General features: G+C 62.1%; 51 protein-coding genes and 4 pseudogenes (2 of these 55 only partly in view). 29 read left to right on the top strand and 26 right to left on the bottom strand.

The annotated features are described in order from the left end of the window. Both fucP and AB4O25_RS04995 read left to right on the top strand, forming a co-directional pair. On the top strand, positions 1 to 667 hold the 3' portion of the coding sequence (fucP, locus tag AB4O25_RS05000) for an L-fucose:H+ symporter permease (protein WP_017528022.1). The gene continues 665 nt to the left of window position 1, outside the view; the window shows 667 of its 1332 coding nt (coding positions 666-1332); the start codon falls outside the window, past its left edge; its stop codon occupies positions 665 to 667. Then, positions 664 to 1710 carry an aldose 1-epimerase family protein gene (locus AB4O25_RS04995; protein WP_460150593.1) on the top strand — a complete coding sequence of 349 codons (1047 nt, stop codon included), beginning with the start codon at positions 664 to 666 and terminating at the stop codon, positions 1708 to 1710. Before fucP ends, AB4O25_RS04995 begins: the two co-directional genes overlap by 4 nt. Here the strand turns inward: AB4O25_RS04995 and deoR are convergent. Next, positions 1707 to 2465, bottom strand: a complete 759-nt coding sequence (gene deoR, locus AB4O25_RS04990) for a DNA-binding transcriptional repressor DeoR (protein ID WP_032883447.1) — start codon at positions 2463 to 2465, stop codon at positions 1707 to 1709. The two genes, AB4O25_RS04995 and deoR, sit on opposite strands and share 4 nt — an antisense overlap. A 128-nt stretch (positions 2466 to 2593) precedes the next feature. Between deoR and deoC the strand changes: the two are divergent. Next, positions 2594 to 3277: pseudogene (gene deoC / locus AB4O25_RS04985) on the top strand (deoxyribose-phosphate aldolase). A gap of 188 nt (positions 3278 to 3465) precedes the next feature. Here the strand turns inward: deoC and AB4O25_RS04980 are convergent. Then, a complete protein-coding gene (locus AB4O25_RS04980) occupies positions 3466 to 3888 on the bottom strand; it encodes a hypothetical protein (protein ID WP_223496338.1) in 423 nt (140 codons plus the stop codon). 202 nt (positions 3889 to 4090) lie between these two features. On the opposite strand from AB4O25_RS04980, the gene AB4O25_RS04975 reads away from it, so the two are divergent. From AB4O25_RS04975 to AB4O25_RS04945, 7 genes are all read left to right on the top strand, one after another. Beyond that, positions 4091 to 6268, top strand: coding sequence for a type VI secretion system Vgr family protein (locus AB4O25_RS04975; RefSeq protein WP_460150592.1), 2178 nt, complete (start codon positions 4091 to 4093; stop codon positions 6266 to 6268). 17 nt (positions 6269 to 6285) lie between these two features. Next, the gene (locus AB4O25_RS04970; protein WP_017529828.1) at positions 6286 to 6732 is read left to right on the top strand and encodes a DUF6484 domain-containing protein; all 447 of its coding nucleotides are present in this window, start codon (positions 6286 to 6288) and stop codon (positions 6730 to 6732) included. Positions 6733 to 6747: 15 nt separating this feature from the next. Beyond that, the gene (locus AB4O25_RS04965; protein WP_068931842.1) at positions 6748 to 7860 is read left to right on the top strand and encodes a DUF2169 family type VI secretion system accessory protein; all 1113 of its coding nucleotides are present in this window, start codon (positions 6748 to 6750) and stop codon (positions 7858 to 7860) included. Then, entirely contained in the window at positions 7857 to 8897 is a 1041-nt protein-coding gene (locus AB4O25_RS04960) for a hypothetical protein (RefSeq protein ID WP_137220102.1), read from the top strand. Before AB4O25_RS04965 ends, AB4O25_RS04960 begins: the two co-directional genes overlap by 4 nt. Beyond that, the gene (locus tag AB4O25_RS04955; protein ID WP_068931841.1) at positions 8897 to 10087 is read left to right on the top strand and encodes a PAAR-like domain-containing protein; all 1191 of its coding nucleotides are present in this window, start codon (positions 8897 to 8899) and stop codon (positions 10085 to 10087) included. Before AB4O25_RS04960 ends, AB4O25_RS04955 begins: the two co-directional genes overlap by 1 nt. Positions 10088 to 10311: 224 nt before the next feature. Further along, positions 10312 to 11034: a hypothetical protein gene (locus tag AB4O25_RS04950; RefSeq protein ID WP_017529824.1), complete on the top strand. Its 723-nt coding sequence runs from the start codon at positions 10312 to 10314 to the stop codon at positions 11032 to 11034. 45 nt (positions 11035 to 11079) lie between these two features. Then, on the top strand, positions 11080 to 12318 hold the full coding sequence (locus AB4O25_RS04945; RefSeq protein ID WP_017529823.1) for a TIGR02270 family protein: 1239 nt from the start codon (positions 11080 to 11082) through the stop codon (positions 12316 to 12318). A 5-nt stretch (positions 12319 to 12323) separates the two neighbouring features. On the opposite strand, the gene AB4O25_RS04940 is transcribed toward AB4O25_RS04945, so the two are convergent. Beyond that, positions 12324 to 13658 carry an LLM class flavin-dependent oxidoreductase gene (locus AB4O25_RS04940; protein WP_065879084.1) on the bottom strand — a complete coding sequence of 445 codons (1335 nt, stop codon included), beginning with the start codon at positions 13656 to 13658 and terminating at the stop codon, positions 12324 to 12326. 20 nt (positions 13659 to 13678) lie between these two features. Continuing rightward, positions 13679 to 14635: an ABC transporter substrate-binding protein gene (locus AB4O25_RS04935; RefSeq protein WP_460150591.1), complete on the bottom strand. Its 957-nt coding sequence runs from the start codon at positions 14633 to 14635 to the stop codon at positions 13679 to 13681. Between the two features lie 280 nt (positions 14636 to 14915). Here AB4O25_RS04935 and AB4O25_RS04930 point away from each other — a divergent pair, with 280 nt between their 5' ends. Beyond that, positions 14916 to 15806, top strand: coding sequence for an isocitrate lyase/PEP mutase family protein (locus tag AB4O25_RS04930; protein WP_460150590.1), 891 nt, complete (start codon positions 14916 to 14918; stop codon positions 15804 to 15806). Between the two features lie 64 nt (positions 15807 to 15870). On the opposite strand, the pseudogene AB4O25_RS04925 reads toward AB4O25_RS04930, so the two are convergent. Beyond that, a pseudogene (locus AB4O25_RS04925) lies at positions 15871 to 16347 on the bottom strand (methyl-accepting chemotaxis protein); the annotation flags it as partial. A 159-nt stretch (positions 16348 to 16506) separates the two neighbouring features. Further along, positions 16507 to 17136: pseudogene (locus tag AB4O25_RS04920) on the bottom strand (PAS domain-containing protein); the annotation flags it as partial. Positions 17137 to 17471: 335 nt separating this feature from the next. On the opposite strand from AB4O25_RS04920, the gene AB4O25_RS04915 reads away from it, so the two are divergent. Both AB4O25_RS04915 and AB4O25_RS04910 read left to right on the top strand, forming a co-directional pair. Next, positions 17472 to 17852, top strand: coding sequence for a RidA family protein (locus tag AB4O25_RS04915; protein ID WP_017530670.1), 381 nt, complete (start codon positions 17472 to 17474; stop codon positions 17850 to 17852). A 68-nt stretch (positions 17853 to 17920) separates the two neighbouring features. After that, a complete protein-coding gene (locus tag AB4O25_RS04910) occupies positions 17921 to 19900 on the top strand; it encodes a peptidase U32 family protein (protein WP_460150589.1) in 1980 nt (659 codons plus the stop codon). Here AB4O25_RS04910 and AB4O25_RS04905 read toward each other — a convergent pair. Then, a complete protein-coding gene (locus tag AB4O25_RS04905; RefSeq protein WP_065879086.1) occupies positions 19878 to 20780 on the bottom strand; it encodes a DMT family transporter in 903 nt (300 codons plus the stop codon). The two genes, AB4O25_RS04910 and AB4O25_RS04905, sit on opposite strands and share 23 nt — an antisense overlap. A gap of 109 nt (positions 20781 to 20889) precedes the next feature. Between AB4O25_RS04905 and AB4O25_RS04900 the strand changes: the two genes are divergently transcribed. After that, the gene (locus tag AB4O25_RS04900; RefSeq protein ID WP_460150588.1) at positions 20890 to 21333 is read left to right on the top strand and encodes an Lrp/AsnC family transcriptional regulator; all 444 of its coding nucleotides are present in this window, start codon (positions 20890 to 20892) and stop codon (positions 21331 to 21333) included. A gap of 71 nt (positions 21334 to 21404) precedes the next feature. On the opposite strand, the gene xylB is transcribed toward AB4O25_RS04900, so the two are convergent. From xylB to AB4O25_RS04870, 6 genes are all read right to left on the bottom strand, one after another. Further along, positions 21405 to 22805, bottom strand: coding sequence for a xylulokinase (xylB, locus tag AB4O25_RS04895; protein WP_460150587.1), 1401 nt, complete (start codon positions 22803 to 22805; stop codon positions 21405 to 21407). 66 nt (positions 22806 to 22871) lie between these two features. After that, positions 22872 to 23873 (bottom strand): LacI family DNA-binding transcriptional regulator, encoded by a 1002-nt coding sequence (locus AB4O25_RS04890; protein ID WP_065879089.1) that lies wholly within the window; start codon positions 23871 to 23873, stop codon positions 22872 to 22874. Positions 23874 to 23904: 31 nt separating this feature from the next. Further along, a complete protein-coding gene (locus AB4O25_RS04885; RefSeq protein WP_065879090.1) occupies positions 23905 to 24837 on the bottom strand; it encodes an ABC transporter substrate-binding protein in 933 nt (310 codons plus the stop codon). A 34-nt stretch (positions 24838 to 24871) separates the two neighbouring features. Beyond that, a complete protein-coding gene (locus tag AB4O25_RS04880; RefSeq protein ID WP_026067484.1) occupies positions 24872 to 25858 on the bottom strand; it encodes an ABC transporter permease subunit in 987 nt (328 codons plus the stop codon). Further along, on the bottom strand, positions 25851 to 27383 hold the full coding sequence (locus tag AB4O25_RS04875) for a sugar ABC transporter ATP-binding protein (RefSeq protein WP_017530662.1): 1533 nt from the start codon (positions 27381 to 27383) through the stop codon (positions 25851 to 25853). The genes AB4O25_RS04880 and AB4O25_RS04875 overlap by 8 nt, the downstream gene beginning before the upstream one ends. 165 nt (positions 27384 to 27548) lie before the next feature. Then, positions 27549 to 28091, bottom strand: coding sequence for a cytochrome b (locus AB4O25_RS04870; RefSeq protein WP_065879092.1), 543 nt, complete (start codon positions 28089 to 28091; stop codon positions 27549 to 27551). A 182-nt stretch (positions 28092 to 28273) separates the two neighbouring features. On the opposite strand from AB4O25_RS04870, the gene AB4O25_RS04865 reads away from it, so the two are divergent. Genes AB4O25_RS04865 through AB4O25_RS04835 form a run of 7 tightly spaced genes read left to right on the top strand, consistent with a single transcriptional unit; the run spans position 28274 to position 34571 of the window. Then, positions 28274 to 28951, top strand: coding sequence for a thermostable hemolysin (locus AB4O25_RS04865; protein WP_460150586.1), 678 nt, complete (start codon positions 28274 to 28276; stop codon positions 28949 to 28951). Then, positions 28941 to 30419, top strand: a complete 1479-nt coding sequence (locus AB4O25_RS04860; protein WP_460150585.1) for an AMP-binding protein — start codon at positions 28941 to 28943, stop codon at positions 30417 to 30419. Before AB4O25_RS04865 ends, AB4O25_RS04860 begins: the two co-directional genes overlap by 11 nt. After that, complete coding sequence (locus AB4O25_RS04855; RefSeq protein WP_017530658.1) at positions 30416 to 31090, top strand: TenA family transcriptional regulator; 675 nt, start codon at positions 30416 to 30418, stop codon at positions 31088 to 31090. The genes AB4O25_RS04860 and AB4O25_RS04855 overlap by 4 nt, the downstream gene beginning before the upstream one ends. Continuing rightward, positions 31077 to 31886, top strand: a complete 810-nt coding sequence (locus AB4O25_RS04850; protein ID WP_460150584.1) for an SDR family oxidoreductase — start codon at positions 31077 to 31079, stop codon at positions 31884 to 31886. The genes AB4O25_RS04855 and AB4O25_RS04850 overlap by 14 nt, the downstream gene beginning before the upstream one ends. Then, on the top strand, positions 31883 to 32527 hold the full coding sequence (locus tag AB4O25_RS04845; RefSeq protein ID WP_460150583.1) for a tetratricopeptide repeat protein: 645 nt from the start codon (positions 31883 to 31885) through the stop codon (positions 32525 to 32527). Before AB4O25_RS04850 ends, AB4O25_RS04845 begins: the two co-directional genes overlap by 4 nt. 11 nt (positions 32528 to 32538) lie before the next feature. Continuing rightward, a complete protein-coding gene (locus AB4O25_RS04840) occupies positions 32539 to 33201 on the top strand; it encodes a response regulator (protein WP_017530655.1) in 663 nt (220 codons plus the stop codon). Continuing rightward, positions 33198 to 34571 (top strand): sensor histidine kinase, encoded by a 1374-nt coding sequence (locus AB4O25_RS04835; protein ID WP_017530654.1) that lies wholly within the window; start codon positions 33198 to 33200, stop codon positions 34569 to 34571. The genes AB4O25_RS04840 and AB4O25_RS04835 overlap by 4 nt, the downstream gene beginning before the upstream one ends. A gap of 9 nt (positions 34572 to 34580) precedes the next feature. On the opposite strand, the gene AB4O25_RS04830 is transcribed toward AB4O25_RS04835, so the two are convergent. Then, entirely contained in the window at positions 34581 to 35819 is a 1239-nt protein-coding gene (locus AB4O25_RS04830) for an MgtC/SapB family protein (RefSeq protein WP_017530653.1), read from the bottom strand. Between the two features lie 227 nt (positions 35820 to 36046). On the opposite strand from AB4O25_RS04830, the pseudogene AB4O25_RS04825 reads away from it, so the two are divergent. From AB4O25_RS04825 to AB4O25_RS04810, 4 genes and pseudogenes are all read left to right on the top strand, one after another. Next, a pseudogene (locus AB4O25_RS04825) lies at positions 36047 to 36961 on the top strand (universal stress protein); the annotation flags it as partial. A 221-nt stretch (positions 36962 to 37182) separates the two neighbouring features. Next, positions 37183 to 38529 (top strand): sensor histidine kinase, encoded by a 1347-nt coding sequence (locus tag AB4O25_RS04820; protein WP_460150582.1) that lies wholly within the window; start codon positions 37183 to 37185, stop codon positions 38527 to 38529. Then, on the top strand, positions 38514 to 38897 hold the full coding sequence (locus AB4O25_RS04815; protein ID WP_017530650.1) for a response regulator: 384 nt from the start codon (positions 38514 to 38516) through the stop codon (positions 38895 to 38897). The genes AB4O25_RS04820 and AB4O25_RS04815 overlap by 16 nt, the downstream gene beginning before the upstream one ends. A gap of 9 nt (positions 38898 to 38906) precedes the next feature. Further along, entirely contained in the window at positions 38907 to 40148 is a 1242-nt protein-coding gene (locus AB4O25_RS04810) for an EAL domain-containing response regulator (RefSeq protein ID WP_065879096.1), read from the top strand. A gap of 60 nt (positions 40149 to 40208) precedes the next feature. On the opposite strand, the gene AB4O25_RS04805 is transcribed toward AB4O25_RS04810, so the two are convergent. After that, positions 40209 to 40970, bottom strand: coding sequence for an alpha/beta fold hydrolase (locus AB4O25_RS04805; RefSeq protein WP_460150581.1), 762 nt, complete (start codon positions 40968 to 40970; stop codon positions 40209 to 40211). Positions 40971 to 41150: 180 nt separating this feature from the next. On the opposite strand from AB4O25_RS04805, the gene AB4O25_RS04800 reads away from it, so the two are divergent. Next, positions 41151 to 42002 carry an AraC family transcriptional regulator gene (locus AB4O25_RS04800; RefSeq protein ID WP_017530647.1) on the top strand — a complete coding sequence of 284 codons (852 nt, stop codon included), beginning with the start codon at positions 41151 to 41153 and terminating at the stop codon, positions 42000 to 42002. Positions 42003 to 42032: 30 nt separating this feature from the next. On the opposite strand, the gene AB4O25_RS04795 is transcribed toward AB4O25_RS04800, so the two are convergent. The 3 genes from AB4O25_RS04795 to AB4O25_RS04785 all read right to left on the bottom strand — a co-directional run bounded on the left by AB4O25_RS04795 (position 42033) and on the right by AB4O25_RS04785 (position 43008). Beyond that, on the bottom strand, positions 42033 to 42170 hold the full coding sequence (locus AB4O25_RS04795; RefSeq protein ID WP_460150580.1) for a hypothetical protein: 138 nt from the start codon (positions 42168 to 42170) through the stop codon (positions 42033 to 42035). 11 nt (positions 42171 to 42181) lie between these two features. Further along, the gene (locus AB4O25_RS04790) at positions 42182 to 42394 is read right to left on the bottom strand and encodes a hypothetical protein (protein ID WP_017530645.1); all 213 of its coding nucleotides are present in this window, start codon (positions 42392 to 42394) and stop codon (positions 42182 to 42184) included. 68 nt (positions 42395 to 42462) lie between these two features. Then, positions 42463 to 43008: a hypothetical protein gene (locus AB4O25_RS04785; protein ID WP_017530644.1), complete on the bottom strand. Its 546-nt coding sequence runs from the start codon at positions 43006 to 43008 to the stop codon at positions 42463 to 42465. A gap of 400 nt (positions 43009 to 43408) precedes the next feature. Here AB4O25_RS04785 and AB4O25_RS04780 point away from each other — a divergent pair, with 400 nt between their 5' ends. Both AB4O25_RS04780 and AB4O25_RS04775 read left to right on the top strand, forming a co-directional pair. Next, positions 43409 to 44818, top strand: coding sequence for a circularly permuted type 2 ATP-grasp protein (locus tag AB4O25_RS04780; RefSeq protein ID WP_017530643.1), 1410 nt, complete (start codon positions 43409 to 43411; stop codon positions 44816 to 44818). A gap of 3 nt (positions 44819 to 44821) precedes the next feature. Beyond that, positions 44822 to 45772, top strand: a complete 951-nt coding sequence (locus AB4O25_RS04775) for an alpha-E domain-containing protein (RefSeq protein ID WP_017530642.1) — start codon at positions 44822 to 44824, stop codon at positions 45770 to 45772. Positions 45773 to 45836: 64 nt separating this feature from the next. Here the strand turns inward: AB4O25_RS04775 and AB4O25_RS04770 are convergent, their stop codons facing one another. Continuing rightward, entirely contained in the window at positions 45837 to 48095 is a 2259-nt protein-coding gene (locus AB4O25_RS04770; RefSeq protein WP_460060224.1) for an ATP-dependent DNA helicase, read from the bottom strand. After that, positions 48092 to 49741: a VRR-NUC domain-containing protein gene (locus tag AB4O25_RS04765; protein WP_460150579.1), complete on the bottom strand. Its 1650-nt coding sequence runs from the start codon at positions 49739 to 49741 to the stop codon at positions 48092 to 48094. Before AB4O25_RS04765 ends, AB4O25_RS04770 begins: the two co-directional genes overlap by 4 nt. Before the next feature lie 186 nt (positions 49742 to 49927). Here AB4O25_RS04765 and AB4O25_RS04760 point away from each other — a divergent pair, with 186 nt between their 5' ends. Next, the gene (locus AB4O25_RS04760) at positions 49928 to 50152 is read left to right on the top strand and encodes a YgdI/YgdR family lipoprotein (protein ID WP_017530639.1); all 225 of its coding nucleotides are present in this window, start codon (positions 49928 to 49930) and stop codon (positions 50150 to 50152) included. Between the two features lie 81 nt (positions 50153 to 50233). Here AB4O25_RS04760 and AB4O25_RS04755 read toward each other — a convergent pair whose 3' ends face one another. From AB4O25_RS04755 to AB4O25_RS04730, 6 genes are all read right to left on the bottom strand, one after another. Further along, positions 50234 to 51658 carry a polyurethane esterase gene (locus AB4O25_RS04755; protein ID WP_017530638.1) on the bottom strand — a complete coding sequence of 475 codons (1425 nt, stop codon included), beginning with the start codon at positions 51656 to 51658 and terminating at the stop codon, positions 50234 to 50236. A 41-nt stretch (positions 51659 to 51699) separates the two neighbouring features. After that, positions 51700 to 53037, bottom strand: coding sequence for a TolC family outer membrane protein (locus tag AB4O25_RS04750; protein WP_460150578.1), 1338 nt, complete (start codon positions 53035 to 53037; stop codon positions 51700 to 51702). 2 nt (positions 53038 to 53039) lie between these two features. Continuing rightward, positions 53040 to 54353, bottom strand: coding sequence for an HlyD family type I secretion periplasmic adaptor subunit (locus AB4O25_RS04745; protein ID WP_017530636.1), 1314 nt, complete (start codon positions 54351 to 54353; stop codon positions 53040 to 53042). Beyond that, on the bottom strand, positions 54350 to 56101 hold the full coding sequence (locus AB4O25_RS04740; protein WP_116078822.1) for a type I secretion system permease/ATPase: 1752 nt from the start codon (positions 56099 to 56101) through the stop codon (positions 54350 to 54352). The genes AB4O25_RS04745 and AB4O25_RS04740 overlap by 4 nt, the downstream gene beginning before the upstream one ends. 102 nt (positions 56102 to 56203) lie before the next feature. After that, on the bottom strand, positions 56204 to 56572 hold the full coding sequence (locus AB4O25_RS04735; RefSeq protein ID WP_065879102.1) for an AprI/Inh family metalloprotease inhibitor: 369 nt from the start codon (positions 56570 to 56572) through the stop codon (positions 56204 to 56206). A 49-nt stretch (positions 56573 to 56621) separates the two neighbouring features. After that, a protein-coding gene (locus AB4O25_RS04730) for a serralysin family metalloprotease (RefSeq protein ID WP_460150577.1) crosses the window boundary here: on the bottom strand, positions 56622 to 56679 show its 3' end. The gene runs 1376 nt beyond the window's last position; only the last 58 of its 1434 coding nucleotides appear in the window; the start codon falls outside the window, past its right edge; it ends in the stop codon at positions 56622 to 56624.

Genomic DNA, 56679 nt, shown 5'->3' with positions numbered 1-56679 from the left:
GACCCGGTTCCCTGCGTGCAAAGGCAACACGCCCGCCGGCAGTAAGCCTGGCAGCTTGCGTCAAAGCCTGGGCCGGCTTTGGCGAAACCCGCGCTTCACCTTTGGCGTCTTGGCGCAGTTTCTGTATGTGGGCGCGCAGGTGGGCGTATGGAGTTTCACCATTCGCCTGGCCATGCAAATGGGCGGTATGAATGAGCGCAGCGCTTCATGGTTCTTGTTGACCACCTTTGCCGCCTACTTTGTCGGCAAGTTGATCGCCAACCTGTTGATGCGCCGTCTGCATCCGGCCAAGGTGCTGGCGATCTACGGCGTGCTGTGCATCGTGCTGCTGGCCTATACCATTCTGGTGCCGAACATTTCGGCGGTGTACGCGGCGGTCGGCGTGAGTATTTTCCTGGGGCCTTGCTGGCCAACCATCTACGGCCTGACCATTGATGGCCTGGGTGAAGACACCGGCGTCGGCGGTTCACTGCTGGTGATGAGCATCGTCGGCGGCGGGGTGATCCCGATCTTCCAGGGGCTGTTGTCCGACGCCAGCGGCGGCAACATGCAGCTGGCCTATAGCGTGCCGTTGCTGTGCTTTATCGTGATCGTGATGTATGCGCTCAAGTGCATGCGTCAACCCGGCACTTTGCCGGTGGGTGCGACCGGAGCGGTGGCCTCATGAATACACGTATCCCGTTGTACCCAACGGTGTTCGGCGAGCAGGAGAAAATCCTCCTGCAATCGCCGGCCTTCAAGGTCAGTGCCTGGGTCTATCCGTCCGGCGTGTTGGCCCTGAGCCTGGAGAACAGTCGTGGGCGATTGGTGGTATTGCCTTACCAGGGGCAGATGATCTGGTCGGCCGTGTTCGACGGTTGCGACCTGACCATGAGCAACCTGTTCGAGCAGCCCCGGCCCAGCCCGACGATTATCGACACCTACGGCTGCTTCATGTTTCACAGTGGCCTGTTGCGCAACGGTTGCCCGGCCGCCGATGACACCCATGCCTTGCACGGCGAAATGCCCTGCGCGCCCCTCGACTCGGCCTGGCTGGAGGTGGGCGAGGGCTTTGTGCGCCTGGGCGGTTCGTATGAGTACGCCAAGGGCTTCGGCGATCGCTACCGGGCGTGCCCCAGCGTGACACTGCGCGCCGATTCGGCCGTGTTCGATATCGACATGCAGGTGACAAACCTGGCCGGCAAGCCCATGGACCTGATGTACATGGCCCATATGAACTATGCCTATGTGGACGGCGCGCGTTTCGTCGAGCCATTGGGCGTGCAGCGCCAGCGCCTGCGCACCAGTGTGCCGGACCACGTCAAGCCGACGCCGGCCTGGAGTGCCTATATGGCGCAATTGGCTGAGTGTCCCACTCAACTGGGCTGCCTCGAACAGCCATCGCTGTACGATCCCGAGATCGTGTTCTTCTTCGACGGCGTGGGTACGGACACCCTGGGCCAGGCACACTTTCTGCTGGACCATCCCGACGGTACGGCGTTCTACACCCGCTACCGTCCCGAGCAATTCGAGCACGCCGCACGCTGGATCCTGCACACACCGGATCAACAAGTGGCAGCGTTCGTGCTGCCGTCCACCTGCGAGCCCGAGGGTTATAACGCCGAGAAAACCAAAGGTCACGTGCGTCAGCTGGCCGCCGGGGCCTGCGCATCGTTCAGTGTCACCACCGGTTATTTGAATGCGCAGGAGCGCCAACGATTGTTGGGTTAAACCAGCAATTGCGCACCGCCGGCCCGAATAGCGTCCTGATACGTTCGGGGGATTTTCTTGTCGCTGACCACGTATTGAAAGTCTTCAAGGGTGGCGAAGTGAGCGGTGCGCACCGTGTCGAACTTGCTGAAATCGGCGAGCAACACGCGTTGCTGGGCCTGGCGCATGACCTTTTGCTTGACCTCGACTTCATTGAAGTTAAAGCACGTTACGCCGAACGCCTGGCTGACGCCGGCGGCGGTCACGAAAGCCCAGGTCAGGCGCACGCTGTCGAGGATGCTGCTTTCGGCGCTGCTTTCAAAGACCTGGTTCTTGCGGTGAAAGGTGCCGCCGCACAACACAATGTGGCAATTGGGCTTGTTCTGCAGCTTGAGCAGCACGTTCAACGAACTGCACACCGCGGTGAACTCCAGTGCATCAGGGATGAAATCGACCACAAAAGGCGAGGTCGTACCGCAGTCGAAAAATACCGTGTCACCGGCCTGGATCAACTGCGCGGCGAGTTTGCCGATACGGCGCTTTTCTTCTACGTGGCGCGTGTCTTGTTCGGCCACCCGGTAATCGCCGACGTCATTACCGACACGGGTGATGTGGCCACCCAACAACCGCAGATGATCGCTGAAATGGCTGAGATCACGGCGCAGGGTCATCTCGGAAACGTCCAGCAGGGCGGCCATTTCCCTCAGGTGAATGGCGTTCTGGTCCTTCAGGGCTTGTTGGATAAGCTTCAGTCGCTCGGCTTTTCTACTGTCCACGGGTATTCCAGGGCTTGATTGTTAGTGTTAATTAAGTAACATTAATTGTTAGTATTGTAACGTATTGGCGTGAGTATTGTGACAAGCGCCGCATCATCATTGGCAACATACAGGCAAGGACCCGTTAAATGAACAGTCTTCCACCCACCGCATTGGCCAAATATATCGATCACACCTTGCTGGCGCCGGACGCCTCCCGGGAACAGATCCGCACCTTATGCGAAGAAGCCCAGGCACACGGTTTTTATTCGGTGTGCCTGAACTCGGGGCAAGTGCCTTATGCCGCGACCTGCCTGGCCGACAAAACCGTGGTGATTTGCGCCGTGGTGGGCTTTCCACTGGGCGCCGGCCTGAGTGACACCAAGGCCTTCGAAGCCCAACGCGCCATTGCCGCCGGGGCAGGGGAGGTCGATATGGTGCTCAACATCGGATGGTTGAAAGACGGGTTGCTGGACGCCGTGCGCGATGACATCGCCTTGGTCCAACAGGCCTGTGGCGCCGTACCGTTGAAGGTCATTCTGGAAACCTGCCTGCTTGACGACAGGCAGAAGGTCCAGGCGTGTGAAATCTGCCGGGAACTGGGCGTGGCCTTCGTCAAGACATCCACCGGCTTCAGCCGCAGCGGCGCTACGGTCGAAGACGTGGCCCTGATGCGCAAAACCGTAGGCACTGGGGTTGGAGTGTAGGCCTCCGGCGGCGTACGCGATTATCCGACGGCAGTGAAGATGATTGAAGCCGGGGCGACACGCCTGGGCAGCAGCTCAGGGATCGCAATCGTGGGCGGCGCCATGACCGCGGCGAGCGGTTACTGACGGCGATTTTGCTGGCAAGCACAGCCATGTATTAATCTAACTCAACTAAATACTCATTTAGTTGAGTTAGATTCATGTTCAGGTATCAAGCATGGGCGAGGACAGTGCTGATGCGCCAGGCCGTCTCTCCATACGCATGGCCTTTCGGCGCTCACGAGGGATAGCCCGTCGGCCTTTGGGGAATTTCTTCAAGATCGATGCGCATCATCGCGTTCCGGCTGCTCAAGGGGTTGGATCCGCACTTTATCGGTTATGCCGCCGAACACACGGCTGTTTGCCGGTGCGGGCCTTGGCGAATTCCAGCCCATCGGATCTATCTCAATACGTATAGCGCCACAAGGGCCGTGCTGCGTCATTGGCCAAGCGTTGGGCGCTGGATTGGAAAGGTGCCGGTATGCTGATCGACGGATGTTCATCTGGCCGATCTCGGCACAGAAGTTGGTGCCGGCACCGACCAGAAACACACAGACCTTGAAGACAGGATCACGCAGTTGCCGCCGGGTCAAAACCAGCAGCGAAATGTTCGTGGCTGGTGGCTTTGCCCAGGGTTGGCGTTGACAGGGGTTTGGTGCGTTGAAATCTGGTGGGCACTGCCGCTGATTGCGTAACATGGTATTACGCATAATGTATATTATGTTAAATCATGTGCCTGGCTTGTCACCAAGCCCACCTCAATCACCTCGGTCTTGCTGAACCTTGAGGCGCATTTGCTTTCCCCTCGTCCCGCCTTCGACGTTGAATCGTAACCGGGCATTGATTCTGCGGCCAGATACGCTAACACTCTACGGGCTACGCCAACTTGGAAGGCAATTTATGGCAATAACGCAAAACACCCGTTGGGTGCAGGTTGACAGCCCCCTCGGCGGCGATGTCCTGTTGTTGCAGAGCATGGCCGGCAGTGAAGAGCTGGGGCGTTTGTTTCACTACGAATTGGACCTCACTTCCGAAGATCAAGCGATCAAGTTCGATCAGTTGCTGGGTAAACCGATGGGTCTGTCCCTGGAACTGTTCGAGGGTGGCCGTCGCTACTTTCACGGCATTATCAGCAGTTGCCGGCAACTGACCGGCCATGGTCAGTTCGCGGGCTATCGCGTCAGCCTGAGGCCTTGGTTCTGGCTGCTCACGCGCACCTCCGATTGCCGCATTTTCCAGAACAAGACCGTGCCGGACATCATCAAACAGGTGTTCCGCGACCTCGGTTTCTCCGACTTCGAAGACAGCCTGAGCGGCAGCTATCACGAGTGGGAATATTGCGTGCAGTACCGCGAAACCAGCTTCGACTTCGTCAGCCGGTTGATGGAACAGGAAGGCATCTATTACTACTTTCGCCATGAAAAGGCGCGCCACGTATTGGTATTGGCCGACGCCTACGGCGCTCATTCCACTGCGGCAGGCTATGCGTCGGTGCCCTTCTTTCCACCTGATCGGCAAATGCGCGAGCGCGATCATTTCTACGATTGGCAACTGGCGCGGGAGGTGCAATCCGGTTCGCTGGCGCTGAACGACTATGACTTCCAGCGCCCCCGCGCCAGCCTCGATGTGCGCTCCAGTGTGCCGCGCGACCACAGCAACGGCGACTACCCGCTTTACGACTATCCCGGTGAATACGTCCAGAGTAACGATGGCGAGCACTATGCGCGTACCCGCATCGAAGCCATTCATAGCCAGTTCGAGCGCGTGCAGTTGCGTGGTTGCACCCGTGGCCTGGGCTCCGGCCATGTGTTCAGGCTGACTGGATACAGCCGTGAGGACCAGAACCGCGAATACCTGGTGGTGGTCGCACGCTACCAGATCCGCCAGGAACTCTACGAAAGCGGGCAGTCGGAATTGTCCGAGCAGTTCGTCAGCGAGCTGGACTGCATGGACGCCAGCCAGGCATTCCGTCCCCTCCCCCTGACCCCCATGACCATCGTCCGGGGGCCGCAGACCGCCGTGGTGGTCGGCCCCAGTGGCGAGGAGATCTGGACCGACCAGTATGGCCGGGTCAAAGTGCACTTCCACTGGGACCGCCATGACCAATCCAACGAAAACAGCTCCTGCTGGATTCGCGTGTCCCAGGCCTGGGCCGGCAAGAACTGGGGCGCCATGCAGATCCCACGGATCGGTCAGGAAGTAATCGTCAGCTTCCTCGAAGGCGATCCGGATCGGCCGATCATCACCGGTCGTGTCTACAACGCCGAACAGACAGTCCCCTATAAATTGCCGGCCAATGCCACCCAGAGCGGAGTGAAAAGCCGTTCAAGCAAAGACGGCTCACCCGCCAACTTCAATGAAATCCGCATGGAAGACAAAAAAGGCGCGGAGCAGCTGTTTATCCACGCCGAAAAAAACCAGGACATCGAGGTCGAGAACGACGAGACCCACTGGGTCGGCCATGACCGCAGCAAGACCATCGACAACGACGAAACCGTTCACGTCAAACACGACCGCACAGAAACGGTGGACAACAACGAGACCATCACCATCGGCGTAGACCGTACCGAGGACGTGGGCAATAACGAAAAAATTACCATCGGTGTCAATCGCACCGAGCATGTGGGCAGCAACGAGACCATCACCATCGGTGCAAACCGCACGGAAAAGGTCGGCGCCAACGAAAAAATCACCATCGTCAGCAACCGTACCGAAGACGTAGGCGGCAACGAGACCATCGACATCACGGGCAACCGTAACGAAACGGTCAAGGGCAACGAAGGGATCGAGATCAACGGTAACCAGCGTACCCAGATCGGCCAGGACGAATCCCGTGACGTCGATCGCAACCGAACCACCAGCATCGGGCAGAACGACAGCCTGGACGTCGGCAAGCACTTTGCCCTCACCGCCGGCGACTCCATTACCCTGACCACGGGCGCATCCAGCCTCACCATGAAGAAGGACGGCTCCATCACGATTCGCGGCAAGAACATCATCATCGACGGTTCCGGCGCCATCAACATCAAGGCCAACAAGAACGTGGTGATCAAAGGGCAGAAGATCCTGCAGAACTAGGACATGGAGGTATGTATATGACGGTTCAGTACCCGCTCCCCACCCAGGCCCGTATCGATGGGGTCATCATCGGCAGCCTGCTCGCCCTGCCCCATGCCGGCGCGCCCACGGTCACCTACCCCGGTTGCCCGGACAGCCGCGGCCTCGTCGCTCGCTGCACTGCGCGGCTAAGCCCGGCGGATATCGGCAGCCCGGTGGCGCTGATGTTCGAGGACGGCGACCCGATCCGCCCACTGCTGATCGGCCTTCTGCTTGACGCCCAGGCCGCCGTCGCTCCCGTCGCCAGTGTGCGACTGGATGAGCAGTGCCTGGAATTGAGCGCAGAACGCGAGATTGTGCTGCGTTGCGGCAAAGCCAGCATCACCCTGACCCGCGCCGGCAAAGTGATCATCCAGGGCGCCTACCTGTCCAGCCGTTCCAGCGGAGTCAACCGCATCAAGGGCGGCTCGGTGCAAATCAACTAGACAGGTAATCGGCCCATGGAATTGCTCAATGCCAGCAGACTGACGGCGGCCTATACCCTGGGTATGGACCGTGATGGTCGCGAATCCCTGGTCGTGGTGGCCAAAGGCACGTTTGATCTACCGCTGGACGGTCGCGCCTTGACGCTCGCCGACAGCCAGCAACCGCTGCTGATGGCCGACACCTTTCTCGGCGAACCAGGCCTGAGCGCCCCGCTGCAGGAAATGGACTTTGCGCCGGTCAAGCCCTTCTGCGATGTGCTGGTGTGCGGCAAGGCCTACGCGCCCGGCGGGCGGCCCGTGACGCAGTTGACCGCGGGTATTCGCGTGGGTCGAATGAGCAAGGCTTTTTCCGTCGTTGGCCCGAGGCAATGGCAACTGGGGCTGTTGGGCCTCTCTCCCGGCTCGCCGCAGCCTTTTACCGAACAGAACATCTCCTATGCCCAGGCCTACGGTGGCTCCCATCCTATGGTGAATGCCCCCGATATGCGTGACGGTTACCTGGACAACCCAAGCGGTTGCGGCTGGTACCCGCGCGGCCTTGATAACGCCTACATCGTCGGCAGGCCAATGCCCAACACCGAAGAGCTGGGCAAACCGATCGAAAACCCTTTTGGCAACTTTCGCCCCATGGCCCTCGGCCCCATCGCTCGTAGCTGGCCGCAACGCGCCCGCTTCGCCGGTACCTACGACGAGGCCTGGAAAGCCGACTGTTTTCCGTTTCTGCCGGCGGACTTCGACACCCGCTACTATCAGGCCGCACCCGACGATCAGCAGGTTGATTACCTGCGCGCAGGCGAGGAGGTACTACTGCTGAACCTCACTGCCCAGGAGCGCGCAGGTTTTCGCATCCCTGAGATGGAAGTGCCGGTGACCTTTTTCCTGAAAAAAGGCGGCCATGAAACGGTGTCAGCGGTGATCGACACCCTGCTGATCGACACAGACGCCCGCCAGGTGCAGTTGACCTGGCGTACCTCCCGTCCGCTGCGGCGCAACATGTTCGAGATTGCCCAGGTGCTGGTCGGCACGCTGTCCATCGGCTGGTGGCGCGCCCGGGCATTGGGTAAAGACTACTACCCATCGCTGCGCGCCCTGGTAAACGCCAAACGCACCCGGGAGCAAACGCACTGATGCGTGCTTTGAGCATTATCGGCTCCGGCATGGTCAGCGCTGTCGGCCTCAGCGCACCGGCCAGTTGCGCGGCGATCCGCTGCGCCATCGACAACTTCCAGGAAACCCGCTTTATCGATCGGGGCGGCGAATGGCTGATTGCCGCCAGCGTGCCGTTGGAACAGCCCTGGCGCGGCCGCACCAAGCTGGTCAAGATGGCCGCGCGCGCCATTGCCGAGGCCCTGCACAGCACGCCCAACGTCGACCCGGAAAAAACCCCGCTGCTGCTGGGGCTGGCGGAGCTCGAGCGCCCCGGCCGTCTAGAAGGTCTCGATAAAGGATTGCTGCAGGCCATTGAAGCCGAACTGGGCCTGCGCTTTCACCCCGCCTCCAGCATCCTCGCCCATGGCCGGGTCAGCGCCGCCGTGGCGCTGCTTGATGCACGCACCCTCATTTATGGCGGTGGCCATCGCCACGTGCTGATTGCCGGCGTCGACTCCTTCCTCAACGGGCCAACGCTGGCTGCCTTCGAGCAACGCGAGCGCTTGCTCACCAGCCAGAATTCCAACGGTTTTATCCCCGGCGAAGGGGCTGCCGCCGTGGTGCTGGCCGCCCCCGTCGCGAGTGACACGCCGCAATTGGCCTGCATCGGGCTGGGGTTCGGCACGGAACAGGCCACGGTGGAATCCGAAGACATCCCGCTACGCGCCGAAGGCCTGACCCAGGCCGTGCGCGCAGCCCTGGGCGAAGCCGGTTGCGGGTTGGAACAGATGGATTACCGCCTGACGGACATCTCTGGCGAACAGTATTACTTCAAGGAAGCTTCCCTGGCCCTGAGCCGCAGCCTGCGGGTACGCAAGGAGTTCTTCCATCTCTGGCATCCGGCCGACTGCATCGGTGAAGTCGGCGCCGCCATTGGCCCGGCGATGCTCGCCGTGGCGCTGGCCGCCAGCCGCAAGGGTTATGGCGAAGGGCCGAATATTTTTTGCCACCTGGGCAACGACGCCGGCCAACGCGCCGTCGCGCTGCTCAGCTACCAGACCGTGAGGGCTGCCTGATGGCCAACCAAGTATTTGCCAACAACATGGAAGTCTCCTGCAAGTCGGCCGACGGCAAGTCGATCGCGTGTTTTCCGGACGTGTGCTTCACCCCACCCGTGGCCCCGCCTACCCCGCTGGGCGTGCCCATCCCCTACCCCAACACCGGCATGGCCAAGGACACGACCAAGGGCAGTCGGACGGTAAAGATCACGGGTAAGGAAATCATGCTCAAGGACCAGAGCTATTTCAAAACCAGCTATGGGGATGAGGCTGGAAACGCCCCTAAAAAGGGCATCGTCACCAACAAGATCAAGGGCAAGGTGTATTTCACCTCCTGGTCGATGGACGTGAAGTACGAAGGGAAAAACGTTGTTCGGCACATGGACCTGACCACCCACAACCATGCCTCCCAACCGGGCAATACCATGCCCTGGACCTATACGGACCGAATGGCACTGGCCAAGGATCTGGCCCAATGCGAGGGCGAACGAGGCCGGGCAAAAGACGCTTGCGGGGACCTTGAGCAGAAAATGATCTGCCCGGACATCAGCCCGCTACAGGCCGCGACCAAAGCCCGCAAAGCCGCTAAAGACGCGGCGGGCGACGGGTTTAAAGACAACGCGGCCTATCTGGGCACGCACGCCGACGTCCAGGGCGAGTATGCGTCCCTGGCCAAAACCATCAACAGCGACCCTTGCCAAAAGGCGATGCGCTGCTTTCTCGCGCCGTTCAAACCCAACCGATGCTGCCCCGGACAAACCGGTGACCACCTAATCGATTCGGCATCCTTCACCGACGGGCCGGCCTTTCCCGGCCAACCCAGAAGCAAGCACCCGACCAAAGCCGGCTGGAGCAAATACCAGACCGACAGAGCCCCGGTGATGTGCGCGGAGGGGCCCAATCAGACCACCGCCACCCACGGCCAGATGCATACCCGACGTGGGGTGGTGGCCTTGCATGAAGCTGATGCAAACGGTGAATGGCCAAGGTCCAAGGCTACGCAGACGGGGGCCAGGGCGGCGAAGAAAACCTTTCCGGACTCCAACTGTAGTCAGGAATGCCTGGAAGCTCAGTTGAACACCTATCACGACAAAGCAAAGGACCCAGGCGAGGAAAAACCGATCAATGCCTGTGCGTCCATGACCAGCAATCAAGACGAGCGTGAGAAGGCTAGAGTCGAAATGTTCACTAGCAAGTCTCGTCGTTAATTTACTCACTTCAGGAGATCAATATGGACCCCAAAGACCCACGATTCAGCGGACTCAGCATTAGTACTGGAGTCGTTCGTTACTCAGACCTCTGCTATGTGATGGCCACGGACGACATTTCTATCAGTGAAGGTTCTACCGGTTCGATACTGTTCTCTCTGGATTGTGAAGAATGGGGGGCCGATAACGTCCCATGGCTTGCCTGTTCCGGAACCGTCTGCCACGTGCCGATCGAACGATATCTGGCTCTGGGCACCGATGGATCGGTAGAAGCCAGTGGCGGCGGCACGGTCATAGAAGAATCCATCGCCAGCTGCGGCACAGACCCCAAAAAACGCGGCCCCCTGCGTGAAATCCGTGGCATCGCCAAAGGCCGAGCCTACGCCGTAGGCGCCTGCCGACAAGCCTATGTTCGCGAGGGCGAAGACCAATGGCGTTGCATCGACCAGAGCGCCCAGGTCGGTGACACCCCGATCACCGACACCAGCTTCGAATCCATCGATGGTTTCAGCGAACAGGAAATCTATACCGTCGGCTGGGAAGGCGAAATCTGGCGGTACGACGGCGACCTCTTCACCCAGCAGAACAGCCCGACCAACCTTGCGCTCTACAAGGTCCGCTGCGCGCCGGATGGCTACGTCTACGCCTGCGGCCAACTCGGCACCTTGCTTCGGGGGCGCAATGAACAATGGGAAATGATCGAACATGACAGCACCGACGAAGACCTCTGGGGCATGGAAGTGTTCGATGGGCAGGTTTATGTGTCGTCCACCCATTTCGTCTACCGGCTCGAAGGCGACAAACTCAAGCCCGTCGACTTCGGCGACGACGTGCCGCGAACCTGTTATCACCTGAGCGCGGCCGACGGCATCATGTGGTCCATCGGGCCCAAGGATGTCATGCAGTTCGACGGTTCAAACTGGACACGGTGCCTGCAAATTGACTAACCCGACGCGCCTGCCCTGCCCTTGTTGCATCGGGGCCCGGGACTGATGAACACACTGCCCGTCGTCCTTGACCTGCATGCCGAAGAAGCCAGCTTCCTCGCTGTCCTGCGTGATTACGCGTTACGCGCGCCACATTACGACCTGGACGACCTCGGCAAACTGGAAGACCGTATCGACGCTCATCTCGATGGCCTGCGTATCGCCGGCCCCGCAGGCCTGGAAACCGTGCTGGCCCAACTCGGCCCCCACACGGTTGGCGAGCTGTTTGCCGGCGTGGTCCTGGCCTTCGAGACACACCACACCGATGGGTTGTCGCAGCTCAGCGAACACGTGAGAAACGCGGTGGAAACCGAGCGTGGTTATCTGATGGCCCTGGGGTGGCTCGACTGGGAATGGGTCGCGCCCTGGATCGACCGCATGCTCGCCTCCCCAAAGCCCCTGTTCCGTCGCCTCGGCCTTGCTGCCTGTGGTATGCATCGTCGCGATCCCGGCGCAGCGCTGCTCGCGGAGCTTTCGCAAGCCGACCCCGGCGTGCTGGCACGCGCGGCCCGTACCGCCGGCGAACTGCGCCGGCATGACCTGATGCCGACCCTTCGTTCGCACCGTCTACATCAAGATGCAGCAACGCGCTTCTGGGTCAATTGGGCCACCGCACAGCTGGGCGATGAATACGCCCTGGAGCCACTGCGCCCCTTCGCCGAGCAACCGGGTGCGTTCCAGTACCGTGCGCTCTGCGTCCTGTTGGCCTGGCAACATCGGGAGCACAGCGTCGCCTGGATACACCAGTTGCTACAGAACCCTGCCCAGCGCCGCATCGGCATCCAGGCCATTGGGCTGCTGGGCGATCCCGTCGGCGTGCCGTGGCTGATACAGCAGATGAGCGACCCGCCGTATGCCCGTGTCGCCGGCGAAGCCTTCAGCCTGATGACCGGCGTGGACCTGGCGCTGCTCAATCTGGAGCTGCAGCAACTGCCGGATTTCGACGCGGGGCCGAACGACAACGCCGAGGACCCCAATGTCGTCATGGACCCCGATGAGAACCTGCCCTGGCCCGACCCGCAGTCAATCAGCCGCTGGTGGCAGGCCCATGGAGGCGAATTCCAGGCAGGCGTCGGCTACATAGTGGGGTTGCCTCAAAGCGAAAGCGGTTTCAAGCAAGCGCTTGCCCATGGCCTGCAACGCCAGCGCATCGCCGCCGCCTGTGGCATCGCGCGCTTTCGGCCAACCGATGTGCTTTTGCCCATTAGCGCTCCCGTCAGGCGGCAAAAAAAGTGGCTGGGGTAACCGGCTCAATTCGGCAACCCGTTGCGCTTGAACCTGGGAATGTCCAGCCCCAAGCTCTCGCGCAACGTCGTTCCTTCATACGCCGTGCGATACACGCCACGCGCTTGTAACAACGGTATGACCTGTTCAGTAAAGCGATTGAATTGTTCCGGGTGCCCAATGTAAACGTTGAAGCCATCCACCGCCCGCGCCTCGAACCAATCCGCCATTTTCTGCGCGACCGTGTCCGCCGACCCCACGAAGGCGCCCGGACGCAGTTGTCGACCGAATTCAACCGCCTGGCGCAACGTGAAGCCTTTCTCGCGAGCCTGGTCTGCAATGCGCTTGGCGGCGGTAAAAAAGCTGCTGCGGGCGGCCTCCAGGCTCTGCTGGGGAAACGCTGCGTCGAGGTCGTACTGGCTGAAGTCATGCCAGCCGAAATTACGCCCGAACTCCTTCAGCGCCAGTTCAAAGCTGTGATCGGCCTGATGGTAATGCTGCTCGATTTCCCGCGCATGCTCGTCCGTGTCGCCGACGTAGATTTCCGCGCCCGGCATAACCAGCAGTTGTTCCGGGTCGCGACCAAGCTGCACTGCCCTGCCCTTTACCTCCCGGTAGAAAGCCTGGCCCTGCTCGATGCTGGCGGCGTGGGTGAAGATCACATCGGCCGTGGCGGCGCCCAGGTCGCGACCTTGCGCTGAATCACCGGCCTGGAATATCACCGGCTGGCCTTGGGGTGAGCGCTGGATATTCAGCGGGCCCACCACCGAAAAGTGCTCGCCCCGGTGGTTCAGGCTATGCAGCTTGCTCGGGTCGAAAAACTGCCCCGTGGCACGGTCGCGCACGAACGCATCGTCCTCATAAGAGTTCCATAACCCTTGCACCACCTGAACGTGTTCGGCGGCACGGCCGTAGCGCGTGTCGTAATCATAATGCTCGTCGCGGCTGTAATTGCCCGCCGTGCCCGCATCTCCGCTGGTCACCACGTTCCAGCCGGCGCGGCCCTTGCTGATCAGATCCAGAGAGGCCAGACGCCGCGCGACGTTATACGGCGAGTTATACGAGGTGGTCAGCGTACCGACCAAGCCTATATGGCGGGTGCTGACCGCCAGCGCGGACAACAGTGTCAGCGGTTCGAGCCGGTTCAGGTAGTGCGACGGCGATCCCGGCGTGATGAACTGGCTGTCGACAATAAACACCAGGTCGAACAATGCCGCTTCGGCCTGGCGCGCGATGTCGATATACCAGTCAACGTTAACGCTGGCATCGGCCGGCAGTTGAGGGTCAAGCCACAGATTGTGGCGGCCTGGCCCGCCGCAGCCCATCGTCAAGGCCCCGAGTTTCAGTTGTCTTTTCATCATGTGGGGGCATTCCTCGGTGTTCAGGGCTGGGGCTTGGCGACGACGGGTTGCAAGGACGCGGCGAATGAATCGTCGAATAAACTGGCCGCCGCATAAGGCTTGACCAGCCCTTGGCCGGCAAAAAAGTCCACGGTTTTTTGTGCCTCTACAGGAGACTGGGCTGTCAGCGGCTCGACCGTTGTGCGTGCCCGGGCAAACCAGACACGTGCAATCTCGGCATCCGCCCGGGTGCGTTTGGCCCAGGCATCGGCATAAGCGTCTGTGTTGGCGGGATGCTGGCGAGCCCAGTCGCGCGCTTTCTTCAGGCGCTGAAGAAAATCGCTGATGGGCGCACGTTTGGTGTCGATGGCCTTGGCGTTGGCCGCAATGAAACTCTGGGCGGGAATCAGCCCTTCAGCCGTCGCGAGAACCCGCGCGCCTTGGCGTTCCTGTTGGGTGACGTAAGGCTCCCACGTCGCGATCACGTCCACCGACCCACCTTCCAATGCATGGGAGGCATCCAGCGCGCTGAGATAGCGCAGTTCCAACGCGTCTGGGCGCACGCCCGCCTTATCCAGCGCGGTCAGCAACAACTGCTGGCTCCAGGAGCCTTTCCAGATCGCCGCACGCTTGCCTGCAAGGTCCGCGAGGCTGTGGATCGACGAGTCCTTTTTTACCAGGATGGCCACGCCGTCGAGGTTTTGCCGGCTGACGGCGATCACCTTGATCGGTGCACCTAAAGCCCCCAAAAACAGCACCGGCGCATCCCCCAGCAAGCCGATGTCGAGGCTGCCGACGTTGAGTGCCTCGGCCACCGGCGAGCCTGCGGTGAATTGCTTCCATTCAAGGGTATAAGGCAGATCGTCCAGTACGCCTGCGGCTTCCATCACGGCCTGGGCGTTGTAGCTTTGATCGCCCACCACCAGTGTTTGCGCGGTCGCGCTCAGGCACAGCAGCAGGCCGGCCAACCCGGCCGCGAGTTTTGTCAGGTAACGCACGCTCGTCTCCAGATGCCTTGTCAGGCAGTTCAAGTCGATCCGCGCGTACGGTCTCGGCACTGTTCAAAGGGGTAGTCAGCCGCATACGATGGGGCCGGGCGTCGGGCATGTAAAATACTGATAATGCATAACGTAATTCTATAATAATGTCATAAGCGTATTTTTAGCCCCGTCGGCTCCATGTGCCAGCCGCATGCCTCATGCTCAAACGTCATAATCCCCGGTTCGCCTGCGTGGTAATCTCGCGCCACCACGAATAGACATTGATCGTCACTCGACGATGACCAGAGCCAGGAAAGAACATGTCCAAAAATCTCACTCAGCGTTGCGCCGCAACTTCCGTGAACTGCTTGCAACGCCTGCGTGCGTTGAAACCGCCTCCGTATTCGACCCGATGTCCGCGCGTATCGCCGCCGACCTGGGTTTCGAGGTGGGCATCCTGGGCGGCTCTGTTGCCTCGTTGCAGGTATTGGCGGCGCCCGATTTTGCGCTGATCACACTGAGTGAGTTCGTTGAGCAGGCCACCCGAATCGGTCGTGTGGCGCAACTGCCCTTTATCGCCGACGCCGACCACGGCTACGGCAACGCCCTCAACGTGATGCGCACCGTCGAAGAGCTGGAACGTGCCGGTGTGGCCGCGCTGACGATTGAAGACACCTTGCTGCCGGCGCAATTCGGGCGCAAATCCACCGACTTGATTTCGGTTGAGGAAGGCATCGGCAAAGTCCGGGCGGCCTTGGAAGCGCGCGTCGATTCAGAGCTGTCGATCATTGCCCGTACTCACGCAGGCGTGCTGCCGACCGAGGCGGTGATCGAGCGCACCTTGGCGTATCAGCAAGCTGGCGCCGATGGGATTTGCATGGTGGGTGTCAGCGATTTCGAGCATCTGGAGAAGATCGCAGAAAAGCTCACCGTGCCGCTGATGCTGGTGACCTATGGCAACCCCAAACTCCATGACGCCCAGCGCCTGGCAGACCTGGGCGTACGCGTGGTGGTCGCGGGCCATGGCGCTTACTTCGCGGCGATCAAGGCCACCTATGACAGCCTGCGTGCCCAGCGTCAGTTGACCCATAGCACTTCGAACCTGAGCGCTACCGAGCTGACCCACACCTACACCTTGCCGGAAAGCTATGTGGCCTGGGCCGAAGAGTTCATGGATGTAAAAGAGTAAACCCTGCGTGAAGCGAGGGCAGAATCACTCTGCCCCTCTTCCTCAAGCCGCTTGGCTTGCCGGCTTAGCCAACCCAACCGACCGCCGTCTTGGGAATAACCTCGGACTCATCGAGCTTCGACGCGAACATGCTCACCGCCTGCACCGCGTCGCTGGTGCTGGTGCGGATCTGCAGGATCACCGATCCCGCCTGATCCGCAAGGTTGACACCGCGCTGCGCGCCCTCCTGGGTGGCGCTCATGCTGGCGACCGCGTCGCGGGTTTCCGAGAGGATCATGCCGATCATCTCGGCAATTTCCGCGGTAGAACGGCTGGTGCGCCCGGCCAGTTGCCGCACTTCATCGGCGACCACCGCAAAACCACGCCCCTGGTCACCCGCCCGCGCCGCCTCGATGGCCGCGTTGAGCGCCAACAGGTTGGTCTGGTCGGCGATGCCACGAATGGTGTTGACGATGGCCGTGATCTGTTCGGAGCGATCACCCAACTGGCCAACCAGACGCGCCGAGGCGCCGATATTCTCGGCAATGCGGCGCATTTCCGTGGCGGTTTCATGGATCACCTGGGTACCGTGCTCGGCGAAACGCTCGGTTTCGGATGAAATATGGTAGGCCCGCGAGGCGCCGCGTGAGTCTTCCTCGAATTTTTCCACGCGTTCGGTGATGTCGCTGGCGAACTTGACCACTTTGAGCAGCTTGCCGTCGCCGTCATAGACCGGGTTGTAACTGGCTTCCAGCCACACCACGCGCGCATGTTTACCGATGCGCTTGAATTGCCCGGTGAAAAATTCGCCGTTGTTCAAGCGGCGCCAGAAGTCCGAATACTCACTGCTGTTGATCAGCGCCGGCTCGCAAAACATGCGGTGATGTTTGCCTTTGAGCTCGGCCAGCGAATAGCCCATCACGTTCAGGAAGTTGTCATTGGCATCCAACACTTGGCCGTTCAAGTCGAATTCAATTACCGCCATGGCGCGGTCAAGCGCGGTCAACTTGCTGCGGGTTGCGGCTTCCTGCTCGACTTTGGCGGTGACGTCGAGGGCGTACTTGACCACCTTCAACACCTGGCCTCGTTCATCCAGCACCGGGTTGTAGCTGGCTTCCAGCCACACCGTGCGGCCATGGGAATCGACGCGCTTGAACGTACCCGACACAAACTTGCCGGCCTTCAGCTCACTCCAGAACTGACCGTAGGCCGGGCTGCTGGTCAGCGCCGGCAAACAGAAGTCACGGTGGGACTTGCCGGCCAACTGGTCGCGGCTGTAGCCCAGTGTTTTCAGGAAGTTGTCGTTGGCGCTCAGCACCTTGCCATTGAGGTCAAATTCGACCACGGCCATGGAGCGTCCGAGTGCCGATATCAGTCCTTTGTATTCGGTGACTTCGGCCGTCCTGGCCGCCAGTTCTGTTTTGAGTGTTGTGTTGAACATGACGTACCCTCAGCCGCGCAAAGAACCTATTTCTTATAGGGCTATCGGCGTCGGAATACGGGACTTTACGGGATTTTACGGTTTATTTTCTGGCGTCAAATAACCGTGATTGAAGTGGGTGTTCAAGGCGATTTCTGCGGCTGCGCAAGCGACGCCAGCCGCTGCTGGGCATAAGCCGCGGTTTGCCCCTGCGGTTATTTTCGGGGACCATGGCGCCTTTCCGTTCCTGCCAATGAGAGGCGCCCATGGCCAACCACGACCTGTCCTACACCCCCGATCCTGATGCCGACTCCATTTCCAGCGACGTGATCGGCTTCAACGGCATCCTGGTCTCCACCCAGATCCCGACCCGCGCCGACGGCAGCCTGGAGCTGGGCGATATCACCCTGCAAAGCGAATGCACCCTGCAAGCGCTCAAAGTTGCCTTGGAAAAGGCCGGCAGCACCATGGACCGGGTCATGCACCTGACCATTTATCTGACCGACATGGCTGATCGCGCCGCCTTCAATGAAGTCTACAAACGCTTCTTCGCCAAGCCCTGGCCCGTGCGTGCGGCGGTTGGCGTGGCTGCGCTGGCGGTGGAAGGCATGCGGGTGGAAGTCACCGCGATGGCGGCCAAGGCCTGAGTTGATGCCGGTCAGGCATTTCACAGCTACAATGCGCGCCTCAACCGTGACAAGCCTGACTAAAAACTATGTCCTTGCCCAAGCATCACCTGGAACTGCTCAGCCCTGCCCGCGATGTCGCCATTGCCCGCGAGGCCATCCTGCATGGCGCCGATGCCATCTACATTGGCGGCCCGAGCTTCGGCGCGCGCCATAACGCCTGTAACGAGGTGAGCGACATCGCCCAACTGGTCGAATTCGCGCGTCGTTACCATGCGCGCGTATTCACCACCATCAACACCATCCTGCATGACAACGAACTGGAAGCCGCGCGCAAGCTGATCCATCAGCTCTACGACGCCGGTGTCGACGCGTTGATCGTGCAAGACCTCGGTGTCATGGAGCTGGATATTCCGCCCATCGAGCTACACGCCAGCACCCAGACCGACATTCGTACCCTGGGCCGGGCCAAGTTCCTCGATCAGGCCGGCTTCTCCCAGCTGGTGTTGGCCCGTGAGCTGAACCTGCAAGAGATCCGCGCCATCGCCGACGAGACCGATGCCGCCATCGAATTCTTTATCCACGGTGCCCTGTGCGTGGCGTTCTCCGGGCAGTGCAACATCTCCCACGCGCAAAACGGCCGCAGCGCCAACCGTGGCGACTGCTCCCAGGCCTGCCGCCTGCCATACACCTTGAAAGACGACCAGGGCCGCGTCGTGGCCTTTGAAAAACACTTGCTGTCGATGAAGGACAACAACCAGAGCGCCAACATCCGCGCCTTGGTCGAAGCCGGCGTGCGTTCGTTCAAGATCGAAGGCCGCTACAAGGACATGGGCTATGTGAAAAACATCACCGCCTATTACCGCCAGCGCCTCGACGACGTCCTCGAAGACCGCCCGGACCTGGCCCGTGCGTCCAGCGGCCGTACCGCGCATTTCTTCCTGCCCGATCCGGAAAAAACCTTCCACCGGGGCAGCACCGACTACTTCGTCACCGACCGCAAGATCGACATCGGCGCGTTCGACACCCCGACCTTTACCGGCCTGCCGGTGGGTACCGTGGAAAAAGCCGGCAAGCGCGACCTGCAAGTGGTCACCCATGAGCCGCTGTCCAACGGCGATGGCTTGAACGTGCTGGTCAAGCGTGAAGTCGTGGGTTTTCGCGCCAACATTGCAGAAGCCAAAGGTGAATTCGAAGAAGACGGCCAGAAGCGCTACCGCTACCGCGTCGAGCCGAACGAAATGCCCGCAGGCCTGCACCAACTGCGCCCGCATCACCCGCTCAACCGCAACCTGGATCACAACTGGCAACAGGCGCTGCTCAAGACCTCCGCCGAGCGCCGCATCGGCCTGGCGTGGGTAGCGCGCCTGCGTGAAGACCAGCTGGAAATCACGGCGACCAGCGAAGAAGGCATCAGTGCCAGCGTCGCCCTGCCCGGCCCGTTCGGCGTGGCCAACAAGCCTGAACAGGCGCTGGATACCCTGCGTGATCTGCTTGGCCAGCTCGGCACCACCGAGTACCACGCCACCCGCACCGAGCTGGATGCGCCACAGGCGTTCTTCATTCCCAACTCGCAGCTCAAGGCGCTGCGTCGCGAAGTGATCGAAGCGTTGACCGCCGCCCGCGTCAAAGCGCATCCGCGTGGCGGGCGCAAGGCCGAGACCACGCCGCCGCCGGTGTACCCGGAAGCGCATCTGTCGTTCCTGGCCAACGTCTACAACCAGAAGGCCCGCGACTTCTACTATCGTCACGGCGTCAAGCTGATCGACGCGGCGTTCGAAGCCCATGAAGAAACCGGCGAAGTGCCGGTGATGATCACCAAGCACTGCCTGCGTTTCTCGTTCAACCTGTGCCCTAAACAGGCCAAGGGTGTGACCGGGGTGAAGACCAAGGTGGCACCGATGCAGTTGATCCACGGCGACGAGGTACTGACGCTGAAGTTCGATTGCAAACCGTGCGAGATGCACGTGGTGGGCAAGATCAAGGGGCATATCCTTGGGTTGCCGCAGCCGGGCAGCGCCGTGGAGCACTTCAACCCGCAAAACATCATCTTCCAGGGTACGCACTGACGTTCGAGCGGGGCCACCACCAGCCCCGCTGCAACCCCGCCGCCGCCAGCAGAATCGCCGCCACCCCCAGCCATTGCAGCCAGCCCAGGCGATGGCCGAAGGCAACCCAGTCCACCAGGATCGCGGCAATCGGGTAGATGAACGACAGCGCGCCGGTGATGGCCGTCGGCAGTTTCTGGATCGCGCCGTACAGCAACACATACATCAAACCGGTATGCACCACCCCCAGCGTGACCAATGCCGCCCAGGCATTGCCCGCCGCCGGCAGGCTGTTCCACGGCACCAGCGGCGCCAGCAGCAACGCGCCGGTGACCACCTGGATCAGCGCCATCAAGTGCGGCGGTACTTCCTTCAAGCGCTTGATGATCAGCGCCGCCAGCGCATACAGAAACGCCGCCCCCAAGGCCAGCGCAATCCCCGTCAGGTAATCCCCGCCCCCGCTCTGCTGCTCGCCATGGGCGGTGACAATCGCCAGCATCCCGAGAAACGCCACACTCAGCCACGCCAGCTTCTGCACGGTGATTTTTTCACCCAGCAACAGCGCCGCCAGCATCACCAATATGAACGGCTGCACGTTATACACCGCCGTGCTGATGGCGATGGACGCGCGCGAGTACGATTCAAACAACAGCAACCAGTTGCCGACAATGGCCACGCCACTGAGCATCGCCAACCCAAGCTTGGCCCAACTGAGCAAGTCCAGGCGCAGGTAGCCCAGCAACGCGCACACGATCAGCAGCGTCAGCCCACCGATCACGCAGCGCCAGAAAACCACCTCGATCACCGACACGCCCGACACCAGCACACACCAGCCAATGGTGCCGGAAATCAGCATGGCGGCGACCATTTCCCACGAACCGCGACGGATGGATGAATCCATGATTGATGCTCCTCAAGTGAGGCTCAATTATGGCAATCTGTTCGGCAGCGGCTCCAGCGACTAAAAAAGGCAAAACGTTTAAATCACCTTTTCTTATTAGGCCAATCCCATGATCGACACCACCGACCAACAACTGATCGCCGCCTTGATGGACGACTCACGTTTGTCCCTCAAGGCGCTTGCGGGGATCACCGGGCTGTCTTCGCCCAGCGTGGGCGAGCGCCTGCGCCGCCTGGAAGAACGCGGCGTGTTGACCCACTACACCGTCGATATCGACCCCAGTCACTTCGGCTACCTGCTGCAAGCCATCGTGCGCATCCGCCCCCTGCCGGGAAAATTGCAGGAAGTGGAACGCCAGATCCAGGCGATTCCCGAGTTCACTGAATGCGACAAGGTGACGGGCGACGACTGCTTCATCGCGCGTTTGCATGTGCGCACCATGGACCACCTCGACAGCCTGCTCGACCGGCTCAATGCCTACGCCGAAACCAACACCGCCATCGTCAAGAAAACCCCGGTAAAACGGCGATTGCCGCCGCTGGCCAGCGACTGAACGGGAACAAACCGGCTTCTGTGGGAGGGGGCTTGCGTTTAGCTGAGCGGCATTGAGGCTACCACCGGTGGTTAGTCGTGAAGGCTCTTTGCGGCGCTCAGCAACCCCTGGAACTTGCGATAGCGCGCCGCCAACACCGGCTGCTGCGTCAGGTCTGGCTGATACCGCGCCTTGACCGGCATGCCCGCCGCCAGCAACTCCGCGCCTTGCCCAATCGCCATAAACCCCAGCTTCGCCGCGCCGATGCACGCGCTCAATTCGCTGCCGTGCAAGGTAAAAATGTCTCGCTGGAGGATATTGGCCAACAACTGCGCCCAGTACCCGCTGCGGGCACCGCCGCCTACCAGGGCGCAGGCTGTCACGTCGGCACCGGCCGATTGCACCGCGCGCAGTGCATCCAGCAGGCCGAAACCCACGCCTTCCATCACCGCATACCCGAGCATCGCCGGGGTGCAGTCATGCCCCAGGTTCATAAAGCCGCCCCGCAACAGGGGATCGTTATGCGGCGTGCGCTCCCCGGCCAGGTAGGGCAAGAACAGCGGTGTGCCCAGCGGCACGGGTTGGCCGATCGGCAACTGCGCCTGCACCTGCTCCAGCAGCGCCTGTTCATCGGCCGTGCCCGTGAGCCGTGTGACCCAACGCAGGCAACTGGCACCGGCGAGCATGGCCCCCATGGTGTACCAGCGGTCGGGCAACGCATGGCAGAAGCTGTGCACCGCACTCGCCGGGTTGCCGGCGGCGTGGTCGGTAATCGCCACAATCGCCGCGCTGGTGCCCAGGGTGATGAAACCATCACCGGCATTGATTGCACCGATGCCCACGGCGGCTACCGGGTTGTCACCGCCACCGCCGGCAATCACCACTTTGGCGGGTAAACCCAACCCGTTCAGGGTAACCTCGGCACTCGCCGCACCGCCCTCCACCAACCTGGGCAACTGCGCGGGTTCAAGGCCGGTAGCGCGCACCATGGGCGTGAACCAGTCGCGCCGCGCCACATCCAGCCACAGCGTGCCGGCGGCGTCCGACATCTCGCTGATGCGTTCGCCACACAGCCGCAAGCGCAGGTAATCCTTGGGCGAGAGCACGCAGTCGAGGGCGTTGAACACCTCCGGCTCATGGCGTTGCAGCCACAGCAGCTTGGGCGCGGTGAGCCCGGCCATGGGCAGGCTGCCGGTCACTTCGGCCAATTCAGGCCCCAACTGTTCGGCCTCGGCGACGGCGCGCGAGTCGTCCCACAGAATCGCCGGGTACAGCACGCGGTCGTCAGCGCCCAATAACACCGCACCGTGCATTTGCCCGGACAGGCCGATACACGCCACGCGGGCAAACGCTTCATGGCCGCGCAATTGCTCCAGCGCCTGCAGACAGGCCTGCCACCAGTCTTCCGGTGCCTGCTCGGACCAGCCGCTATGGCGCCGCGACACGCTCAAGCGCACGCCGGTGTGCGCCAGCACGGTTCCATCCAGGCCCATGAGGATGGCTTTGAGTTCGGAGGTACCCAGGTCAATGCCAAGGAAACAGGACAGTTCATAGACGTGTTATTCCAATTTCGAACAGCCACAGGAGTTACGTAATTGCAGGGTCGGTGCCAGGCGCACGCTTTGCGGCGGCGCGTCGGGCGATGCCATGCGGTGCAGCAACAGGTCGACGGCGCGCGCCCCCAGCGCCTTGACCGGCTGTGCGATCAGGCTGAGGCGCGGCACGAAGAAATCGGCCCATTCAAAATCATCAAACCCCACCAGGGCCATCTGCCCCGGCACCTCAATGTGCGCGTCTCGCAGGGCATGCATCGCGCCGAGTGTCATCAGGTTATTACCGGCCATGATCGCGGTGGGTGGCGATGCCAGCCCCAACAGCTGCACCGTGGCCTGGCGTGCCGGTTCGGTATTGGAGCCGCCGTTGACCAGCAACTGCGCGTCGAACGCCAGTCCCTGCGCCTGCAACGCCGCGCGATAACCGGCCACCCGCTCATCGGTGGTGCTGAACCCGCCGCGCCCGGCGATAAACCCGATACGTCGATGCCCGTGAGCAATCAGGTGCTCAATCAGGGCCTGGGTGGGCTGGATATTCTCCACCCCGACCTGATCGAACTGCTCGCTCATCATCCGATCCACCAACACCGCCGGAATCTCGTTGGCCCGCAGATATTCCAAGGCCAATGAGCCGTTCGACGGCGCCAGCACAATGCCGTCGACCCGCCGATGATGCAGCGCCGTGACCACCCTCAGCTCTTGCTCCGGGTCGTCATGGGTGTCGACAAACAGCATCATGTAACCGTGTTTGGCGCACTCGGTTTCAATCGCGTGCACGGTTTCGCTGAAGTAGTGGTTGGACAGCGCCGAGATCGCCACGCCGATGGTGTTGGTGCTGGAACGGGCCAGCGAGCGCGCCAGGGTATTGGGAATGTACCCCAACGCCTGGATCGCCTGCTGCACCGCCAGCACCGTAGCCGGGCTGACTTTGCGGGTGCCGTTCAGCACATGGGACACGGTCGACGTCGACACCCCCGCCCGGCTTGCCACGTCGTCCATGGTGACCATGGCGCTGCTCCTCTCTGTCAACGCAGCGGGATCAATGCTTGCTCGACCAGCCGCTGTACGTGCCGACGTTGTCGCGGGTGATCAGTTTTGGCGTCAGCAGGGTCACCGCTTCGGCTGGGGCTTTGTCGTTGAGCAGGTCGTTGCCCACGCTCACTGCGGTCTGGGCCATGGCCCACGGGTCCTGGCTGGCGGAGGCCTGGATCTGCGTATCGGTCTTCAGGGCGTTCTCGATATCCGGCGCACCGTCTACCGAGGTAATGATGATACCGCTGCGCTTGAGCTGCTTGGCCGCCAGGTCGCTGCCGATGGCCTGCGGGTCGTTGATCGCGAACAGACCGTCGATTTTCGGGAAGCGCGTGAGGTAACCCTGCATCACGTTCAAGCCGCCTTCACGCGAACCCTTGCCGTCCTGGTCGTCGGACAGCACCTTGATCTCCGGCGCCCCGGCCAGCGCGGCTTTACAGCCTTTGACACGGTCGGTCACGGCGGTCACCTGCGGGCCGTTCTGGATAATCACATTGCCTTTGCCCGAGAGTTTGTCCACCAGGAACTGGCAGGCCAGCTTGCCGGCTTCCACGTTGTCGGTCTGCACCGTGGCGTTCACGCCCTTGGCGTCCACATCCACGGCCACCACCACGATACCGGCGTCCCGCGCTTTCTTGATCGCCGAGGCCATGGCGGACGGGTCGACGGCATTGATCAGGATCAGGTCGACCTTGGACGAGATGAAGTTGTCGATCTGCGAAAACTGCTTGCTCAAGTCATAGTCGGCGGACACTGAAGTGACCTTGACGTTGGGATTCAGCTCTTTGGCGCGAGCGGTTGCACCGTCGGCCAGCGTCACGAAATACGGGTTGCCGAGCGAGCCCATGCTGATGCCAAGGGCCTTGAGTTCACGCGCTTCGACGGCTTGGGACATCAGGGCAGCCAAAGCAACAACGGGAAATATGCGTTTGAAGTTCATGCGGGTCTCTCTTGTGATTGTTGTAGGAGTGAACTCAGGTGCGCGCACCGGACTGGCGATAACGATCCAGCGCCACCGCGCCAATGATCACGATGCCCTTGATGATGTACTGCCAGATATCCGACACCCCCAGCAGCACCAGGCCATTGGTGAGCACCGCGATAATCAGCGCGCCGATCAGCGTGCCGCCGATGGTGCCGACGCCGCCGGTAAAGCTGGTGCCGCCGAGGATCACCGCGGCAATCGCATCCAGCTCATAGGATTGTCCCAATTGCAGGCCATTGGCGGCGAACAGGCGCGAGGCGCTCATCACCGCGCCGAGCCCGGCCAATGCACCGGACATGGCGTAGACGAACAACAGCACCTTCCACACCTTGATGCCCGACAGCCGCGCCGCTTCCGGGTTGCCGCCCACCGAATAGATCTGCACGCCCATCACCGTGCGCCGCAGGATGAACCACGACAGCGCCACCACCGCCACCGCGATCACCACCAGCCACGGCACCCCCAGAATCGAGTCGTTGCCGATAAAGGCGAACGGCAGGTCAGGGTTGAACACGGTCTTGTCGTCGGCCAACAGGCGCGCCAAGCCACGCATGGCGGTAAGGGCGCCGAGGGTGACGATAAACGGCGGCAGCCGCATAAAGGCGATCAACCCGCCGTTGACCAAGCCCAGCAACAGGCCAAAGCCAATCCCGGCGGCGATCCCGAACATGCCGAACTGCGGCGACATCGACGCCTGCAACGCGACCACCGCGGACGCCGCCAGGATGGCCCCCACCGACAGGTCGATGCCCGCCGTGAGGATCACAAAGGTCATGCCCGCCGCCAGCACCACGTTGACCGAAGCCTGCTGGGTAATGATCGACAGGTTCTGCATGGTCAGGAAGTTTTCGCTGGCCAGGGCAAAGCCCACCAGCAACAACACCAGCACCGGCAACATGCCCACTGTGCGCATCAGTTCACGTGCGCGCTCTGCCCTGCCTATTGTTTGTTTTGTTGCAATCATCGAATCAGCCATTGGCAACCACCTGATCGCCACCGGTGGCGAGGTCAATAATACGTTCCTGGGAAATAGCGTGGCCCGAGGCCCCGCCCACTTCGGCCACCAATTGGCCTTCGCGCATGATCAGCACCCGGTCGCAGGTGCCGATGATCTCCGGCAGCTCGCTGGAGATCACCACAATGCCGACACCGGCCTGGGCCAGTTGATTGATGATGCGGTAGATCTCGGACTTGGAGCCGATGTCCACGCCCCGCGTGGGTTCGTCGAGGATCAGCACATGCGGCTTGACCTCCAGCAGCCGCGCCAGCAACACCTTCTGCTGGTTGCCGCCGGACAACGCGCCCACATTGACCTTGCCCGACGCCACGCGGATCGACAGCGATTTGATCGCCTCATTCGCGCGTTGCGCCGCGTGGCCAAGGTCGAGCACGCCGCCGGCACGCGCATCCGGCACACAGGCGCAGACGTTGATGTTGTCGGCCACGCTCATGTCCAAAAACAGGCCCTGGGCCTTGCGGTCTTCGGTGAGGTACACCACGCCGGCGCGGATCGCATCGGCCGGGGTGCGCAGTTGGGTGACGGTCTTGCCCACCACTTCCAGGGTGCCGCTGGTACGCGGGTCGGCGGCGAAGATCAGCCGCGCCAACTCCGTGCGCCCTGCCCCCACCAGGCCGGCGATGCCCAGCACTTCACCGCCGTGCAAATCAAAGCTGCAGTTGCGCACGCGCTTGCCGTCGGCCATGTCCCGCACACGCATCACTACGTTGCCGGGGTTGTAGGCGGCGTGTTCCTTTTTATAGAAACCGGACAGGTCGCGGCCCACCATCATTTTCACCAGCACCTCGGCCGACAACGCGTCGCGGGTCAACTCGCCGATGTACTGGCCGTCACGCAGCACCGAAACCCGGTCGGACAACTCATAGATCTCGGCCATGCGGTGGCTGATATAGATAATCGCCAGGCCCTGGCCGCGCAGTTGTTTGATCAGCGCAAACAGCCGGTCGGTCTCGCGGGACGACAGCGGTGTGGTGGGTTCGTCCATCACCAGGATCCTGGCGTGGGCATGCAGGGCGCGGGCGATTTCCACCAACTGACGCTCGGCAATCGACAGGCTGCTGACTTTGGTCGCCGCGGTGAATTCCGCGCCCAAGCGTTGCAGCACCTCCTTGCAACCGTCCTGCATGCCCTTGCGGTCGATGGTCCAGCCGCGCCGCAGTTCACGGCCCAGGTAGATGTTCTCGGCCACACTCAGGTTCGGGCACAGGCTCAATTCCTGATAGATCACGGCGATGCCGAGGGCTTTGGCGGTGGCGGGGTTATAGGTGGCGATGGCTTGGCCACCGATGCGGATTTCGCCGCCGGGATCGGCCTGGTAGGCCCCGGAGAGGATTTTCATCAGCGTCGATTTGCCGGCGCCGTTCTCCCCCATCAAGGCGTGGATTTCGCCGGGGTAGACCTTCAGGCCGACGCTTTTAAGCACGCGCAACCCATTGAAGGTTTTGCTGATGCCCTGCATCTCGAGCAAGGGTTCAAGGCTCATGGGTGAGCTCCTGGATTTATTATTTTTGTAGGTCGGCTCCCTTTGAATCAGAGCCGATTGCCACCGACTCTAATCAGATACATTTGCTTACGCAAGCGCTTGCGTCGCCCGTTTGTCGCTAGAAGAAACGTTTCACCCAGCGCTATAAGCGTAACTTTCGCATTTCTAACGTTTTGGCAGCATTCGCGTCAGGGTGTTATCCCGCACCCAGTAATGGTGGAACAACCCAGCGGCCGCGTGCAGGCCAATCAGCCAGTAGCCGGTACTGCCCAGCCACTCATGCCAGTGCTTGAGTTGCTTGGCGTGGTCCGGGTCTACAGCCACCAGCGACGGCAGCGCCCATTCGAAATACGGCACCGGCTTGCCCGCGGCGTTGAGCATCAGCCATGCCAGCAACGGCGTGCCGATCATCAGTGCGTACAGCGCCAGGTGCATCAGGTGCGCCACGACGGTCTGCCAGGCCGGTGGGCGCGGCAAAATGGCCGGGCGCGGCGCGAGGCGGCCCAGCAGACGCAGCCATACCAGCGCGAAGATGCCGAGACCAAACAGCGCATGGCCGCCCAGCAACAGCCCCTTGAGCGCGTGCCCTCGAGGCAACAGGCCCTTGAGTTCGATACAGGCGTAGACGCCGACAAACAGCGCCAGCATCAGCCAGTGCAGGGTCATCGACAGACGTGTGTAGCGCTGGGTCAGCAGATGTTCGCTCATGAAAGGGCAACCTTGTGCGGAAGTAGAGGCCGTGTCCGGCCTGGGAAAGTCGGCGCCAACCTGCCTGCACAGTCTTAAGGCAGTCTGAAGATCGACAATACCGCTGACTTTTCCCACCTTCAGACTTCGTTAAGAAACGCCGCTGATACTCCTCCCAACTTCACTTGGGAGGCACACCACCCATGCCCCGGATCGATTGGAACATCCCCTTGCCGCTGCTGTTCGGCCAGCCCGACAGCACCACCCTGCAACTTGCCCGCGCCCTGCCCCATGACCGTGAACGTGCGGCCTTCGAGGCGTTTATCCAGCAACGTTTTCGCCTGGCCCACGGCGCCGATATCCGGCACTTCATGCCGCAATTGTTCGGCGTCAGCCAGGTCGGCGGCGAGCTGTGCGCCGTCGCCGGGGTCCACCTGGCGGGGGCCGAACCGCTGTTTTTGGAGCGCTACCTGGATCATTCGATCGAGCCACTGATCAGCGCTGCCGCCGAACGCGCGGTGGAGCGCAGCGCCATTGCCGAAGTGGGCAATCTGGCGGCCAGCGATACCGGCAGCGCGCGCCTGAGCATCATCGCCATTACCTGGCTGCTGGCCATGGCGGGCCTGGAGTGGGTGGCGTTCACCGGCAACGTCGGTCTGGTCAATAGCTTCCACCGTCTGGGTTTGAAGCCCGTCACCCTGTGCGCCGCCGACCCGCAGCGCCTGGGCGACGAGCGCCATCACTGGGGCAGTTATTACGAGAGCCAGCCCTGGGTGCACGTCGGCAATATCCGCGCCGGCTTCGTTCATTTGCGCAATGTGGGCCTGTTTTCACGCCTGGGGTTGCCCACGCTTCTAGAGGACACTAGCCATGTCGCCTGAAACCCGTCGTTTCCATGCTGTACTGCGTGGCTATGCCGAACGCAACGACGGCACTGTCGCCCTGTGGGGCGACACGCTGAAAATCAATTACACCGCGCTGTTTGCCGAAGTTACCTACCGCCAGGAACGCCTTCGCGATGAGGGGGTCAAGGTGGTGGCCCTGGCCCTGGACAACGGCGTCGACGCCATCTTGTGGGACTTGGCGATTTTGTTTGAAGGCCTGACCTGCCTGACCTTGCCACCGTTTTTCAGCCCAGCCCAGCGTGCCCATTGCCTGGAACAAAGCCACGCCGAGCGGGTGATCGCCGAGCCTCATTTGGACGCTGAGTTGCACGCTGGCGGGTATCGCAAAACCGGCGAGTTCTGGTGCCGCGCGTTTGAAGGTCGGCCGTCAATGCCGTCTGGCACCGCCAAGCTGACCTTTACCTCCGGCACCACCGGCACGCCCAAAGGGGTGTGCCTGAGCGCCGACAGCGTGCTGCGGGTCGCGCGTGAGTTGCACCAGGCCAGTCATGCCAGTGATCCACGCCATCACCTGGCGCTGCTGCCCATCGCCATCCTCCTGGAAAACCTGGGGTGCTACGCCGCGCTGTATGCCGGTGCCACCTTGAGTGTGCCGAGTCAAAAAAGCCTGGGCATCCAGGGCGCCAGTGCGGTGGACGCTGCACAGTTGCTCGGTTGCCTGGCGCTGCGCCAGCCCCACAGCCTGATTCTGGTCCCGCAATTGCTGCTGATGCTGGTGATTGCCGCCGAACAGAAGGCGTTCAGCCCCCACGGCCTGCGCTTTGCTGCGGTTGGCGGCGCGCGGGTGTCCAAGGCGTTGCTGCACCGCGCCGGACAACTCGGCTTGCCGGTCTACGAAGGCTACGGGCTGTCGGAATGCGCTTCGGTGGTGAGCCTCAATCGTCCCGAGGCGCAGCGCCCGGGCAGCGTCGGCAAACCCTTGCCCCACGTTGAGATCCGCCTGGCCGAGGACGGTGAAGTGCTGATCAAGGGCTCAACCCTGCTCGGCTACCTGGGTCAGGCCGAAGCGCCCGGAGAGTGGTGGCCCAGCGGCGACCTCGGCGCCTTTGATGCCGATGGGTTTCTTTACCTCAAGGGCCGCAAAAAGCATCAATTCGTCACCAGTTACGGGCGCAACGTCAACCCGGACTGGATCGAAGCCGAACTGACCCAGAGCGGCGTGATTGCGCAGGCCTTTGTCTACGGCGAGGCCCAGCCGCACAACCACGCCCTGCTTTGGCCACTGCGCGCCGATTGCACCGAGGCACAGCTGCAGGCGGCCGTGGACGCGGCCAACAGCGGCCTGCCCGACTACGCGCACGTGCACCGGTGGACGCGTCTGGATCAACCGTTCAGCGCCGCCAACGGCTTGCTCACCGCCAATGGCCGCCCACGGCGCGACGCCATCGTCGCCCGCTACCAAACCCTGCTTGCCCCTGCCTTGAACGAGGAAATGTCATCGTGAACTTTTTCGATACGCTCCAAGATGCCACCCAGCACGAACGCCAGGCCCTGTTCAGCCTGCCCATCATCCGCGATGCGCTGGAGGGCAAGGTCAGCCTGGAAAGCTACCGCGCCTTCCTGGCCCAGGCCTATTACCACGTTCGCCATACCGTGCCCCTGATGATGGCCTGCGGCGCTCGCCTGCCGTCGCGCCTGGAGTGGCTGCGCAAGGCGGTCTGCGAATACATTGAGGAGGAGTACGGCCACGAGCAGTGGGTGCTCAATGACATTGCCGCCTGCGGTGGCGACGCCCACGCGGTGCGTGAGGGCCGCCCCGGTTTGCCCATCGAGCTGATGGTCAGCTACCTGTATGACCTGATCTCCCGTGACAATCCGGTCGGTCTGTTCGGCATGGTCAATGTGCTGGAAGGCACCAGCATCGCCCTCGCCACCCATGCGGCCGGGAGCATTCGCGAGCGCCTGCATCTGCCGGAAACGGCGTTCAGCTACCTTAGCTCCCACGGTTCGCTGGACATTGGCCATATGCAGACCTATCGCGGCTTGATGAACCGACTGGATGACCCGGCCGACCAGGCCGCCGTGATCCACGCGTCAAGGGTGGTCTATGCGCTCTACACCGACATGTTCCGCACCCTGCCGCGCATCACGGAGACGCAACATGCGCCTGTCTGACGCGCGCGTGGTGCTGACCGGCGCCAGTGGCGGGATCGGCCTGGCGATTGCCGCCGTGCTGTGTGCCAGTGGCGCCCAGGTGCTGGCGGTGGCACGTCATCGCGCCCCTTTGGAGGTGTTGCTCGCGCAGTATCCGCAGCAGCTGTGCTGGGTGAGTGCCGACCTGACCTTCCTCGCCGACCGGCGCAAGGTGCTGGCGGCGGCCGATGCCATCGGTGGTGTCAACCTGCTGATCAACACCGCCGGGATCAACCACTTCGCGATGCTTGAGCAACTGGACGACAGCGAAATCAGCGGCATGCTGGCGTTGAACATCACCGCGCCGATCTGCCTGACCAAGCTGTTGCTGCCGCAACTCAAGCTCGCGCCGAGCGCCATGGTGGTCAATGTGGGCTCCACCTACGGCTCCATCGGTTACCCCGGCTACGCCACCTACTGTGCCACCAAGTTTGCACTGCGCGGGTTTTCCGAAGCCCTGCGCCGCGAGCTGGCCGACACCCGCGTGGGCGTGTTGTACGTAGCGCCACGGGCGACGCGTACGCGCATGAACAGCCCGGCGGCGCAGGCATTGAACGACGCGCTCAAGTCCAACGTCGACGACCCGCACACCGTCGCCTCGGCGGTGATCCAGGCCATCCTCAAGGATCGTCGCGACCTCTACCTGGGCTGGCCGGAGCGCTTCTTTGTGCGCCTCAACAGCCTGCTGCCAAACCTGGTGGACCGTAGTTTGAGCAAACAACTGCCACTGATTCGGCGCTTGAGTCACACACCTATCGATAAGGACCCCATCCTATGAAACGACTTTTTGCCGCCCTGCTGTTCACCCTGTTGAGCCCTCTGACCTGGGCAATGGACGCCGCCGACCAGCAACGCCTCACCGAAATCCAGACCCGTTGGGCACACATCCAATACAACCTGCCTGAGGAACAACGTTCCAAAGCCTTCGAACAGCTCGCCAGCCAGACCACGGCGCTTACCACGCAGCGCCCCCAGGCCGCCGAAGCGTGGATCTGGTCCGGTATCGTCACCAGCAGTTGGGCCGGCGCCCAGGGCGGGCTTGGGGCATTGAGCAAGGTCAAGGCGGCCAAGGTCGACCTCGAAACAGCGCTGGCCCTGGATCCCAAGGCCCTGCAGGGTTCGGCGTATACCAGCCTGGCGGCGCTGTACGACCGCGTGCCCGGCTGGCCCATCGGCTTTGGCGATGCGGACAAGGCCGATGCGTTGCTCAAACAGGCCTTGCAACTCAACCCGACGGGCATTGATAGTCTGTACTTCTGGGGCGATCACCTGTACCGGCAAAAGCGCTACGCCGAAGCGCGTGACGCCCTGCAAAAGGCCCTGCTCGCCGCACCACGGCCGGGGCGCGAAACTGCCGATGCCGGGCGCCGCAAAGAGATCACCGACCTGTTGGCCCAGGTCAATCAAAAACTCAACTGACAGGAGTCCATGTGCGCCTATTACTGATTGAGGATGATGTGGCGCTGGGGGAAGGCATCCAGCAGGCGCTGGTGCGTGAGGGCTACACCGTCGACTGGCTGCAGGACGGCGGCAGTGCCTTGCACGCCTTGCTCAGCGAAACCTTCGATGTGGTGGTGCTCGACCTGGGCCTGCCACGCATGGACGGACTGGAGGTATTGCGCCGCCTGCGCGACAGCGGCGCCGTTGTGCCGGTGTTGATCCTCACTGCACGGGACGCCACCGAAGACCGCATCGCCGGGCTGGATGCCGGCGCCGACGATTACCTGATCAAACCCTTCGACCTGTCGGAACTCAAAGCCCGCCTGCGCGCGCTGCTGCGGCGCAGTGCCGGGCGCGCGCGGGTGCTGATCGAACACGCCGGCATCTGCCTGGACCCCAGCACGCAACAGGTCACCTACCACAACCAACCGGTGGTGCTGACCCCTAAGGAATACCAGTTGCTGCACGAACTGCTCTCCCCGCCCGGCCGCGTGATGACCCGCGATCAGTTGATGCAGTTGCTTTACGGCTGGAACGAAGAGGCGGAAAGCAACACCCTGGAGGTGCATATTCACCACCTGCGCAAGAAATTTTCCAGCGAGTTGATCCGCACCGTGCGCGGGGTGGGCTACCTGGTGGAGGAGCGTGGATGACCTCGATCCGGCGGCGCACCCTGACCCTGATCATCGGCCTGATGCTGACCGGCCTGCTGGTGATCAGTTGGCTCAACCTGCACGACAGCAACCACGAAATCGCCGAAGTCTACGACGCGCAATTGGCGCAGAACGCGCGGCTGTTGCAGGGCGTGATGAGCATGCCGCTGGGCGGCAAAGACCAGGCCGAGCTGTATCGCGCGTTTAACAAGGCCTTGGGCAACGCCGTGCCTAAGCTGGACGGGCATCCTTACGAAAGCAAAATCGCCTTCCAAGTATGGAACCCCCAGGGCGAGCGCCTGGTGTTTACCAGCAGCGCGCCAGCGCTTGCGGCGCCTCCCGAGACTGCCGGGTTCGGCAACGTCGAGGATGTCAGCGGTCGCCAATGGCGCGGTTTCGTGCTCAAGGACAAGGACAATGGCCTGCGTATCTGGGTGGGTGAACGTGACGACGTGCGCTCGGACCTGGTGGGCCGCATCGTGCGCCATACCCTGTGGCCCAACGTGTTGGGCAGCCTGATCCTGGCCGCATTGGTGTGGCTGGCCATCGGCTGGGGCCTCAAGCCTCTGGCCGATATGGCCGCCACCCTGCGCGCCCGCCATTCCGGCTCCCTGGAGCCGATGCAACTCACACCCCTGCCCACGGAGCTGGAGCCGATGCAGGCGGCGTTGAACCGCATGCTGGCGCAAATCCAGGACATGGTCGGCCGTGAACGGCGCTTTATCGCCGACGCCGCCCATGAAATGCGCACGCCCCTGGCGGTGCTGCGGGTGCATGCGCAAAACCTGCTGGAAGCCGGTACCGAGACCGAACGGCGTGAATCCCTGGCCTTTTTGATCAGCGGCGTCGACCGCACCAGTCGCCTGGTCAATCAGTTGCTGACCATGGCGCGCCTGGAGCCCAGCGACGAGCATCTGCCTGTGCAGGCCATCGACCTGGCGGCGGCAGTGCGCGAAACGCTGATTCAACTGACACCCTGGCTGCTGAGCAAAGGCCTTGAACTGGTGTTCGACGTGGACGCCGCCGCCTATGCCGCGAGTACCGATGCGGTGGCGATCAATATCGCCCTGACTAACCTTGTGACCAACGCGGCCAACTTTTCACCGGAGCACGGCGTAATCACGGTGGGCTTGCGCAAACACGCCAACCGCTTCGCGCTGACCGTGGACGACCAGGGGCCCGGCATTGACGAGAACGAGCGCGACCGGCTGTTCGAACGGTTCTACAGCCGCGGCAATGCCCAGGGCGCCGGCCTGGGCCTGACCATCGTGCAAACCATCGCCCAACGTCTGGGGGGCCGGATACACCTGGAAAATCAGGCATCCGGAGGCTGCAGAGCCATCCTGGAGATCCCCGGTGATGCGCCGTAGGCGCAGCCGTCACGCGGCCACGGTTCCCAGCCACATCGCCCCGGTCAGCAGCAACTGCCCAGGAATCACGTAGGCCGCAAAACGCCGGCCGCCGGTGACCCAGGCCACCAAACATTTGCTCAACGCGTTGCAACTGATGGCCAGCAACACGGGGGTGGACGCGGCAACCAGCGTCAACTGGCCGCTGCTGGCCAGCGCTGCAATCGAGGCGGTCGAGGCATGGGCATCGGCGAAGCCAGCCAGGGTGGCGCTGACAATGACCCCCATTTGGCCGAAGTGATAGAGCATCACTGACGACACAACGCCAATGCCCGTCAGTGTCAACACCATGATCAAGGCCAACTTGAGGTCGAACGCGCCGCCAACCTGAACCGGCTGGCCGGTGGGCGCGGTGCGCGCTCGCAGCATCACACCCAGCGCATACAGTGCGGTGGCAGCCAGGCCCGCCAGCAGCGGCCAGGCCAATTGGCGCAGTAATGCAGGCTCCACGGCGCCCAGAATCAAAGCGGCCTGGGTCATCGTTGCCAGGTTCGACAGAATGGCGGCTGCCGCCAGGGTTCGCAGGTGGTCCGGCTCTTTGAGCGCCCTATGCCCCATGGCGGCGATGGTCACGGTACTGGACGCAAACCCCGAAGCGATGGCCCCGATGGCATACCCGTAACGGGGGCCCAGAATGCGTTCCGCCACGTGCCCCACCGCGCCTACTGCCATCAACATCACCGTCAACGTGCAGATGGTGCGCGGGTTCACCGCCTCGTAAGGGCCGATAAATCGATCCGGTGCCAATGGCAGCACCACCAACGCCACAACCAGCAGCAACAGGCCGTCGCGCATTTCTGCATCGGTCAATTGGCTGCGGGCGAAATCGTGCAGTTTCTGGCGGTAGACCAGCAAACCGGCCATCACCACGCCAATCGCCGTCGCCAGCGCAGGCGACGCGGCACACAGAGCGCCCAGCACCAGGACAGTCAACAAGGCGACTTCACTGGTGATGCCTGGGTCTTTGTCCTGACGCTTCCAGTAAGCCGTACTCACCAGCACGGCCAGGCACAGCGCGATCAGCCCAAGCAACAGCGCACCGCCGACTTGTTGGGTGACATAGCCCAGCAAACCGGTGATGGAATAGGTACGCAAACCGGCAAACGCGCGGTGTTCGCCCTCGCCTTTATGGCGCTCACGCTCCAGCCCCACCAGCATGCCGATGCCCAGCGCCGCGGCGGCGCCGGCAATGCCCAGGGTTTGCGTCATGCTGTGCCCCTATTACGCGCAAGTGTGCGGTGGGTTACCAGACTGCACCGCAACGGCACGATACGTGTTGATCATGGTCAACGACGCGCCGCACCGCTCGACCGACCGTCGCCCGGCCGCTCCCCCTGCGCGCCCCTTGATGCAGGTCAATTCAGGCAAGGCGCCTGGGGCGATGATCAACCAGAGGCGTCACGGCCCAAACCCCTTCGTTGCCACGGGAGATCAGCATGTCTGCTCAAGCACGTTTCCTTTTATTGGTTTCACCGTTGATGGAACACAGCCCCGCCCTGGAAAGAGCCGCCGCCCTGGCGAAAGCCGAAGGCGCCGCGCTGCATATCCTGGCCTTCGACTACCTCGATGGCCTGGCAACCGCGGGCCTGGTGAACGAGCAGGCATTGGAGCAGATGCGCCTGGGGTACGTGGAGCGCCACCACCAATGGCTGGAGGACCAGGCCAGGCCGTTGCGCAAGCTCGGGCTGACGGTCACCACCGAAGTCGCGTGGGTCGAACACCCGCTCAAGGAGTTGCTGCTGCGCCTCAAGGAAGAACCCATGGACCTGGTGATCAAGGCCCTGGAGCAGGAATCGTGGTTGTCGCGCCTGGTATTTACGCCGCTGGACGTGCACCTGTTGCGCGAATGCCCGGTGCCGCTGCATTTTGTGCGTCAGGTCAAACATGCGTTGCCGCGCAAAATCGTCGCGGCGGTCGACCCGTTTCATCGCGACGGCCGCTACGAGGGGTTGAACGACCGTATCCTGCATGAAGCGACAAAACTGGCCATCGCGTGCGATGCCGAGGTAGAAGTGGTGTATGCCCACGACTTGTCCGACCTGAGCGCCCAGGAGTATGGCTTTGGCAGTGGTGCGGGGTTTTTCTCTTCACAGGCCGCCAAGCTGCTGTTCGACGAGCAAGGCAAGACTTTCGACGACCTCGCGGCGCGCAACGGCATCCCGCCCGAACAGCGTCACATGATCCTCGGCAGCCCGGCCCGTGTGCTGTCCAGCTATGCCGATGCTTACAATGTCGACGTTATCGTCATGGGCCGCGTCGGCCATCACGGCCTCGATCGCCTGCTGGGCAGCACCGCCGAATCGCTGCTGTACAAGATGCCGTGCAGCGTCTGGATGGTCTCCCCGAAGTTATCGATTGAGTACCTGACGCACCTGTCAAGGGCGGCGCTCTGCCGCCCTATTGAATTTCTGCCCATCCAATTGAGTGCAGCGACACCGCGCCGTGCGTGGTATCTGCTATTGTCAGGGCACTTCATGTCCTCCCCGTCGCCTTCGAGCGACTTTGTGTGAGCATGCTCTGCGCCCTCGCCTGACGACGACGGCGGGCCTGAACCCCATGGAACGCACAAGCGATGGACACTCCCCCGCCCTTACCGCCGCAGTCACGCGCGGAAAAAATCGTCGAGTTCAAACGCCAGAAAACCCTGCTCAAGACCGGTGCGCTGCAAGACGCCATCTTTAACAGTGCGTACTTTTCCAGCATCGCCACCGACGAAAAAGGCGTGATTCAGATCTTCAATGTCGGCGCCGAACGCATGCTTGGTTACGCCGCCGCCGACGTGGTCAACCGCATCACCCCTGCCGATATCTCCGACCCCGCCGAGCTGATCACCCGCGCCGCCGCCCTCAGCCTGGAACTCGACACGCCCATCACCCCCGGTTTCGAAGCGCTGGTATTCAAAGCCTCGCGCGGGATCGAAGACATCTACGAGCTGACCTACATCCGTAAGGACGGCAGTCGCCTGTCGGCCATGGTCTCGGTGACTGCGCTGCGCAACCGCAGCGACACGATCATTGGCTACCTGCTGATCGGCACCGACAACACCGCGCGCAAACAGGAAGAGGCCCAGCGCAAACGTTTTGAGCGCGCGCTGGAAGAAAAAAACCTGGAGCTGGAACACGCCAGCCGCATGAAGTCCGAATTCCTCGCCACCATGTCCCATGAACTGCGCACGCCGTTAAACGCGGTGATCGGTTTTTCCGAGGCGTTAAAGGACGGGCTGGTGGGCGATATGAGCGATACCCAGCGTGAATATATCGGCGACATCTTCACCAGCGGCCAGCACCTGCTGTCGCTGATCAACGACATTCTCGACCTGTCCAAAGTCGAGGCCGGGATGATGGACCTGGAGCTTGAACCGGTGGAACTGACCGGTTTGCTTGCCAACAGCCTGCTGATCGTGCGGGAAAAGGCCGCCCAGCAGCGTATCCAGTTGAAGCTCGACAGCCAGGGCGACCTGGGCACTCTGATGCTTGATCAGCGCAAGACCAAACAGATCGTCTACAACCTACTGGCCAACGCGGTGAAGTTCAGCGCGCACGCAGGCTTTGTGAACCTGGTGGTGCGCGAGGTCAGTCGTGATCAAGTCGGGCAGGTGCCGGGCGATTGGCCCGTGCACGGCTTTGCCCTGCAGCCCAGCGTGCACCAACGCTTTCTCGAATTGAGCGTAAGCGACACCGGCATCGGTATTGCCGCCGCTGACATGGGCAAGCTGTTCAAGGCGTTCAGCCAGATCGACAGCAGCCTGGCACGCCAATTCGAAGGCGCCGGCCTGGGCCTGGCGATGGTCAAGCAACTTACCGACCTGCACGGCGGCAGTGTCGCCGTGGCCAGCCGTGAGGGCCTGGGTGCCCGTTTTGTGGTGTGGCTGCCGCTGCACCGCGCCAAAGCTACGGAGGCAGCATGGCCACAATCCTGATCGTCGAGGACAACGAAGCCAATATGCGCCTGGCGCGCCTGCTGCTGATCAACGCCGGGCATAGCGTGCTGTGGGCCGCCGATGCCGAAACCGGGCTGGCCATGGCCCGTGAGCAGAAACCGGCCTTGATCCTCATGGACATCCAACTGCCGGGCATGGACGGCCTGGCCGCGACCCGCTTGCTCAAGCAAGACCTGAGCACCGCACACATCCCGGTGATCGCCCTTACTGCCATGGCGATGAAGGAAGACCGCGAAAAGACCCGGCTCGCCGGTTGTGATGCGTATGTGATCAAACCCCTGCGCTACAAGGAGCTGTACCAGGTGATCGATACCCTGCTGAACCCAACCCTCACACCTCCTGTATGAGTCCTCTTCATGGCCAGCTCACCCGCAACACTGTTGATCGTTGATGACGAGCCCCAGGTTCGCAAACTGTTGGAAACCCTGCTGCAACACGAGGGCTACCAGACACGCAGTGCAAGTTGCGGGGAAGAAGCCTTGGCATCGGTGGCACAGCAGCCCCCCGATCTGATCCTGCTGGACGTCATGATGCCGGGCATGGACGGCTTTGAGGTGGCCAGCCGGCTCAAGGCCAACCCGGCCACGGCGAACATCCCGATCATCATGCTCTCGGCCCTGAACGAACCCGGCGCACGGGTCAGCGGCCTGCACACCGGGGCCGAGGAATTCATCAGCAAGCCGGTGGAACACATCGAACTGTGGCTGCGCGTACGGAACCTGCTGCGGCTCAAAGCCCATGGCGACCAGTTGAAACAGCACAGCGCGATGCTGGAACAGCAACTGCAACGCCACAGCGAGGACAGCACCCGCATGAACGTGCATGACCTGGCCCGCCAGGACTTGGAAGCGGCCTTGCGCGATGCCGTTGAACGGGATGAATTCACCCTGCACTACCAGCCCAAGGTTGATGTGGCCAGCGGACGCATCTGCGCCCTGGAAGCCTTGTTGCGCTGGGACCGCCCGGGTTATGGCGCGGTATCGCCCGCAGTGTTTGTGCCGGTGCTGGAAAGCCTGGGCCTGATCGTGCCCGTGGGACGCTGGGTGATCGAGACGGTCTGCCGACAGATCGCCACCTGGCAACGTGAGGATATTGGCGCGGTTGAAGTCGCGGTGAACGTCTCCGGCCATCAATTGATCGAGGGTGACCTGATTGCCGATATCGGGCTTATTCTCGAGCAGACCGGCGTTCAGGCCCATTGGCTGGAGGTGGAACTGACCGAAGGTTCGCTGATGGACAATACCCAGCACACCATCGCCAGCCTGCAACGCCTGCGTGCCAAGGGTGTGAAGATCGCCATCGACGACTTTGGCACCGGCTATTCAAGCCTGGCGTACCTGCGCCGCTTTCCCATCGACACACTGAAGATCGATATCGCGTTTATCCGCGAAGTCACCACCAACCCGCAGGACGCGGCCATTACCCGCACGATTATCGAACTGGCCCACAACCTGAAACTGCGCGTGGTTGCCGAAGGCGTGGAAACCCAAGACCAGATGGCGTTCCTGAAGGAAGCCGGGTGTGACCAGATTCAAGGGTATCTATTCAGCCGGCCGCTGCCGGTGGAGAGCCTGGAGCGGCTGTTGCGCCAGCAGTGAGGCACTCACGTTGCTGCGCAGCCCAACGGGAGCAAGCTTGCTCCCGTTGGGCTGGCCGGGTTATTGAGCGTTGGCTTTGGCCGCATCGTTGATGATCGCCACCACCCGCGCCGGGTTGGAGACCATCACCACGTGGGACGCCCCTTTGATGTCTACGGTTTGCTTGGAACCCGCACGGTCGGCCATGAATTTGAGCGCGGCTTCGGGAATGTTCTTGTCCGCCGAACCGTAGATGAAATAGGACGGCACGGTTTTCCAGGCCGGGGCTCCCGACGGTTCCTTCAACGCGGCTTCTGTGATCGGGCGCTGCCCGGCGGCCATCAGTTGCGCGTCTTTCGCGGCCACATCGGCGGCGAACTGGCTGTTGAACTTGTCCTGCCGGATGTACAGGTCAGTCACACCGTCCTTGGACACTACCGGTTTATCCAGGGTCGGGCCCAGGGTGCCGCCGGGGTAACGACCGGACAGTTCAAACGCCGTTTCACCTTGTTCCGGGGCAAACGCGGCGACATACACCAGCGCCTTGACCTTGTCGTTGCCATGCACCGCGTTGGAGATCACCGCACCGCCGTAAGAGTGCCCCACCAAAATCACCGGGCCCGGGGTGTGTTCGACGATATCAGCGACGTAGTCCGAGTCGGTCTTGACGCTGCGCAGCGGGTTGGCCACGGCGATCACCGGGTAGCCCTGGGCCTTGAGGCCGGCGATCACACCGTTCCAGCTGGAGGCGTCGGCGAAGGCGCCATGTACCAGCACCACCGTGGCTTTTTGTGGCGCGGCGAAGGTCGCGGTGGCTGTACCGAGGGCGAGCGCGCCCGTCATCAAGAGGGCAGCGAGGCGGAGATCTTCAGGGCTTTCATGGTGGTTGCTCCGTTTAGAGTGGCCGTTCAAGGCGTTGAACGTGGAGCCATAATGCCGGAGCGCATTTTACAAATGGAGTCTAATAGTCGAGGATATGCGACATATCGTCTAACAAATCGTTTATCTACCCTCTGGTGAACCATGGATCGTTTATCCACGCTGCTGGTGCACTTTGGCATTGGTGCCGATACCTTTCACAGCGGGCCGCTGCACGGCGCCCTCGACACCCACGACTTACAGCAACGAGGGCGCGTCTATTTGCTCAAGGAGGGCCAGGCCGGCCTGGAGATGCCAGAGGGCACGCTGCGCATCTGCGAGCCCAGCCTGATCGTAGTGCCGCGCCCCCTGCCCCATCGACTGGTGGCCGGCAAGGCGGATAACGCCCTGGTAGTGGCGGCCTCGCTGCGCTTTGACGGTGGCCTGGACAACCCGCTGGCGGTGGCGCTCACCGATTCCATCGTCATGCCGCTGGCGCAGATCCCCATGATCGCCGGCACGCTGGACTGGCTGTTCAGTGAGGCCTTCGCCGAACACTGCGGCCGCGAGGCGGTGATGAACCGGCTGTTCGAGCTGATGGTCATCCAGTTTCTGCGCCATATGATGGCCTACCACAGCATGACCACCGGCATGATGTCGGGCCTGGCCGACCTGCGCCTGGCACGGGCCATGACCCTGGTGCACAACCATCCGCAACGGCCGTGGACCGTGAATGAAATGGCTGTGGAGTCAAATATGTCGCGGGCCAGTTTTGCCGCGCATTTTCACAAGGTCGTCGGGCAAACCCCGGCCGATTATGTACTGAGCTGGCGCGTGAGCCTGGCGCAGAAGCGTCTGCGCGACGGCCGGCCCATGGCGTTGATCGCCGATGAGGTGGGCTACGAAAGCCCGTCCGCGCTGGCCCGGGCGTTCCGCCGCAAAATCGGCACCAGCCCGCGCGAGTGGTTGCAGGCGCAAGCGCCCCTGCGGGAGCGGCAAACGGTGCAACCCGCCTGAGCGCAACGCGTTAGACGCCGCCGAAGCCGATCAACCTATGGCTGAGTCGGTATTGCCCGGCTCGGCCGCTTCATCCGGATCCAGGAGCGGCACTTGCGCATCGTCCATCAGCGAGCCGGGGTCTTCGTTGCCTGGGTCGTTGGGTTCTTCGTCCAGTTCTTTTGCCATGACCGGTTCCTCTAGCCGCCCTGGGTATCGATATCGGCATCGGTTTCAGGCTTGGGCTCGCGCTCGGGCTTGAAGTCAGGGCTGTAGTCGTTGTCCCTGGCCGCAGGGTCACTGGCGGGCCTGGGGTCTTTCGGTGCATCGGCGGCGGTGCCGGGCGTCGGCTGCCCGACGTCGATGGCCGGGTCGTTACGGTTGCTCATCTGTGGGTCGTTGTCTGTGCTCATGCTTCACCTCTGCCTGTGCCGGATAACGTTAAGGCGCTGCGGCGGGGCGTGAAGTTCCATGGGATTGCTCATCGGATCGGATTATCGATCTGGATATAGAACGCGTACATCCCCAGCAACAGCCAGAACACCATGAACAACCAGGGGGCGCGCATCGAGAACAGCAGCGACTTGCGATAACCCTTGTGGGATGACTCCACTTCCGAGAACAACGGCGACTCGTCATAGGCCAAGCCCATCACCGGCTCGCTGCGCAGCAGTTCACTTTGCTTGTAGTGCCAGTGATCGATGATTTCGTAGGCCGCGCGAATGCCGGGCCAGGCGTTGAGGGAACTGAGAATGCCCAGCGCCACCAGAAATACCGGTACCACCAGCGTGAATAATTTGCCCCACTCGGGGTTCAGGTTACCCATGCCCGAGACAAAAGCGATCACCAGGAACGACTGCGCCGTCAGGTAGGCGTCGGTGCGGTTGGCGAGGATCGAGGTTTCGTACTGGATCTCGCGGCGATAAAAGTCCAGGCGATCCTTGGGTGAACCGAACATCTTCGCGTTGTGTTCATTGTGGTCGGTCAGGGCCGCTTCGGGGGTGTCGGGGGCGATGATTCTGGGCACGACGATGCTCCACACTGTTGCGAAACCCGTTAGAAGAATCACGGGTGGGCGAAGTTCAAGTTTGTTGCGCACCAAAGCGGGGCGCGCCTTGCTTTATTGTGGGGACAAGCAACAGCCCCTGTAGTGGGCGTCCACCCGCTACCCCATAGCCCGGTTATCCCTACAAAGCCTGCTGATCACCGGGTAATCGACACGCCGCTGCGGTTTAGGCACACGCATTGCTTAAACCATTCATCTGCCCCAATACAGGAACATTCGTTACCCCCCGACCCAGAGCCGACCCCATAAGAAAGTAAGGACCAGGCCTGTTGGCACCCTGCGCCACGGGCTCATAAAAACATGCGTTTTTTTTAAGCGGCAGTGCCTCCCCTGCAATGCTGGGCACTGACAAGGTACTGGAATGGCTCGATCTTTCTTTGATGAAATGAATGACGCAAACGGCGTATGCCGTGCGCACTATCAAGATTTCTCCCGCTGGCTGGCCAATACGCCGCCGGAACTGCTGGCCCAGCGTCGCCGCGAAGCCGATTTGCTGTTCCACCGCGCGGGAATCACCTTCACCCTGTACGGCGACGAGCAGGACACCGAGCGCCTGATCCCCTTCGACATCATCCCCCGCAGCATCCCCGCCAGTGAATGGCGCGTGATCGAACGCGGCTGTATCCAGCGGGTCAACGCGCTGAACATGTTTCTTGCCGATATCTATCACGACCAACGCATCATCAAGGCCGGGATCATTCCCGCCGATCAGGTGCTGGGCAACGAGGGTTACCAGAAGGCGATGGTCGGCCTGGACCTGCATCGCGGCATCTATTCGCATATCTCCGGCGTCGACCTGGTGCGCGACGGCGACGGCACCTACTACGTACTGGAAGACAACCTGCGCACCCCCAGCGGCGTGAGCTACATGCTCGAAGACCGCAAGATGATGATGCGCCTGTTTCCCGAAGTGTTCGCCAGGCAGCGCATCGCGCCGGTGGACCACTACCCCAACCTGCTGCTCAAGACCCTGAAAAGCTCCAGCCGCCTGGACAACCCCAACGTGGTGGTACTGACCCCGGGCCGCTTCAACAGCGCGTTCTTCGAACACGCGTTCCTGGCCCGCGAGATGGGCGTTGAACTGGTGGAGGGCGCGGATCTGTTCGTACACGACCTCAAGGTATTCATGCGCACCACCGATGGCCCCAAGGCCGTGGACGTGATCTACCGCCGTATCGACGATGCCTTCCTCGACCCGCAGGCGTTCAACCCCGAGTCGATGCTCGGCGTGCCGGGCCTGGTCGCGGCGTACTGCGCGGGCAACGTGGTGCTGGCCAATGCCATCGGCACCGGCGTGGCGGATGACAAGTCGATCTACCCCTATGTGCCGGAAATGATCCGTTTCTACCTGGACGAAGAGCCGGTGCTGCAGAACGTACCGACGTTCCAGTGTCGCAAGCCGGATGAACTGTCCCACGTGCTGACCCACCTGCCCGAACTGGTGGTCAAGGAAACCCAGGGCTCCGGCGGCTACGGCATGCTCGTGGGCCCTGCCGCCAGCGCCGCCGAGATCGAGGACTTCCGCCAACGCATCAAGGCGCGCCCGCATGCCTACATCGCCCAGCCGACCCTGAGCCTGTCCACCTGCCCCACCTTTGTCGAAAACGGCATCGCTCCCCGGCACATCGACTTGCGCCCCTTTGTACTGTCGGGCAAGGAAACCCGCCTGGTGCCCGGTGGCCTCACACGGGTGGCCCTGCGTGAAGGCTCGTTGATCGTCAACTCGTCGCAAGGCGGTGGAACCAAGGACACCTGGGTGGTGGAGGATTGAACCATGTTGAGTAGAACCGCCGCAGATCTGTACTGGATGTCCCGTTACCTGGAACGCGCCGAGAACCTGGCGCGCATGCTGGAAGTCAGTTATTCGCTGTCGTTGATGCCCCAGGCCGGGCACACCGATGGCCTGGACGAACTGGCCATGTCGTTGCTCAGCAGCGGCACCCTGGACAGCTACCTCGAACGCCACCAAACGCTGGACGCCGAGCGCATGTTGCACTTTTTCGCCCTCGACGAAGAAAACCCCGCCAGCATCTACAACTGCCTGCGCGCCGCGCGCGGCAATGCCCACGCGGTGCGCGGGCGGATCACCGCCGACATGTGGGAAAACCTCAACGCCACCTGGCTGGAAATGCGCAGCATCGCCGCCGGCGGCCTGGCTCGGCATGGCATCAGCCACTTCTGTGACTGGGTCAAACAGCGCTCGCACCTGTTTCGCGGCGCGACCTCGGGCACCATCATGCGCAATGACGCCTACCGGTTCATTCGCCTGGGCACCTTTGTCGAGCGCGCGGACAACACCTTGCGCCTGCTGGATGCGCGCTACGAGATGTTCGGCGAGGAGTCGGAAGAGGTCAGCGACCTCTCGGCACGCGGCTACTACCAGTGGAGCGCCCTGCTCCGGGCGTTGTCGTCATTCGAGGCCTATACCGAGCTGTACCCGAATGCGCTGAATGCGCGGTCGGTGTCGGAACTGTTGTTGTTGCGCAGTGATGTGCCGCGTTCGTTGCATGCCTGTGTCGAGGAATTGAGCCATATCCTCGCCGACCTGCCCGGCAGCTACGGGCGCACGGCGCAGCGCCTGGCGGCGGAGTTTGAGGCACGGCTGAGGTACACCGGCATCGATGAGATCCTGGAAGATGGGCTGCACACTCGCTTGACCGACTTTATCGACACCGTGCGCGAGTTGGCGCGGGCGATACAAAGCTCCTATCTGGAAGTGGTCTAGCCACACCACCGATAAAACTGTGGGAGGGGGCTTGCTCCCTCCCACATGGGGAGTGCCGTCCCCATCAGCTATCGATTGACCACCACTTCGGAAACAGTTGCCGCACCCGCGCCTCGCCAAACCGGTCATCGATCAATATCACCACGCCCTCGTCCTGCTGGCTACGAATCACCCTGCCCGCCGCCTGCACCACTTTCTGAATACCGGGATACAAATAGGTGTAGTCATAACCCGCACCGAAGATCGCGCCCATGCGCGCCTTCATCTGCTCGTTGACCGGGTTCAGTTGCGGCAAGCCCAACGTCGCGACAAACGCACCGATCAAGCGTGCGCCAGGCAAGTCGATACCCTCGCCGAACGCGCCGCCGAGCACGGCAAAACCGATGCCCTGGCTGTGCTCGGTGAACTGCTCGAGAAACGCCTGGCGCTCGGCTTCGGTCATGCCGCGCGATTGCTGCCACAAGGTGATTTGCGGGTGTTGCTCGGCCAGCAACTGCGCCACTTGTTGCAGGTAATCAAAACTTGAGAAAAACGCCAGGTAATTGCCCGGCCGCTGTGCGAATTGTCGGGCAATCAGCTCGACGATCGGCTGCAGGGATGCCTGGCGATGCACGAACCGCGTAGACACTCGATCAACGATGCGCACGCGCAATTGCTCGGCCTTGAACGGCGACTCCACGTCGATCCACACCGTGTCCTTGGGCAGGCCGAGCAGGTCGGCGTAATAGTGCCGTGGGCTCAGCGTGGCGGAAAACAGCACGCTGCTGCGGGCGGCCGTCAGCCGTGGGCGGATGAACTCGGCGGGCACCACGTTGCGCAGGCACAGGGTAGAACTGCTGCGCTTGGCGTTGAGCTGACGCTTACTGATATCGAAAATGAAGTGTTCGTTGAACAGCTCGGCGACCTTGGAGAACTGCAGGGCTTCGAAGTAAAAGGCTTGCAGCTCGCCGCTGAGGGAGTCGGGATGGTCGTTGAAGTAGTCGCCCATGGCGCTGGCGCACAGGCTCAGGGCCTGCAAGAGTTTTTCCGGTTTGGCGGCATAGGCCTGATACGGCGCGACTTGTTCCTTGTGCAGGGCGTTCCATTCACGGTTCAGGCGCTGCAAGGTTTTTTTCAGCGGTTCGGGCGCCGTGTCGCGCAGGGTCTTGAGGCGGTATTGATCAAGACTCGCGCTGTACATCGCGCGCGCGCGGTCCACCAGGTTATGGGCTTCGTCGACCAGCACCGCAGCACGCCATCCGTTGAGCTGGGCCAGGCCGAAGAGCATGGCGCCGAAGTCGAAATAGTAGTTGTAGTCGGCAACGACCAGGTCGGCCCAGCGCGCCATTTCCTGGCTCAGATAATAGGGGCACACGTTGTGGGCCAGGGCGACGTCGCGCAGGTTGCGCTGGTCCAACAGGCGTACGTTGGATGCGGCGATACGGGCGGCGGGCAGACGGTCGTAGAAACCCTGGGCCAACGGGCAGGAATCGCCGTGACAGGCTTTATCCAAGTGTTCGCAGGCCTTGTCCCGCGCCACCAGCTCCAGCACGCGCAAGGCCAGGTCGGGGCTGGCGGCATGCAGTACTTGCGCGGCATCAAGGGCCAATTTTCGGCCGGGAGTCTTGGCGGTCAGAAAGAACACCTTGTCCAGTTGCTGCGGCGCCAGCGCCTTGAGCAGCGGGAATAGCGTGCCAAGGGTCTTGCCGATGCCAGTGGGCGCCTGGGCCATCAGGCAGCGGCCGGTGCTGACGGCCTTGTACACCGACTCGGCCAACGCGCGTTGGCCGGGGCGAAACCCGGCATGCGGGAAACTCAAGGCCTGGGCCGCGCGGTTGCGCGCTTCACGGTGGGCCATTTCGCGCCTGGCCCAGCCAAGGAACAGCGCGCATTGGGTGTTGAAGAACGCTTGTAGTTCGGCGGCCTGGAAGCGTTGACTGAGCAGGGTTTCGCCCTCGCCGACAATATCGAAGTACACCAGCGCCAACTCGATCTGCGTCAACCCGAGCTTCTGGCACATCAGCCAGCCATACACTTTGACCTGAGCCCAATGCAGTTGCCGGTGGTTAGCGGGCTGGGCGTCAAGGTCGCCGCGATAGGTTTTCACCTCTTCCAGGCGGTTGGCGTTCGGGTCGTAGCCGTCGGCCCGGCCCCGCACGGTGAGTTGCTGGTAGGTGCCTTCGAGGGCGACCTCATTCTGGTAGTGCGCGCTGCGTCGCGAAGCCACGGTGCGGTGCCCGACGATACCCTCCTGGGCGCTGGGCGATGGGGTAAAGCGCAGGTCCAGGTCGCCGACCTTGGCGGTGAACTCACACAGCGCCCGCACGGCCACGCTGTAGCTCAAGCGACGTGCTCCGCCCAGCGCACGTAGCAGACCGTGACCGGCATCTGGTGGTCGCCACAGAATTCCAGCCAGCGCAATTGATTGTCTTGCAGGCGGTCGCCGGGGCCTTTGACTTCGATCATGCGGTAGGTTTTTTGCGCCGGCCAGAACTGGATCAGGTCCGGCATGCCGCTGCGGTTGGCGCGAATGTCCAGCAGCAGGCGTTCGAACCAGTGGCGCAGGTGCGCGGCGGGCAAGCATGCCAATGCCTGTTCCAGCAGCGTTTCACTGAGCAGGTTCCAGAACACGAAGGGCGACTGAAGCCCCCATTTGTCCACGTAGCGCTGGCGAATCACGGTTTTGTAGCGCTCGTCCTGCAGTCGTTCGAAACACGCGTCGAACAGCGGCGCACGGCGTTGATGGAAGTCTTCGCTGTGCAGGTCCGCCGGCCCGCGCTGGAACGGGTGAAAAAACGAGCCCGGCAACGGAGCGAAGATCGCGTCCCAACACAGCAGGCCGAACAACGAGTTGATCAGGCCGTTTTCTACGTAATGCACCGGTGCATCGGGTTCGCTGAGGTGAGCCTGCACGCAGTATTCCACCGACATCAGCGGGTCCGGCAGCGCCAGTTCGAGGTCCAGGCGCGTGACCTCGCGAGGCTTGGACCTGGGCGCGACCGGCCCACCCAATTTGCGCCGAAGACGCGGCATGACGCGCTGCAGGTGTTGCTGCTCGGCGGCACTGTGCGGCGCCTGTTGCGCAAGGGTTGCCAGGGCCATGGCCTGCACGTAGTCCTGCTGGCGCTCCAGCACACGGATCAACCGTGAACGCGCACCGGGATACGCGCAGGCCCGGTAGATCTGCTCGGCCAGGGCCAATTGCGCACTGCGTTCACAGAACTGCCCGATCTGGAACAACAGCTTGGCGCGCCGTTTTTCCAGCCAGGGGTTGTCGGTGCTCAGGGTCGCGACCCGGTGCAGCACCTCGTCCAAGGCTTCAGCGTTTTCAAAGGCTTGCTGGCAGTGGTGCAAAAACAGAAAACCCTGTACGTCGGCACGCGTGCGCAGCCCACGGGACTCGGCGCAGAACTCGACTTTTTCGTAGGTGTAAATGCCCAGGTCCGCCAGTACGAATTCGGACCAGTCCTGGTGCAGGTTGCCAAAGAACATCAGGCGCAACCGGTCGCACAGGTCCATCACGGTGAGGCTGTACAACGAATCGGCCAACTCGGGGCACCACTGGGCAAAGCTGCGGGTTTGGCTGAACTGCGCCGCCAACCCCTCCAGCCAGTCGGCCTTCTTGCCCTTGGGCTGATCGATCCAGGGGGCGAAGGCACTCAGGATTTCAGCCTTTTGCAGCAGCGCGAACAGTTCGGCAAAGCCCAGCGGGTGCTGGTCATCCACCCAACCCAGTGCCAACAACGGCACTGCGGCGGCGTGGGTGCAACCCACCTCCCCGTAGTTGAGCTTGCCCGCGCGAAAATGCACGCCTTTGCGCATCACCATGCGCACCAACAGCGCCTGGGAGGCCTGCGGCAACCTGTCAAATTGCTGAATGAAATGCTCTTCGTCAGGATCAAGCAGATCGGCATAGCGTTGCCCCAGCCAATGCAGGACCTGGCGGAAGTTATGCAGGTAATAGAGCGGGTCGTCGAGCGGATTGGCCATGGTGCGCGCTGATCAAATACTGGTTATGCATACAGAGTGCCGCCGCCGATGCTGTGTTGCAATCGGTAATAGATAAATGGCGTACGCAACTTTTTGTATAAAAGTGATCAGATGGGGGGTCGATGGCGTAACATTTACGGCCCGCAGCCCTTGGCGCGGGACTTTTCCGAGTTGAAGGTAAGGATAATGAACATGAAGAATTTGGGGCTGCCGCTGGTTGCACTCACTTTTCTGGTATTGGCCGGTTGCGCGACGCAAACCGTCGTAACCCTGCAAAACGGCACGCAGTATTTGACCAAAGACACGCCAAACGCCAAGACCGCCGACGGTTTCTACGAATTCACCGATATCGCCGGCAAGCGTGTACGCGTCAAGGCCGATGACGTGGCTACGGTGCGCAAGGAAAACTGATTTCCTTCAAGCCACACTGATCAAATGTGGGAGTGGGGCTGTTGGGGTGAGCAAGCAGCGCCCTCACCACAACAGGCAGTTTCAGATGATCACGATCCCCTCCCCCGACAACCCGCTCACGCCCACCAATGTCACCGAATCCCCGCCAAAACTGATCACCGTGTCCCCACCCACTGCCTTGGCGTGATCACGATAGTCCGCACTGCCCTCTACCTGCGTAAACACCAGTTTGTCTGTTGGTTGGTAACCGATGATCCGGTCGTGGCCAAACGGCCCGCTGAACAGGAAGGTGTTATGCCCGCTGCTGTCGCGGATCGTGTCATTGCCTTTGCCGCCTTCGATAAAGTCCGCGCCTTTACCGCCCTGGATCAGGTCATTGCCGTCGCTGCCGATGATGAACGTGTCGCCCGTGTGCGGCTGCGCGTTGCGGTTGAGGTCTTGCACCCAGGTGGTAGCGCGCGCCGGGTCGGACAGGTTGGCGACGATAATCGTCGAATCGCGGCTCATCTGCGCATAGAACCCGGAGTCCAGGATGCGCGTCATGCCGTCGCCATACCCGGTGGGCAAGTGCGAGATCCAGGTCGGCAGGTTGATGATGGAAAACGGCAGCGCGTTCCACAGTGTCGAGGCGTAATGGTCGTTGAAGCTGACGATGTTGTCGGTGGTCGACGCATGGGGCTGGTCATGCACGCCCAGCGATGACCCGCTGAAGGATGAGCCGTCCAGCGCACGGAATACCGGGTCGTTTTCGTAGCCGACATTGAGCACCTTGTCACCGGCGCTCTGGGTCGGCGAGGCATAGGCCACATAGTTGGCGTCCTGGTAGAACCCGGCCCATCTGCCCGCGCTCAGGTCGGCCATGCTGTTGACCGCCAGGCCGCCCAGGCTGTGGCCGCTGACCACCACGTCGTGACCGCCCAGGCCATGGGCGGTGGCGTAATCGGCAACGTTCTTGAGCAAACCGCCAAAGGCCTCGCCCGCGTAGTTTTTTGCGTAATCCCTGGGGCCCAACGCGGCCAGCACGTCACTGACCAGGTCGCCGATGGAATCGCTGATCAGGCTTTCCCTGGGACCGGAGGTGCCGCGAAAGCCGATGCCGATTTCGAGCAATTTACCGGCGTCATCGTACTTGCCCAGCACTTCGGCCTGGGCCGTGGTGTAGCCGGCCTTTTCGCCAAAAAAGGTGCCCCGGGCGTCGGTTTTACCGGTATACCCCAGCGTGCCGGCGCTGATCGGCGTCCAACCGGCTTGTTGCACCGCCTGCAGCGCGGCTTTTTCCGAGTCCGGGTTCCACGGCACGCCGGGGATCACGCCCTGGGAATCACTGCTGCCCAGCAACGCACCGACCAATGTGGCCGGCAAGCCCAAGCCCAGCCCGTTGTGCTGGTAGCCCACGGCAAAGCCGTTATCCAGGTTGTGGTAGGTGTACAGCGTGATCGCCATGGCATCGGCGAACAACGCTTTGGAACCCTCGGCTCCGAGGCTCTTATAGTCAAACACACCCATGGTATTGCCTCTTTTGTTGTTGCAATTGTCGAGAACGCCCCTTAACGCGGTGCCGGCCCGAAGGCTTCATCCACCTTGGCCAAGTCGGTGTCGCGCAGGTTGCCGGCGTAGTAATGCAATTTGGTCCAGGCCATGAGGTAGTCGTAACGCGCCTGGGCCAGGTCGCGTCGGGTGCTGTACAGCTGTTGTTCGGCATTGAGCGCATCGAGGTTGACCCGCTCGCCGCCGAGGATGCTTTGCCGGGTCGACACCACCAGCGCTTCGGCAGACGCCAGGGCCTTTTGATAGGCACGCAGTTTGCTCACGCCGGACAAGCAGGCGCTGAACTGGCGACGCAGTTCGATCAGGGTTTCGCGGGTCTTGCCCTCCAACTCGTACTCGGCCTGCTCCATGGCGCGACTGGCCTGGCGGGTGGACGCCGAGATGCCGCCACCGGCATACAGCGGCAGGCTCACTTCGACGCCTATCGTGTTGGTGTCGTAGCGCTGGTTGTAGGTGTTGCCGCTGTCGGATTCCTGCTGGCGCGAGCTGGCATACGCCGTGATCTTGGGCAGGTGCCCGGCGCGGTTGCGTTCCACTTCATAGCGCGCCACTTCCAGGGCCTGGCGCTGGGACGCCAGCGTGGGGTTATTGCCGATCGCCAGGGCATGCCAACTGTCGTAGTTGGCCGGGGTTAACGTAAACGCTGCAAAGCCTTGGTTGAGCGGCGCCAGGTCGTGGATGTTGACGCTCTGCACGCCGATCAGCGCGCCCAGTTCTCGTAACGAGGCGTCCTGTTCATCCAGCGCCTGGATCTCTTCGGCGGTGGCCAGCTCATAGCGCGACTCGGCTTCGAGGATATCGGTGCGGGTGCCCTCGCCCTGCTGGAACAGGTGCTGGTTCTGCTGGAACTGCTGCTCGAAGGCTTTCTTCTTGGCGCGGGCGATGTCGATCTGGTCCTGGGCAAACAGCGCCTGGGTGTAATAGGTCAGTACCCGCACCAGCAACGCCTGGCTCTTGTCGCGAAAACTCTCGTCGGCGAACAGCGCCTGGGCCACGCCCTTGCGATAGTTGGCGTAGGCTTCGTAGTCGAACAACGGCTGTTGCAGGCTGAAGGTGGAGCCGTAGCTGTTGTAGTTACGGTCGTCGCGGTAGCTGCCGCCGCGCCCGTCCGGCAAATGCGCCTCGGAGTTGTTGCGGCCCTTGTTGTAGTTATAAGACAGCTTGGGCAGCAGGCCGGCGCGGCCGATGGTGCGGTTCTCCAGGCCCGCGTCGCGCTCCTTGATCGCGCCGAGGAACACCGGGTCGTTGCGCAAGGCTTGCTCGTACACATCGAACGGGCCCATGGCGGCCTGGGCGCTGGTGCAGGTCAACAACAAGGCGATAAACACCGGTTTCATGTTCATTCCTCGGTCAACGCGGAGCCGGCGCGGTCGAGCAGCGGCTTGAACAGATAATTGAGCAGCGAGCGTTCGCCGGTGCGCACGAACATCTCGGCCGGCATGCCGGGCTTGATCACCAGGCCCTGAAGTTTCTCCAGTGCGGCCTCGCTGACGGTGGTGCGCAACACGTAATAGGGCGCGCCGGTTTTTTCATCGAGCATCTGGTCGGCGGAAACCAGGCTGACCTCCCCCGGCACCCTCGGGGTACGGCTCTGGTTGAAGGCCGTGAAGAGAATGTCGACCGGCAAGTGTGTACCGACCTTGTCCACCAGATGCACCGGTAAGTGCCCCTCCACTTCCAGGCGCGTGCCCTGGGGCACGATTTCCAGCAGGGTTTCGCCGGCCCGCACCACGGCGCCTTCGGTGTGCACGCCGAGGTTGACCGCAACCCCATCGGCGGGCGCATTGATTTGGCTGTGCTGCAAGTCGAACCCGGCCGAGGTGAGTTGCTGCTCCAGGGTCAGGCTGCGCAGTTGCGCGTCGGCCAATTGGCTGCGCACCTCCTTCTGGTACTCCTCGCTGTGCTGCTGCAACTTGAGGCGCGATTCGAGGATGCCCTGCTCCACCCGACCGCTTTCACCGGTGTTCTGCGCCAGGTCCTGTTGCACTTGGGACAACTGGCGCTGGTATTCCATCAAGCGGTTACGCGGGATGTAGCCGTTGTCGGCCAATGGTTGCAGATTACTCAGTTGGTCACGCAGCGATTGCGCCTGGGCGGTCAGGTCGCTGCGGGCACGGCGCATGCCATTGAGTTGCGCGGTGGCGCCGTCGATATTGGCGCGAATACCCGCCTGTTCACGGGCGAAGGCTTCACGGCGGCTGCTGAACAGTTGGCGCTGGCCTTCCAGCACCAACGCCAATGCGGGGTCGGGGTTACTGCTCAGTTCGGCGGGAAAGCGGATGCCGGCGCTGTTGTCCCGTTCGCTCTGCCAACGCGCCACGCTCGCCCAGGCCATGCGGTATTGGGCTTGCAGCGAGTGCACATCGGCCTGGCTCTGGGTCTGGTCGAGGCGAAACAGCGGCTGGCCTTGCTTCACCCATTCGCCCTCGCGCACCAGAATACGGCTGACCACGCCGGGGCTGAGGGTTTGCACGGCCTTGCGCTTGCCCGACACCACCACCGTGCCCTGCACAGGGATGCCTTGATCGAGCGGCGCGAGGCTGGCCCAGAGGAAAAACCCGCCAGCGCCGACCACGGTCAGCAGCCAGCCCATCCGGGCAAAAAAACCGGCATCGCGTTCTTTGAAAGGGGGTTCAACAGTGAGGCTGTTCATGCGCCGGGCTTCCTTGCGGCTGAGTACTGACGACTGAAACTGACGCCGGGCTTGTCTTTTGGCGCTTCCTGCTGGCCGGACAAGGCACGCAGCACCTCCTGGCTCGGCCCGAACGCCTGTAGGCGCCCTTCGTTGAGCACCAGCAATTTGTCGGCCTGGGCCAGCGCCGAGGAGCGATGGGTCACCAGCACCACGCTGCTGCCCTGGGCCTTCATCTGTACGATGGCGCTGGCCAGTGCGGCCTCTCCGACGGTGTCGAGGTTGGAGTTGGGCTCATCCAGCACAATCAAGCGCGGCCCGCCGTACAGCGCGCGCGCCAGGGCCACGCGCTGCTTCTGGCCGCCGGACAGGCCGCCGCCGTTGTCGCCCAGCACCGTGTCGTAACCCTGGGGCAAGCGCAGGATCAGTTCATGCACGCCGGCTTGTTGTGCCGCCTTCACCACACGCTCAGGGTCAGCCTCGCGAAAACGCGCAATGTTGTCGGCGATGCTGCCGCTGAACAACTCAATGTCCTGGGGCAGATAGCCGATATGCGGGCCGAGGTCGTCGCGGTTCCAGCGATGGATGTCCGCGCCGTCCAGGCGCACGGTGCCCGCCAGCGTTGGCCACACACCCACCAGCATGCGGGCCAGGGTGGATTTGCCGGAACCGGAAGCGCCCAAGACACCGAGCACTTCGCCGGCGCCGAGGTTGAAGCTGACCTGATGCAAGCTGGCCAAACGATGCCCCGGTGGGCCCGCGCTGACGTGTTCGACACTTATCTGCCCGTTCGGCGCCGGCAACGCCATGTGCTCCACGTGCGGCGGGAATTCGCGCAGCAGTTCGTCCAGCCGCTGGTAGGCCAGCTTGGCCGAGCTCCATTGCTTCCACACCGCGATCAACTGGTCGATGGGGCTGAGTACCCGGCCCATCAGGATCGAACCGGCGATCATCATCCCGGCGGTCATGTCGCCACGGATCACCAACAGCGCCCCCAGGCCCAGCACCAGCGATTGCAGGCACAGGCGCAGGGACTTGCTCAGCGAGCTGATCACAGAACCGGTGTCACTGGCACGGTTCTGCAACCCCAGGAACTGCGCATGCACGGCAAACCAGCGCTGGCGCAGCGCGCCGAGCATGCCCATGGCCTGGATGGTCTCGGCGTTGTGCAAGTGGCTGGTGGCCAGCTGGGTGGATTGCTGGGAAAAACCACTGGCCTCGCCCAAAGGCTTTTTGGTCAGGTATTCGTTCAGGCAGGCCAGGCCGATCAGCAGCAGCGCACCGGCGGTGGCCAGTACGCCGAGCCATACGTTGAACAGGAAAATCACCAACAGGTAGAGGGGAAACCACGGGGCATCGAAGAACGCGAACAGCGCCGGCCCGGTGATGAATTGACGGATATGGGTCAGGTCGCCCAAGGATTGCCCGGCATGCCCCTGGCCGCGTTGCAGGTTGCGTTCGAACGCGGCCTTGTACACGTGCAGGTTGAAACGCCGCTCTAACTGGCTGCCGATGCGGATCACGATAAAACTGCGGATCACTTCAAGTGTGCCAATAAATGCAAAAAAGCCCACGACCATCAGCGTCAACATCACCAGGGTGGTTTCGTTCTGGGAGGACAGCACGCGGTCATACACTTGCAGCATGTAAATCGACGGCACCAGCATCAATAGGTTAATCAAGGCGGTGAAGCAGCCAATACTGATCAAGATGCTTTTATATTCACCCAGCGCCTTGAATAAAGGAGCAGCAACAGGGGGCTTGGCCATAGGTGTTGATCTTCCTTGAACCGGATTGCACGCATAAGCTGCCCGAGCCCCAGATACAGGCCGAGCAACTAATAAAATCGAGTAATACGCGTATAGCGATAACTAAGGCATTCGTTTTAGTTCAATAACGTCGCCGGTTTTATTACGCGCCTGATAACTACCGCCCTTCTGGCGATTCAAGTGTGCGATGCCGCTGCCCACGGCGTTGAACAGCCAGATGCCGTCCGGCGTAGGTGACCAGGTCAGGGGTTTTTCTCCCAGCCACTGTTCGGCGCAGGCGACGTCACCGCCCAGCGCATTCGCCTGTTCGAGCAGGTCCAGGGCGCACACCTGGCCCTGCTGGTGCAACTGCCAATGCCCGGCCAACTGGGCCGTGGTGGGTAAAACAAGACTGCTCGCCATTGCGTGGGCTCCTGCCGACACGAACATCACCTGCAACCCGCAGGCGATCCAATTGAAAAAACGCTGCATCCGCACGCTCCCTCGTGAAGGCGCGACGCGCAAGCGCCGCGCCCTTGTATCACGCGACGATGTCGCTGACTGCCGCCTGGCCGACGGTGGTGACGAGGAAGTCCGCC

The sequence above is a fragment of the Pseudomonas sp. S3_A03 genome, assembly GCF_054668275.1.
The sequence above is the reverse complement of the archived record's forward strand: the minus strand, read 5'-3'. Positions and strand labels throughout refer to the sequence as shown.

Bases quoted from the DNA above. Each gene is read 5' to 3' on its own strand.
- AB4O25_RS04995 (WP_460150593.1), top strand. From the start codon at position 664: ATGAATACACGTATCCCGTTGTACCCAACGGTGTTCGGCGAGCAGGAG.
- AB4O25_RS04980 (WP_223496338.1), bottom strand. From the start codon at position 3,888: ATGTTACGCAATCAGCGGCAGTGCCCACCAGATTTCAACGCACCAAAC.
- AB4O25_RS04975 (WP_460150592.1), top strand. From the start codon at position 4,091: ATGGCAATAACGCAAAACACCCGTTGGGTGCAGGTTGACAGCCCCCTC.
- AB4O25_RS04970 (WP_017529828.1), top strand. From the start codon at position 6,286: ATGACGGTTCAGTACCCGCTCCCCACCCAGGCCCGTATCGATGGGGTC.
- AB4O25_RS04965 (WP_068931842.1), top strand. From the start codon at position 6,748: ATGGAATTGCTCAATGCCAGCAGACTGACGGCGGCCTATACCCTGGGT.
- AB4O25_RS04955 (WP_068931841.1), top strand. From the start codon at position 8,897: ATGGCCAACCAAGTATTTGCCAACAACATGGAAGTCTCCTGCAAGTCG.
- AB4O25_RS04945 (WP_017529823.1), top strand. From the start codon at position 11,080: ATGAACACACTGCCCGTCGTCCTTGACCTGCATGCCGAAGAAGCCAGC.
- AB4O25_RS04940 (WP_065879084.1), bottom strand. From the start codon at position 13,658: ATGATGAAAAGACAACTGAAACTCGGGGCCTTGACGATGGGCTGCGGC.
- AB4O25_RS04930 (WP_460150590.1), top strand. From the start codon at position 14,916: ATGACCAGAGCCAGGAAAGAACATGTCCAAAAATCTCACTCAGCGTTG.
- AB4O25_RS04915 (WP_017530670.1), top strand. From the start codon at position 17,472: ATGGCCAACCACGACCTGTCCTACACCCCCGATCCTGATGCCGACTCC.
- AB4O25_RS04910 (WP_460150589.1), top strand. From the start codon at position 17,921: ATGTCCTTGCCCAAGCATCACCTGGAACTGCTCAGCCCTGCCCGCGAT.
- AB4O25_RS04905 (WP_065879086.1), bottom strand. From the start codon at position 20,780: ATGGATTCATCCATCCGTCGCGGTTCGTGGGAAATGGTCGCCGCCATG.
- AB4O25_RS04900 (WP_460150588.1), top strand. From the start codon at position 20,890: ATGATCGACACCACCGACCAACAACTGATCGCCGCCTTGATGGACGAC.
- xylB (WP_460150587.1), bottom strand. From the start codon at position 22,805: ATGGGCCTGGATGGAACCGTGCTGGCGCACACCGGCGTGCGCTTGAGC.
- AB4O25_RS04890 (WP_065879089.1), bottom strand. From the start codon at position 23,873: ATGGTCACCATGGACGACGTGGCAAGCCGGGCGGGGGTGTCGACGTCG.
- AB4O25_RS04885 (WP_065879090.1), bottom strand. From the start codon at position 24,837: ATGAACTTCAAACGCATATTTCCCGTTGTTGCTTTGGCTGCCCTGATG.
- AB4O25_RS04880 (WP_026067484.1), bottom strand. From the start codon at position 25,858: ATGGCTGATTCGATGATTGCAACAAAACAAACAATAGGCAGGGCAGAG.
- AB4O25_RS04875 (WP_017530662.1), bottom strand. From the start codon at position 27,383: ATGAGCCTTGAACCCTTGCTCGAGATGCAGGGCATCAGCAAAACCTTC.
- AB4O25_RS04870 (WP_065879092.1), bottom strand. From the start codon at position 28,091: ATGAGCGAACATCTGCTGACCCAGCGCTACACACGTCTGTCGATGACC.
- AB4O25_RS04865 (WP_460150586.1), top strand. From the start codon at position 28,274: ATGCCCCGGATCGATTGGAACATCCCCTTGCCGCTGCTGTTCGGCCAG.
- AB4O25_RS04860 (WP_460150585.1), top strand. From the start codon at position 28,941: ATGTCGCCTGAAACCCGTCGTTTCCATGCTGTACTGCGTGGCTATGCC.
- AB4O25_RS04850 (WP_460150584.1), top strand. From the start codon at position 31,077: ATGCGCCTGTCTGACGCGCGCGTGGTGCTGACCGGCGCCAGTGGCGGG.
- AB4O25_RS04845 (WP_460150583.1), top strand. From the start codon at position 31,883: ATGAAACGACTTTTTGCCGCCCTGCTGTTCACCCTGTTGAGCCCTCTG.
- AB4O25_RS04835 (WP_017530654.1), top strand. From the start codon at position 33,198: ATGACCTCGATCCGGCGGCGCACCCTGACCCTGATCATCGGCCTGATG.
- AB4O25_RS04830 (WP_017530653.1), bottom strand. From the start codon at position 35,819: ATGACGCAAACCCTGGGCATTGCCGGCGCCGCCGCGGCGCTGGGCATC.
- AB4O25_RS04820 (WP_460150582.1), top strand. From the start codon at position 37,183: ATGGACACTCCCCCGCCCTTACCGCCGCAGTCACGCGCGGAAAAAATC.
- AB4O25_RS04815 (WP_017530650.1), top strand. From the start codon at position 38,514: ATGGCCACAATCCTGATCGTCGAGGACAACGAAGCCAATATGCGCCTG.
- AB4O25_RS04810 (WP_065879096.1), top strand. From the start codon at position 38,907: ATGGCCAGCTCACCCGCAACACTGTTGATCGTTGATGACGAGCCCCAG.
- AB4O25_RS04805 (WP_460150581.1), bottom strand. From the start codon at position 40,970: ATGACGGGCGCGCTCGCCCTCGGTACAGCCACCGCGACCTTCGCCGCG.
- AB4O25_RS04800 (WP_017530647.1), top strand. From the start codon at position 41,151: ATGGATCGTTTATCCACGCTGCTGGTGCACTTTGGCATTGGTGCCGAT.
- AB4O25_RS04795 (WP_460150580.1), bottom strand. From the start codon at position 42,170: ATGGCAAAAGAACTGGACGAAGAACCCAACGACCCAGGCAACGAAGAC.
- AB4O25_RS04790 (WP_017530645.1), bottom strand. From the start codon at position 42,394: ATGAGCACAGACAACGACCCACAGATGAGCAACCGTAACGACCCGGCC.
- AB4O25_RS04780 (WP_017530643.1), top strand. From the start codon at position 43,409: ATGGCTCGATCTTTCTTTGATGAAATGAATGACGCAAACGGCGTATGC.
- AB4O25_RS04775 (WP_017530642.1), top strand. From the start codon at position 44,822: ATGTTGAGTAGAACCGCCGCAGATCTGTACTGGATGTCCCGTTACCTG.
- AB4O25_RS04765 (WP_460150579.1), bottom strand. From the start codon at position 49,741: ATGGCCAATCCGCTCGACGACCCGCTCTATTACCTGCATAACTTCCGC.
- AB4O25_RS04760 (WP_017530639.1), top strand. From the start codon at position 49,928: ATGAACATGAAGAATTTGGGGCTGCCGCTGGTTGCACTCACTTTTCTG.
- AB4O25_RS04755 (WP_017530638.1), bottom strand. From the start codon at position 51,658: ATGGGTGTGTTTGACTATAAGAGCCTCGGAGCCGAGGGTTCCAAAGCG.
- AB4O25_RS04750 (WP_460150578.1), bottom strand. From the start codon at position 53,037: ATGAAACCGGTGTTTATCGCCTTGTTGTTGACCTGCACCAGCGCCCAG.
- AB4O25_RS04745 (WP_017530636.1), bottom strand. From the start codon at position 54,353: ATGAACAGCCTCACTGTTGAACCCCCTTTCAAAGAACGCGATGCCGGT.
- AB4O25_RS04740 (WP_116078822.1), bottom strand. From the start codon at position 56,101: ATGGCCAAGCCCCCTGTTGCTGCTCCTTTATTCAAGGCGCTGGGTGAA.
- AB4O25_RS04735 (WP_065879102.1), bottom strand. From the start codon at position 56,572: ATGCAGCGTTTTTTCAATTGGATCGCCTGCGGGTTGCAGGTGATGTTC.